This window comes from Dactylosporangium sp. NPDC049140 (assembly GCF_040648435.1).
Genome location: NZ_JBEZDS010000041.1, coordinates 57,672 through 112,402 on the forward strand (window position 1 = coordinate 57,672; position 54,731 = coordinate 112,402).

The following is a 54,731-nucleotide window of genomic DNA, read 5'->3' on the forward strand; positions in this document are numbered from 1 at the left end:
AACACGGCTACGTGCTTGCCGGTGCTGCCACGTCGGTGCGGTCCGGTGTGGTAACGGGTCGATGCCCGCCCTGGTGCAGGATCTTCCAGACCGTGCTGGCGGCGATCTGGTAGCCCAGCCGAGCCAGTTCGCCTTGCACGCGGCGATGGCCCCACGTCGAGTTTTCCGCAGCCAGGCGCAGTACCAGCGCGCGATCCGATCGACTGATGGCCGCCCGGGGCGGGCGTGTGGGTAGGTCCAGTGCCGTGCGATCAATTGCCGGTGCCAACGCAGGAGTGTGGCCGGGGTGACGAAGAACGCCGACCACTGCGGTTGGAGGCCAGGAGATGCCCGACACCGCGGCAGACCTCGCCGCCGCACTGGTCGTCGTTCCTCCCTGCTCAGCCGCCGGCAGGTGGTATCCGCGGTTGTTGAGCACGATGCGGTAGAGCCCCTTGCCGGCCGTGACATACAGGACGTTCGCCTCATGGCCGGTGCCGAACACCGCTCTCGTGGGAAGCAGGTTGCCGGTCGGGATGCGGGCCAACTCGTGCCCCTGCGGGTCGTACACACGGATGCCCGGCCCCTGCGTGTCGCGCACCGCGACGTACACGTTGCCATCGACGTCAGCGGAGAGGCCGTCAGCACCGAAATGCGGAAGGTAGTTGACCAGCGCCCGACGCTCTCCGACGGTGCCGTCGGCGTGCAGCGGGTACGCCCAGAGCGTCATCTGCAGGGGTGGGACACTGGCCTGCTCTTCCGGAGTGAGCCTGTGCGCGTCGAGAATCCCGGTGTTGAAGTCGGTGACGTACAGCGTCCGCTGGTCGGGCGACACGAGCACGCCGTTGGGCTTGGTGACGTTGACAATGATCCGGTGGATTGAGCCGTCGGGGTCGATGCGGTAGACGCCTTCGACGGGCTGGTCAACCGTCTCGGGTCCCTCGTACCGCGGGTCGGTGAAGTAGACACGGCCCCGCTGGTCGATGCTCACGCCGTTGGGGGAGTTCAGCGGGCGTCCTTGGTACTGGCCGGCAAGCATGACGCTCTTCCCGGTGCGCATGTCGGTCCTCGTGACCCGCCTGCCCCCGTAGTCCGCCGACTCGGCCACGACAAGGTTGCCGTCGGTGTCGAAATCCAGGCCGTTGGCCTGGCCGCTGGGAGAGCGGAAGACTGTCGTATGCCTGTCGGCTGCGTTGTATCTGAAGATGACGCCGGTCTCCGGGTGGCTCCGCGCATCACGGCAACGGTCGGTAGGCGTAAGGTCGGTGAAGAACACGTTGCCCTCACGGTCGGCTGCCGCATCGGCGGTGAGGACACAGCCGCCGTCGAAGACCGTGGTCAGGCGAGCGCCAGCGCGAATGATGCGGGGATCACCGGTCGGCGGCGGGAAGTTCTCCTCACCGGCCGCGGTGCGTGTTCCGGTCGTGCTCGCGGTGCCTTCCACCACACCGGGCGCGGTCGACGATGTCACCGGGAAGAACACGACGATCGCGGTGACCCACGCTGGCAGGCCACCCAGGAACCGCATACCTGCCCGAATGCGCACTCTGGGGTCTCCCACACCACCGACGGCGGGCGGCCCGTGACATCACCGCGCGCCGTCCTTCGGCATCAACCAACGCTACCCCGACCGAGGATCATCGAATACCGCCCGGTCATGGGCTGAGGGGTGGCAAGGCAGGCTGTCCTTCGGCTCGGGTCGGGGAGGTCAGCTGCCCTTGACCGGTACCTTGATCTGCATGAACGACCCGGCTTCCGGAGGGCTCACCAGTCGCATCGCTCCGCCCATCGCCTCGACACGGTCCATCAGGTCGGTCAGGTTCGAGCCGTCGGGGTCGGAGTCACCGATGCCGTCGCCGCGTACCGTCACATCCAGGAAGCCCTCGCACGACGCGACGCAGACGTCGACGACACTGGCCTTCGTGTGCTTGGCCACGTACGCCAACGCCTCACAGACGAGGTAGTACACACTGACCTCGACCGAGTGCGGGAGCCTCCCGCCGACCCTCAGATCGAGCTGCACCGGTATCGGTGAGCGGCGAGCCAACGCCTGGATCGCCGGCCGCAGGCCCTTGCCGGCAATGGTCGCCGGATAGACACCCCGGTGAATCTCCCGGAGACTCTCCGTCGCCTCAACCAGCCCCTGAGCGATCTTGGCAAGATCGTCGGCGAGCTCGGCACGCTCGGGCGGAACCGAAGCACGCGCCAGGCCCAGCGACAGACCCAGCCCGGCCAGCCGCTGCTGCACCCCATCCTGCAGGTCACGCTCGATACGGCACTTGACCTCGTCGAGAGCGGCGAACATCTGCGCCTTCGCCGCGGAACGCTCCAGCGTCCGGGCCAACTGCACCCGCGACCGGACCTCGAGTTTGACAAAGACCCGGCGAAGGCACGACTGGACGGTCGACGCCGACAGCCCCAGCCGCTGCGCCACCACACGATTGGTCAACCCCTCAGCCACAAGCTCGGCCACCGCACGCTCCACCGCGGTCAGGCTCACCAGCCCCGACGGCGGCATCGCCTCGCCCACGACCGGGCCAGACGACACCGGCCGCAGCCAGACCAGCACACCGGCCACCCGGTCGCGGTCCCCGACCGGCTTCCACCGAATACCGAGCGAGGAACCGTCGACCAAGCACAGCACCCGGGCAGCCGGCGCCCCGCCAGTGAGCACCGGGGCGATCAGATCCCACAGGCGCTCCCGGTCCGCGCTGTGCAACAACCTCGCCGCCGCCGGATTGGCCAGCGTCGTGGTCGGGCTGAGCAGGATCAGCGGACCCTGCGCTCTGCGCTGGGCCGTCGCGAACTCCTCCCGCAACGCGTGTTCGGTCGCCGAACAGTCCGCACGCAACCGCTGCTCGATATCCCGCGCGGCACGCTTGGCCAGCCCCAGCATCAGCGGATTGCCACGCTCGACAGCGACCGCCAGATCGACCACACCGACGATCGTCCCGTCCGGACCCATGATCGGACAACCCGCACACGCCCAGCCGGTCAGCGCCTCCGCGAAATGCTCAGTGCCGATCACCGTCGAAGGCCGGGCACTCGCGATCGCGGTACCGATCCCGTTCGTGCCGACCAGCGCCTCGCCGTATCCGAAGCCCGGAGCCAGGTCGATCCGGTCGAGCACCCGCACGACAGCCGGCTCGTCCTCCCGGCGCGCGACGACCCGGCCCTGCTCGTCCGATGCCAACACACCGATCCCGGTACCTTCGACATCATGTGCCAACTGGGCCAGCACGGGCTCCGCCGCCCACGTCAAACGCGCCGCCGGATCGAAATCCGGCTGATACGGCGCCGTGAACGTGTCCGGATGTAGCCCCACACGCAAACTTCGCTCCCACGACGAAGCTATCTCCCCGCGCGCCGCCCGAGGGTGCTCATGGCGATGCACCAGACGTTCCAGATCCGCACGCAGATCGTTCGCCGAGGCTCGGGAGACCATGACATGTTCCTTAAAGGCTCTTCCTCGACTTTACGCTTGGGGTTCAGGCAGGCCCGGGCCGCCCGCTCCACTTCGCCCTTGCCGCGTATCGGGCACCCGGCGTTCGGCTGAATGGCGCAATGACTTCAGAACGATAATGCAGACGGCGCTGATCACCGTACCGACCGTGATGGCCAGCACGTAGAGCACTGGCTTGCCGATGAGGCCGATGACCCAGATTCCGCCGTGCGGTGCCCAGGAGGTCGCGCGTCGAGGCACCACGACGTTCTTGTCCGCCTGCCGGCCACGCTGACGGTTGGGGCCGCCGTCCTGCCACAAGACGCGCAGATCGACCTCGACCTCGGGCCATGGCGGGCCGGTCGAGCTGCGAGCCAACCGCCAGCTCTGGCAGGACGTCCGCGACGCGAAGGAGATGCTGTCCCGGTCGGCCACGACGAGCATCCACCTGCCGCTGCTGGAGACCGACGTGCCGCTGGGCCGCGAGCAGCTCGAGGAGCTGGCCCGGCCGGTGCTCGACCGGACGGTCGCGGCCACCCGGACCGCCCTGCGGGTGTCCGGCATCGGCCCGGACAAGCTCGCGAGCGTGTTCCTGGTCGGCGGGTCGAGCCGGATCCCGCTCGCTGCGACGCTGCTGCACCGCGCACTGGGCATCGCACCGACCGCCTTCGAGCAGCCCGAGCTGGCGGTGGCCGGCACGCCCCGGCCGTCGCCGCACCCGCCACCGGCCCCGTCACCGGCCCGGCCACTGCCCCCGTCACCGGTCCGGTCACCGTGGTCCCGCCGGTGCCCGCATCTTCGCCCGTGTCGGCAAGCCCCGCCGCGCCGGTGTCGCCGGGGCCCGTCTCGCCGGTGGCCGCGCCCGTCTCCCGGGAACCGGGCAGTTCGGCGCCGACCGGACCCCGCCGTCGGCCTTCCCGACGGTCCCGCCCGCGGCCCACTACGCCCCGCCCCCGGCGGCCCCGGTAGCAGGGCCGCCACCGCGCTCGGCGGCCCGTGGACGGCGGGCCGCTATCGCGATCGTCGCGGTCGTGGCGGTGCTCGGGGTGGCGGGAACCGTCGCGATCCTGGCGCGGGGCATCGGCAACAGCAAAGCCCCCAGCGTCCCGTGCAGCAACCCGGCGATCGCCTTCATCGGCCCGCTGACCGGCAGCCAATCCGAGCAGGGCACGGCCGCGAAGGAGGCAGTGCGGGTGGCGGTCGAGGAGTACGGCACGGCCCATCCCGGCTGCCGTGTCGAGCTGAAGCCCGTCGACACACAGAGCGCGGCCGGGTCCGCCGCTGTCAACCTCGCCGCCGGCGAGCTCGACGCCCACGTGCTCGGCGTCGTCGGCCCGATCTTCACCGAGGACGTCCTCGCCGCGGGGCCGAAGCTGGAAGAGGCCCAGGTGCCGTTCATCACCCCGAGCGCGAGCCGCACCGAGCTGTCCGGGCACAACTGGCAGATGTTCCACCGCTCGATCGCGACCAACAGGAGCGTGGCCGCCGCCGCCGTCAAGTACCTCGGCGAGCAGCAGCACAAACAGTCGATCTACGTCGTGACCGACCAGGGGGCCGCCGGAAAGGACCTGCGCGCCACCGCCCTCGCCCCGGCCGGGGCGTACCTCGCCGGCAGTTTCGAGTTCCCCACGGGCTACAACTTCGCCACGCTCGCCACTACCATCGCCGGCAGCAAGGCCGAGGCGGTGTTCTTCAGCGGGCAGCTCGCCGACGGGGTCGCGTTCGTCAACTCGGTGCGCAAGGCGGGCTTCGCCGGCCCGATCGTCGCCAACGGAGACCTGTTCGACCGGACCTTCGCCAGCGGCGTGGCCGCCACCAAGGGCGACATCTTCCTGGCATGCACCTGCCTACCCGCGCCCGACGGCAACTTCCGCGACAAGATGCAGCTTTCGCCCGGCACCGGTCCCGAGTGGTACATCGCCAGCTCCTACGACAGCGCGAACTTCCTGCTCGACGCGGTCGGCAAGGGCGCCACCACTCGCCGGCAGGTCGCCGACTACCTCGCCGCGAAGACCTACCACGGCATCCTCGGCGAGTACCGGTTCACCAGCACGGGCGAGCTGTCCGGCGCATCCGTTGCCGTCTTCAGCGTCGGCGCGGGCAGCTTCGCATACAAGATGAACCTCCCAGTCTGACGGAGATCCCGCGGCGGCGCCGGACGGAGCAGGCCCGGTTTTCGGCAGTGGCAAGGTGCCGCCGGCGTCTGGCTTCACCTGGCGACGGGACAACGCGACCGGAGCGACCCCGCTATGCTCCGCGGGAGCGCTCCCAAGGAGGCCTTCATGCGCCGAGTCGCGGTACTTTGCCTGACCCTGATGCTCACCGCCTGCTCGGGTGGCTCCCCCGACCCGGCGCCGCCGTCGGAGGGCCCGAAGGCCGGGTCTCATTGCGCCGACGCCGCGGACCGCGGCAAGCGGGTCGGGTTCGCCACCCCGGCAGGCACCCACCTGGCGGGCGTCGAGCTCGGGACCGGCTCGAAGGGCGTCGTGCTCGCTCACCAGAACGGCTCGAACCTGTGCGAGTGGCTGCCGTTCGGCCAGCGCCTCGCCGCCCTCGGGTACCGGGTGCTCGCGTTCGACTTCGGCGGCGACGGCGACTCCGGCCCGCACCAGGGCGACGACCGCCTGGACGACGACGTGGCGGCCGCGGCCACCCACCTGCGCGCGAGCGGGGTCGCCGACGTGGTGTTGATGGGCGCCTCGAAGGGCGCGGCCGCGTCGCTCGCCGCCGCCGTCACGCTGACCCCCAAGCCGGTGGCGGTCGTGTCGCTGTCGGCGCCGGCGGTGTTCGGCGGCGTCTCGGCCGAGGACGCGGTGCCGCGCCTCGCGTCGCCGGTACTCTTTCTGGCCGCCGAGAACGACCACCCGTTCGCCGACGCCGCGCAGCAGTTCGATGCGGCTGCGCCGAAGGCGGTACCGCATCAGGTCTTCATCGCCATCGGCGCCGAGCACGGGACCGGTCTGCTGGCCGGAGGTCAGGGGACGAAGGTCACCGAGCTGATCGAGGCATTCCTCAAGCAGCACGCGCCGGCGTGACGACCAGACTGCTGCACGGCAGTCTGGCGCGCCCGGCGGCCGGTAGGGCTGATCGCCGCGACGGCGATCGCGGCCGCCACCGGCTCCCACAGACCCCGGTGAGCGCAACCGTGCCTGCGGCGGTGCCCACGCGCCGCCGCAGGTGGGATCCCACGCCCCGGCGAGCGATCCATGGCGACACGACAATACGACGCCGCCCGGACGGGACATGCTGGGACCCAAAGCGCGAGACGGTTGCCGCTGGATGAATTTGGACGCGGCCAGCCGATCACCCACGGAGCACCCTGTGGGCTGTCTTTACTTCGCTTCAGTGTTGGCCTGGACTTCTATGCGGCTCGTTCGTACTCGTTGACGAGGCCGCCGAGGATCGGTCGGCGTTTGATCCGCTCCTGAGTCAGATCGACCGTTGGGCGTTCAGATCGTGGCTGTCGCAGATCCAGGGCGCAATGAGGTCTCCATCCGTTGTAGTGCCGGGCGTAGCCGGCCAAGGTTCGGCGGAGGTGCTGCCCGCTGAAGATCAGCATCCGGTCGGTGACCTCCGTCCTGATGGTGCGTACGAATCGTTCGGCGTGGGCGTTTGCGCGGGGACACCGGGGTGGAATCTTGACGACGGTGGTCCCGGCATCGCGAGGGTGGTGTCGAAGACGGTGGTGAACTGTCCGGCCCGGTCGCGGATGAGGATCGTGAACTGGCTGGCGCGTTCGCCCAGCTCCATGAGCAGGTTGCGGATCTGCTGAACGGTTCACGGTCCGTCCGGGTTGGTGGTGATCCCGAGGATGTGTACGCAGCGGCTGCCGACCTCCATCACCAACACGTACCACCGGCGCAGCGTGACCGCACAGTCGACGTGGAAGAAGTCGCAGCTCAGCGTGGTCGATGCCCTGGGTGTGCAGGAATCGCCGCCAGGTGGTGTGATCGCGGCGGGTCGGTGCTGACGGGATCCCGGCTCGCTGCAGGACCCTGGGGATCGTGGACGCGTCGACCGGGTGGCCCAGCGCCAGGAGTTCGCCTCGGATCCGCTGATATCCCCAGCGAACGGATCCAGAGGTCGAACTGCCGCAGACCTACTTCACCGAGTACCTCCTCGACGTCATCGCAAACGGTGTCGACGGAGACAGTGATGGGCTGCGCCTTGACGTACTCTTCACCGAAGCCCAGGCGGCCCTGGAAAGCGCACGCAAGCCCGTGCCCACCAGCAGTGCACGCCATCGTGCCCCAGGTCGGCGGCGAAGGTGGCGCGCAGGTTCGCCGCGGCGCCCGGCCCGGCGACCTGATCGAGTCCCAGCATCGCCGCGCCGACGATCGGGGGCAGGTCGAGGATGTGGACGCGGGCCTTGGGCAGTTCGCGGGCCAGGCCGGCGTGCAGGGCCGCGGTCAGGATCGGGTCGCGGGCCCGCATCAGCCCTCCGCCCAGGACGACGTCGATAGTCTCGTCGGTCGGTCCGAGGCGTCCGGCGGCGACCGCCGCCATGCCGACCACCTCCTCCGCCATCCTCGTGACCAGGCTGTGCGCGACCGCGTCGCCGGCCGCGGCCGCCGCGAACAACACGTAGGTCAGACCATGGACCCGGGCGGGCGGGATCCGTCCGAAGTGGATGCCGATGGCGGCGTCGTGCACCGTGGCGGTCGTGAAGTGGTCCGCGACCGCCGTTGCCAGGGACGTCTGCGGCCCGCGGCCGTCCTCGGCGCGGCCGGCCCACCACAGCACCTCCTTGGACAGGTCGTCGCCGCCGCCCCAGTCGCCGGTCAGCCGGCCGAGGGCGGGGAACCGGGCCACCCGCCCGTCGGCCGCGACGCCGACGCAGTTGATTCCGGCGCCGCAGGTCACCGCCACGCCACAGCCGTCCGGGGAACCGGCCCGCAGGACGGCGAAGGTGTCGTTGACGACGCGGCTCGTACCGCTCCAGCCGCGTGCCCGTACGGCGGCGCCCAAGCTCTGCTCCTCCTCGGGCAGGTCCGCGCCGGCCAGGCACGCGAGCGTGTGGTGGGCGACGGCGGTACCGGGCCGCCACCGGTCGGCCGGTCCCGCCTGGTCGGCGGCGGCCGCGACCAACCCGTCCAGCACCGCGAAGGCCTGGTCGAGCCCGATCTGCTGGGCGTTCGAGCCGGGCCCGGTGGCGCGGCCGAGCACGGCTCCGTCGAACGCGATCAGAGCGACGTCGGTCTTGCTGTTACCGCCGTCGATGGCGAGCACGGCCGCCTGGGGCGAGGCGTTCACGAGGCCGCCCTGGCCCACGGCAGGTGGTCCGTGTTGTTCGCCAACAGCCGGGTGGTCAGGGCGTCGGCGATGTCGGTCTGCCCGACGAGTGGATGGGCGAGCAGAGCGTCGAACACCCGCTCGCGGCCGCCGTGCAGCGCCGCGTCCACCGCCAGTTCCTCGTACGCGGCGACGTGCGCGATGAGGCCCTGGTACAGGTGGTGGACCGGTTCGACCGGCTCCGCGTGCGCGCCGTCGGCGCCGACCCGGGCCGGTACCTCGATCACCGCTTCGTCCGGCAGGAACGGCAGTGTCCCGCGGTTGCGCACGTTGACGACCTGGATTTCGCGGGTGTCGTTGACGAGGGAGGCGACGAGACGCAGCGCGGCGTCCGAGTAGTGGGCGCCGCCGCGCTGTTCGAGCAGGGCGGGGACGTACCGCCACTGCGGGTCCGCGTAGCGGCTCAGCAGTTCCCGTTCGAGATCCGTCACCTTCTCGGCGCGGGTCTGCGGGTCGGTGCGCTGCGTCTTCAGCACGGCGTCGTGGCGGTAGAAGTAGCGCAGGTAGTACGACGGCACCACGCCGAGCCGGCGCATCAGGTCGAGCGGGATCCCGGCGTCGGTGGCGAGTTCCTCGCCGTGGTCGGCGAGGATTTTCGGCAGCACGTCGATGCCGTCCAGGCGGACCGCGCGCTCCCAGGTCAGGTGATTGAGTCCGATATGGTCCAGGGAGACCCGGTCGGGGTCCACCCCGAGGGTCTTCGCGAAACGACGCTGGAAACCGATGGCGACGTTGCACAGGCCGACCGCACGGTGCCCCTCGTCGAGCAGCGCCCGGGTCACGATGCCCACCGGGTTGGTGAAGTCGACGATCCACGCGGAGTCCAGCGCGCGTTCCCGGACCCGCCGCGCGATGTCGAGCACGACCGGGACGGTGCGCAGCGCCTTCGCCAGGCCACCCGCACCGGTGGTCTCCTGGCCGATGCAGCCGCACTCCTGCGGCCAGCTCTCGTCGCCGCGCCGGGCGGCCTGCCCGCCGACGCGCAACTGCAACAGCACCGCCGTCGCGCCGTCAACCGCGGCGTCGACGTCCGACGTCCAGCTCACCTCGGTGGTGTGGCCGCGCTCGGCCATGATCCGGGCCGACACCCCGCCGACCGCGGCGAGCCGATCCGTATCCGGGTCCACGAGCACGATCTGCTCGACCGGCAGGTCGTCGCGCATCCGCGCGACCCCGTCGATCAGCTCCGGCGTGTAGGTCGAGCCACCGCCGATCACCGCGATTTTCATGGGGTTCCTGTTCCTGAGGGGACGATGGGTGCTGAGGTGCGGACCCGTGCGTCAGACCGCGACCACGGTCGGCTGCACGAGGTGGCAGGCGACGGACCGGTCGGGTCCGAGGACACGGGTCAGTGGGGTCTCCCGGTGACACAGCTCGACGGCCGACGCACAGCGTCGACGGAACCGGCAGCCCGCTGCCGGGTCGACGACGCTCGGCGGTTCGGCGAGGTCGCCGGCCGCCGCGAGGTCCAACGGCGCTCGGGGGTCGGGCACCGCGGACAGCAGCAGCCGGGTGTAAGGGTGCCGCGGGTCGGCCAGCACGGTCTCGGTCGGGCCGGACTCGACGATGTGCCCGGCGTACATGATGACGATCCGGTCGGCGACGTAGCGCGCGCCGGCGATGTCGTGCGTGATGTAGAGGAACGACACGCCTTCGTCCGCGCGCAGCCGGGCCATCAGGTTGAGCAGTTCGATCCGGATCGAGACGTCCAACATGGACACCGGCTCGTCGGCCAGGATGAGCGTGGGCCGGTGGGCCAGCGCCTGTGCGAATCCGATCCGCTGCCGCTGGCCCCCGCTCAGTTCGTGCGGGTAGCGGCTCAGGATCTCCGGGGCGGGGACGAGGCCGACGGCCTCCACGACCCGCTCGGCCTCGCCCCGCCGCGCCGCCGCGTTCTTGAGGTCGGGGCGGTGCAGGCCGATGCCGCGCATGATCCCGTGCGAGACGCGGTAGGCGGGGTTGAGCGAGCTGAACGGGTCCTGGAACACCATCGGCACGTCGCCGCGGTAGGCCTGCCGGTCGCGCCACGAACGCGGTCGGGACAACGGTTCGCCCTGGTAGTAGATCTCACCCCCGGTCGGCTTGTACACGCCGGCGAGCAGACGCGCGACCGTGCTCTTGCCGCTTCCGCTCTCACCGGCCAGCGCGACGATCTCCCCGCGAGAGATGGACAGGTCCGCGTCGTCGACGGCGTGCAACGCCTTGCGGGCGAAGCCACGGCCGATCGGGAAGTGCTTGGTGAGTCCGCGGGTCTCCAACAGCGGTACGCCACCCGCTGTCGGCGTCTCGATGGTCACGCCAGCTCCTTCCCCGCGGTGGCGGGTTCGTGCCGAAGACACCGTGCGTGCGCGCCGGCGATCGGGTACAGCTCGGGTTCCTGGTCGGCGCACCGCGCCATGACCTCGGGGCAGCGCGGGGCGAAGCGGCAGCCGTGCCCGGGTTCGGCCAGATCCGGCGGCGAGCCGGGGATGCCGAGGAGTTCGACGCGCGGCCCGTGGATCGACGGGAAGGCGTTGAGCAGGCCCCGGCTGTACGGGTGGGCGGGGCGGTCGAAGGCGGACCGGGTGTCGCCGACCTCGACGATCTGGCCCGCGTACATCACCATCAGCCGGTCGGAGAAGTGGCTGACCAGCGACATGTCGTGGGTGACGAACAGGACCGCGAAGCCGAGTTGCCGTTGCAGTTCCTTGATCTGCGCCATCAGCGATCGCTGGGCGACCACGTCCAGGGCGGAGGTCGGCTCGTCCATGATGATCAGGTCGGGAGTGAACAGCAGGGCCATCGCGATCATCGCGCGCTGCCGCATCCCGCCGGAGAGTTGGTGCGGGTAGCTGCCCAGGTGCACCGGGTCGATGCCGACCAGGCGCATCACCTCGGCGCAGCGCGTCTCGTTCTCGGTCTTCGAGCGGCGTCCGTGGGCGATGAGCGCATCGGAGAACTGCGCGCGGATGGTGGTGATCGGGTTCAGTGCGTTCATGGCGCTCTGCATGACCACCGCAAAGTCACGCCAACGCAGGACGTTGAGTCGTCGTTCGGCCATGGTGAGCAGGTTCTCGCCGTGGAACAGCACGGATCCGCCGGTGATCCCGGCCGGGTGGCTCAGCAGTCGGGCGACGGCGAACAGCATGGTCGACTTCCCGCAGCCGGATTCGCCGACGACACCGAGGAACTCGCCACGGTGCACGTCGAAGGTGAGCCGGTCCGCGGCGCGTGCGGCTCCCCGCGAGGTCTGGTAGTCGACCGTGAGGTCGCGGACCTCAAGGATGGGCGCGCTTGACACGAAGCCTCCTAACTGGACGAGGCGCGGGATTGGACAGCTCGTCGAAGGCGTAGTTGACCAGGGCGAGGGCCGCACCGAGCAGCGCGACGCACAGCCCGGGGGCGATCGACCACCACGGCAGGCCGCTGACCAGAGCGCCCTGGTTCTGCGACCAGTACAACATCGATCCCCAGCTGTCCGAAGAGGTGTTGCCCAGACCGAGGAACTGCAGGCCTGCGGCGGCGAGTACGGCGTACAGGGCGGCGCCGAGGAAGTTCGCGAGGATCAGCGAACTCATCGTCGGCAGCACCTCCGCCACGATGATGTAGGAGCGCCGCTCGCCGCGTACGCGTGCGGATTCGAGGAAGTCCCGATTGCGCAGGGAAAGGGTCTGTGCGCGCAACTGGCGGGCCCCGTAGGCCCAGCCGGTCAGCACCAGCACGCCGACCAGAACCCAGAAGCTGCCGGACCCGACGTAGGCAGCGAGCACGACGACCAACGGGAACGTCGGGATGACCAGGAAGATGTCGGTGATCAGGGACAGCACGTCGTCGGCGATCCCGCCGAGGTAGGCGGCGGAGACGCCGACCGCCACGGACAGCACGGTGGCGATCAGTCCGGCGGTCATCGCGATCAGCAGCGATTGGCGCGTGCCGTACACCAGCTGGGCGAAGATGTCCTGGCCCAGGCCTGTGGTGCCGAGCCAGTGCTGCGCACCCGGATGCAGCCGCGGCACGAAGGCGATCGCGTCGGGGTCGTCGATGCCGCCTTCGAGGGCCGTGACCGCGTGCGGGATGACCGCCGTGACGGTGAAGACGAACAGGATGACCACGCCGGCCAGCGCCTTGGGGTTGGTGCGGACCGCGGTCACCAGGCCGCCGCCGCGCCGCCGGCCGGGCGCGCGCCGCAGCGGCGGCTGGGGGTTCTCACTCATCGGACCTAGCCTTTCGCCCGTGCGCGCGGATCGAGCCAGAACGTCGCGAAGTCGCAGATCAGCACGGCGACCAGGACCGCCACGGTGTAGAGCATGAAGAGCGCGCCCATCAACGGGTAGTCCGCACTCACCGTGCTGTTGTAGAAGAGGTAGCCGAGGCCCTGATAGCTGAACACGTACTCGACCAGAATCGCCCCGGTCAGCACGTAGCCGAGCGACATCGCCAGGCCCGAGAGGTTGGGCAGGAAGGCGTTGCGGGCCGCGTAGCCGAGCATGACCCGCCGGTTGGACAGACCCTTGGCCCGCGCCATCCGCACGTAGTCCTCCGCGAGCGTGGTGATCATGTTGTTGCGCATGGTCAGGATCCAGCCGCCGATCGCGGTGATCACGATGGTGGCGGCCGGCAGCACGGCGTGCCGCAGGACGCTCACGCCGAAGTCCACGTTCGGGCCGGGGACGCTGCCCTCGCCGTAGTCGAAGTCGTTGGGCAGGAAGCCGTTCATCGAGACGTTGAAGACGAGGATCAGCATCAGCGCGACCCAGAAGTACGGCAGCGCGGAGGTGACCACGAAGACCGGCGGCAGCACCGCATCGAGCTTGCTGCCGCGCTTCCAGCCCGCGACGATGCCGATGAGCGTGCCGACCCCGAACGCCAGCACCGTCGCGACCCCGACCAGGCCCAGCGTCCACGGCAGGGCCTGGGCGATCAGGGTGGTCACCGGCTTGCCGAGCGACGAGCCGATGGACACCCCCCAGTTGCCGGTGACCATGTTGTGCAGATATTCGGTGTACTGCTCGGACAGGCTCTGGCCCGACTTGTACCCGAACGAGGCCAGCAGCCGGTCGGTCGCCTCCGGGGACAAGCGGCCCTTGGTGCGTTCGCGCAGCGCGGCGGCTGGGCTGCCCGGCATCAGCCGCGGAAGCAGGAAATTGATGGTCAGGGCCGCCCAGAGGGTGAGCGCGAAGAAACCCAGGCGGCGCAACAGGTATCTCACGGGTACCGGCTCCTCGTGCTCGCCCTCATGGACGGACTCCTTGCCTGCTGGGGTCGCGGTTCAGTGCTGGGCCGACTTGGAGTACAGGTGGAGCAGAACCTGCTCGATGTCCGGGACGTTGAAGGGCGCGGCCTGCGCGTAGGGATTGTCCGCGGTCGGCCAGCCGCCGAGATCCTGGGTGTTGTACTCGTACCAGTTCACCGATTCGGTGGTGGGGATGACCGGCACGTCGGCGAGCATCGCCGCCTCGATCTTCTTGATGATGGCCACCCGCTGCGTCTCGTCCGCGGCGGGGTACTGGTCGAGGAGGGCGTCGACCGAGGGGTTGTCGTAGCGTTCGAAGTTCGACGCGGCATCCGATCCCAGCGGCGCGGAGTTCTTCGAGTGGAGCATCTCGCGCAGTTCGGTGTACGGCGTCGGCCCGCCGTTCTGCCCCGAGTACGCCAGGTCGAAGTCGCCCTTGTACAGCCGGTCGTTGTAGGTCTGCCCGGCGAGGTCGGACACCGTCAGGTTGATCCCGATCGGCTTGAGCTGCTGCTTGATCACCGCGAGCGAGGCGTCCCAGTCGGTGTAGCCGGTGACCGTGATGACGGCGAGGTTCAGCGGGTGCGCGGGCGAGTAGCCCGCCGAGGCCATCAGCGACGTGGCCTTCGCGACGTCGGGCTTCGTGTATCCGGAGGCGGTCGCTGCGGCGTCGTCGTAGTAGCTCTGGAACGTGGGCAGCACGATGCCGGTCTGGTTGGCGGCGGGCTGGTAGCCGCTCTCGCCGATCTGGGAGACCTGGTTGCGGTCCAGCGCCAGCGCGATCGCCCGACGCACCGTGGGATTGCTCGTCGCGGTGTGCGAGGGGGCCAGGTTGGGGTACAGCGCGACGTTCGTGATCGGGGCGAACCAGTAATGGTTGTTCGGGCTGCGCCGGGTGTAGAAGTTGTCGATGTCGGGGATGTACTGGCCGCCCCACTGCGCCTTTCCGCTGGCGAGATCCAGGTTGGCCGGGTTGTTGTCGAGGTACGCGGGATAGTGGACGGTCTGGATGTAGGGCTTGCCGGGCTGCCAGTACGTGGGGTTCGCGGTGTACGTGATCTCATTGGGCGAGCACGGGTTGACGGCGAACGGGCCGGTGCCGACGGGGGCGGTGTCGTCCCAGGTGGCGGGGTCGGCCGCGGCGGCGCCGGTGGACCAGATGTGTTGCGGTACGACGGTGACCCGGCCGGCGAAGCTGTAGAAGTACGGCTCCGCGGGCGCGTTGAAGGTCAGCGTGGCCTGGTTGCCGTCGGAGGTCGCGCTGAGCAGTCCAGCGCCGGTCCACAGCGAGTACAGGTCGGTTGCCGGGGCCTTCTTCATCAGGTTGAAGGTGAACGCGACGTCCGCCGCGCTGAAGGGCTGGCCGTCGCTCCACTTCACCCCGTCGCGTACGGTGAAGGTGATCGATTTCTTGTCGCCGGACCATTTGTAGGACTGCGCCAGCATCGGAGTCTCGGCGGCGTTCTTGATCGCGTTGACGTAGACCAGGGGCTCGTACACGATGCCGTTCGCCAGGCCGTTGACCGCGGGGTTGAACGGGTTGAACTGGCAGGTCCAGGTCTGACCGGACTCGTTGGCGATGGTGACCGATCCGCCCTTCTTGTGCGTCGTCGCGAAGTCGTCGACAGACCCGGAACCGCCCGAGGCCGGTCCGGTGGCACTGCCGCCGCTGCACGCGGCGGTCAGTGTGGTCGCCGCTACGATCGCGGCCAGCTTCGTTAACGTCGTCATGGTTGTCCTCGCTGTCGCCGACCTTGGGGGCCGCCCGGCCGTGAAACGGCACGTCGCGGCCCGGGTGGTGGGGGATGCGTAGCCCGTGCCCGCCGCCGCTCGACGGTTCGCGCCGCGACGGCGGGTGCGCCTATGTTTGTACCAGTGGTCAGAAAAGTGACCGACCATCGCTGCTAGACTTACCAATTATTGACCACTGGTGCGCTGGTGCCACAACGTACGGTACGGTCCAGGGTTCGTCAAGGACGGGTGGAGATGTGAGCGACCAAGAGCCGGAGTACACGGTGTCGTCGACCAAACGCGACCGGGTGCGCGCCCATTTGCTCGATCTCATCGAAGAGGTCGCGCCCGGCTTGTCCATCCCGTCCGAACGCCAGTTGTGCGAGCAACTGGGTGTGTCCCGACCGACGCTGCGCGCCGTCGTCGACGAACTCGTCCGCGACGGCGCACTGGTCCGCCAGCACGGCAAGGGGGTGTTCGTCGCCCGGGCGAAGATCGCCCAGAGCCTCGCGCACCTGGCCGGGGCCGGCAGCCACATCCTGGCCTCGGTCGACGGCGTGTGGGCGAGCCGCACCCTGGCCTTCGAGGTCGTGCCGGCCGGCGCCCGGGTGGCCCGGCGGCTGCACCTGGCTCCGCACGACGAGATCGTGCGGGTGCACCGGATCCGCCTGGTCGACGGCGAACCGGTGTGCATGGAGACGGTGCACCTGCCGCGGCGTTTCGTCGCCGACCTGGCCGCCGAGGACCTCGACGGTGTCTCCCTGTACGCCCTGCTGCGGCGGCGGTTCGGGCTGCGCCTGGCGCGGGCGGTCCAGGTCATCGAGCCGACCGTCGCCGACGAGCAGGAGGCGGCGCTGCTGGAGGTTCCCGCGTACTCGCCGGCGCTGCTCTTCGAACGCACCACCCACGATGCCCGTGGCCATGCGGTCGAGTTCACCCGCTCGATCTACCGCGGCGACCGCTATCGGATCGTGTCGACCCTCGAACTCGACGCCGACGCACGCCCGGGCCAGCAGAGCGTGCTGGCCGGACAGTGGTCGTCGCGCTCGTCGGGGCGGGCGACCGGCCTCGACGGTGTGTTGAACCGCGACCCGGGCTGGAGCGTCGAGGACGGGGAACCCGTGCACATTGACAACCCTTGACGACTGGTATTTACCAGTACATGATGCCGGACATGACTGATACGTCCAGACCGCTCCGCGTTGGTGTGATCGCCACCGCGTTGCTCTCGCTGGCCACACTCGGGGTGGTCGTGGCCATGACCTCGGCAGCGGGTCCCGCCTCGGCGGCGTCCGCGCTCGCCGTGACCGGCTACGCCGAATCCGGCGGTGCCACCACCGCGGCCGAGATCGACGCCAGCGCGGCCGCGATGACAACCGTCGGCGTCGACGGCATCAACATCAACTCCGCCGGGAACAGCGCGCCGGCGCCCGACTCGACGACCATCACCCTGATGAACAAGGCGCACGCGGACAACCTCCGTGCGGAGTTCCTGGTCGGCAACTACTCCGCCTCCCTCGGCGACTTCGACCCGACCGCACTCGACAAACTGCTGAGCTCCAGCAGCAACATCAGCAAACTGGTCACCTCGCTGGTGAGTGACGTGAACTCGCAGGGCTGGGACGGCGTCACCGTCGACTTCGAGTTGATCCCGAGCAACGACAAACAGGGCCTGGTCAATTTCGTCAAGGCATTGAAGGCTGCGCTGCCGGCCGGGAAGACCGTCTCGGTCGACGTCACCGCGTTCACCAACGCCGCCGACTACCCGGCGAACGGATACGACCTGGCCGCGCTGGGCAATGCGGCCGACCGGATCGTGCTGATGGCCTACGACGAGCACGGCCCGACGTGGAACGGTGTCGGCCCGATCGGCGGGCTGCCCTGGCAGGAATCGTGCCTGAAGCTGCTGCTCGCGAACGTCCCGGCGGCCAAGGTGGACCTCGGCGTGGCCGGCTACGGCTACACCTGGCCGACCAGCGGAACCGGCGTCCAGGTCACCGACGCGCAGGCCCGGCAGATGGTGCAGCGCGACGGGTCGACCGCGACCTGGGACAGCACCCAGGGCGAATGGACGGTGACGTTGAAGAACGGCACGGTCATGTGGTGGTCGGACGCGAAATCGTGGCCCCTGCGGGTGACACTCGCGCAGAAGTACAGCCTGCACGGTATGGCGCTCTGGGCGCTGGACATCTCCGACCCGATCCCGGTCACCTCGCAGACCAACGACTTCTCGATCGCTGCGAGTCCGAGTGCGGCCACGGTCACGGCCGGCAGCTCGGCGACCTCGACGATCTCGGCCGCGGTGACGTCGGGCAGCGCGCAAACGGTGGCGTTGACGTCGTCCGGCGCGCCCGCCGGCGTGACGGTGTCGTTCGCACCCACCTCGATAGGCACGGGCTCGTCGTCGACGATGACGATCGCGACGTCGTCGTCGGTTGCGTCCGGCACGTACCCGATCACCGTGACCGGGACGGCCGCGTCCGGTCAGCACACCACGACGTACACGCTGACGGTCGGCGGAACCGGTGGTACATCGACGGCCTATGAGGCAGAGGCGTCGTCGAGCACGCTGGCCGGCGGTGCTGCGATCGTCACCTGCTCGGCCTGCTCGGGCGGTGCCCGCGTCGGCTACCTCGGCGGCACCGGCACGTTGAAAATGCAGAACATCACCGTGGCCGCCGCCGGCACCTACACGGTCACGGTCGCCTACACCAACGGCACCACCAGCAGCCTGAAGATCATGTTGAGCGTCAACGGCGGCACCGCGGTCACCCTCACCGGCGCGCCGACCGCGAACTGGAACACCCCGGCCACCGCCACGGTCACCCTCACCCTCGCCGCCGGCAGCAACAGCATCCTGTTCAGCAACGCCCGCGCGACCGGCGACGTACCGGACATCGACAAGATCACGGTCCCGGCCAACTACAAGTAACGGGTCACCTCCGCGCCCGGCTGGCACGTAGCAGGTCCGCGTACCAGGGCGTGCCTGATGCGCCGCCAGCCGGGCTCTGGGCATCAACACCGGTCAGGTCTGACCACAAGCGACAGTGGTCCGGGAGTCACCGATGTCGACGCTGACAAGACCTGCTGCTACGACCGCCCAACCCACCACCGCAGGTCGTCGACCTCAACGCCGCTCGAGTCCGACGACGCCCGATCCTAGGCGGATTGATCAACGAATACTCGCAGGCAGCGCAGCCAAACCGGATTTACGAGCCCACACGCGGCGTGCGCAGGTTCGTCGACGCGGCATCGCCGTACGGATCGCCCGCAAGAAGGTCAAGTCCTCACAACGCCTGGGCCGCCACCGCTGGGTCATCGAGCACACGATGTCGTGCCAGCCAGGGCAGGATCCGGCAGAACACGAGGAACGCCAGCCGTACCGACACCGTTCTTGTCCGGGTCGGCGATCGGCGGAGGCGATGGACGCGCTAACAGACTCCTGCGGCTCGTGCGGCTGCCGGAGCGCCGAATGACGTCCGGATCCGAGTTGATCGCGGTCATGGGCGTGATGTCGTCATCGCGCCAACGACGCAGCACGAGTCGTGGAGTTTCGCGACTCGTCATCGGCCTATCCTTCATGATCCGCGCCGTCGCCTGTCGGCTCGCAATGCGGGGTACGGTTACGCTGTCTGCGAATATTCGCTGCTGTGGGCGGATCTGCCGAGGGCGGATGATGTTGTCGCCGCGGCCGGCCACCGGCCAGTGTCGTGTCATGACCGAGGAATCAAAGGTTCCGCTGTTCGATGTACGCACCCGCCGCGAGCTGTATCAGCAGCGCGTCGTGGTGCTGGACGGGCCGCTCGACGACGACAACGGCACCCTGCTCGCGACCCAGTTGATCGCGTTGGCGGCGGAGGACGCCTCCACCGACATCGCATTCTGGATCCACTCGCCCGGCGGGTCGGTACCGTCGATGCTCGCGATCCGTGACGTGATGAAGCTCGTCCCCTGCGACGTGTCGACCCTCGCGCTGGGCATCGCCTGCAGCGCCGGCCAGTTCCTGCTGTCGGCCGGAACTAGCGGCAAGCGCCGGGCCATGCCCCACGCCCGTGTCCTGATGCACCAGGGCTCGGCGGGCATCGCGGGCACGGCTGTCGACATCGAGCTGCAGGCCGGCGACCTGCGCCACACCCGGGACACGGTGCTGGGCCTGATCGCCGAGGACACCGGGCAACCCGTGGAACGGGTCTTCGAGGACTCCCTGCGCGACCGCTGGTACACCGCCGCGGAAGCGATGGAGTACGGATTCATCGACAACATCGTCGGCAGTTTCGACGAGATCGCCCCACGGTCGCGTCGGTACTTCGGACTCGGCGTCCAGCCGGAAGGAGCGGCGTGAGCATGAGCACGTACACGATCCCGAACATCATCACCCAGCATCCCCGCGGCGAGCGCATCATGGACGTCTACTCGCACCTGCTCAGCGAGCGGATCGTGTATCTGGGCACGCCCATCGATGCCGGCGTGGCGAACGCGCTCGTCGCCCAGTTGCTGTTCCTGGAGGCGGACAATCCCGAGCGGGAGGTACGGCTGTACATCAACTGCGAGGGTGGCGACCCGAGCGCGATGCTCGGCATCTACGACACGTTGCGCTATATCCGCCCTCCGATCGCTACGACCTGCATCGGCCAGGCGATCGGCGTCGGCGCCGTCCTGCTCGCGGCGGGCTCGCCCGGCATGCGATCGGCACTACCGCACGCCCGCGTCGTGCTCCACCAGCCGGCCGCGCAGGGTCGCGGTCCGATCCCGGACCTCATCCTGCAGGCCGACGAGGTCGTACGGGTCCGGACGGACATCGAACGGATCCTGTCCCGACACACCGGTCAGGAGGTCGCCGCACTCCGCGCTGACACCGACCGCGACCGCGTCTTCACCGCCCGGGCGGCGCAGGAGTACGGACTCATCGACCAGGTGATCGAGGATCGCGCACGCACCGAGTAGGCCGGGCGGCCGGCGGGGTTCGCACCCGCCGGCTCCTCAGGCGGCCAGCGCGTACGCCGCCCGGCACCGCGGGCCGGACGCCGCCATGCACCGGATGGTGCGCAGCCGCTCGGCCACTCCGCTCGTCAGGTCGATCAGCGTCGTGTCCAACGCACCGGCGACTGCGGCGATCATTTCGCTCGATGGTTCCTTGACGCCGCGCTCCATCTCCGAGAGGTACTGCGGGGACACGCCGGCGCGGGTGGCCGTGTCGATCAGCGTCTGCCCTCGCTCGTGACGCAGCCACCGCAGCTGTTCTCCGAGAACATGACGCCACAACGGCTCCCGGGCGCGCTGGCCGGAACGAGGGAAATGCGTCGATGGTGCCTCATCAGGGCCGGCACGATCGGGCGAAGTTGCGGCAGGCATGCCTCATACTATGGTGACGAAGACGCCCGCCCCGGCTCTGTTCGCGCGCAGCGAAGGGCGGGTCGACCGACCCGGTGGGTCCACCGGCCGCGCTGCTCGGGAACGACGAGCACGGCGCTGCCGGTCGGCACACATCCAACCCGGGCGGCGCGGCCGCGTCACCTCAGCGGCCAGATCGTCCGGCGCGGCCAGGCGGTTTCGTCGCAGCAGATCCGCTATGGCACCGCGCCATTGCTCCCCGGTCCCCGTGACGCGTGTTCAGCGTCACCGGCGTGCCGTTCGACCCGGCCGTCGCCGAAGGTGAGCAGACCGTCGAGCGCAACAGCCGCTCGCTGACCCCGGTCTCGCGGCGAGGTCGCCGATCCGCACGTACACCTCCGGGGCTTGACCTTCACACCGATGTGAAAGATTACCGTCGCGGGGTAACGAACCGGCGCAACAAAAGGTGCGGCAACCGGACTACGACCCGGACGTCGTGATACCGCTCGACCGCGCGATACGCAAGCGACGAGTCCTCCACGGCCTGATCAACGAGTACCGCCGAGCAGCCTGACCACAGCGGAAAACGACCAGCTCACAGCCAATGCACGGAAATTGGCACGGCACAGGGGTTCCGCTCGCTGCGAACGGCGTGAAGATCATGCTGTTACCGGAACGTTGGTGGTTCTTTCCCGACAAGCCGGACATTTTGCCGCCATGCGTTGCTTGTCACCCAGGACCAGTGGTGTGCGCCACGCCCCCTTGACCGGCGCAAGAAAGGGAACGCGGCGGGGCTACGAGCCGTGGCCAGCGTGGCCGTCGTGGGCGGTCGCGCTGACCGTGCACGCGGCGTCCGGGGGGTTGGCGCGCACGACGATCAGGGCGCGGCCCGTCACCGTGGCGCCGGGTGCGACCCGGTTGACCAGGCCGACGCCGGAGCCGAGCGGGCTGCCGGCCGCGGTCACCGTGAGCTCCACCTTGTAGGCGTGCTCCACGCGGTCCCCGTTGACGACCGTGTAGGTGACGTTGGCCGAGCCCGCGTTCTGCAGGTCGCAGGAGGCGACGCGGGCGGTCACGCGCTGCGGGCCGACCGGAGTGCTGGCCGGCGTCAGCACCACCGCGAGCACCCCGACCCCCACGAGGACCGGGATCTCGGCCAACAGCGGGGTCAGACGGGCCGGAAGCCTAGGCATGCTTGAACACCACCGTCGCCATCAGCCAGACCGTCGACGCGCCCGTGGTCGCGCTGGCCGCCGGGGTGCCGCCGGCGCCGACCACGGTGTCCTCGACGAGCATGTCCATGTTGCCGTTCGGGGACAGGTTCACCCGCGTCGTGTAGCCCGGGTCCCCGGTCAACGTATTACCGAAGCCCGAGTCGGCGTAGAACCCGATCGCCAGCTCGCCGTCGCCGGTGACGGCCGGGGTGGCGGCCGGCTTCACCACCTGCTGGCTGGTGGTGGTGCCGGTGCCGGTCGCCTGCTGGTCGACGGCACCGGCGCCGGCGGCGGCCGACAGGCCGGAGTACTCGGCCACCGCGATCCCGACGTCGGCCGACGCGCTGACGTTCGCCGTAATGGTGGGCTTGGTGCCACCGGTCGCCACCACGGCGGTCCACACGCTGACCTGCGTGTGATCGGACGCGGTGAACGAGGTGAGCTTCGTGAAGACGTCACCGGCGCTGTCGGTGACCGTGCTGACCGTCGCCGACCCGGAACTCCACACGCCGACCTCGACGACCAGCCGGTTGTTGGTCGTCGCGTTGGCCGGCAGGGTGACGGCCAGGCTGGTCTTGCCGGCGCCCTGGGCCGATACCTGCTGGACGAAGGCCGGCGCGGTCACGTTCGTCGGGGTCACCGGGGTGGAGGCGGCGGAGTCCGGTGAGGTACCGACCGCGTTCGTCGCCGACACCTTGAAGGTGTACGCGGTGCCGTTGGTCAGCCCGGTCACGGCCGCCGTCGGCGCCGTCACCGTCACCGGGGTCTGCGCGGTGCTGCCGATGTAGGGCGTCACCGTGTAGGACGTGATGGCGCTGCCCCCGTTGGCCGGTGCCGACCAGCTCACGGTCGCCGAAGCGTTGCCGGCGGTGGCGGTCACCCCGCTCGGCGCGGCCGGGGCGGTCGGCGGTCCGGCCGTGCCCGGCTTGAACACGAGCGTGCCGAGCAGCCAGGTCGTGCTCGCCCCGGCGCCGACCGCCGCGTTGGGCTTGGCGCCGGCCGCGACGACCTGGTCCTCGGTGAGCAGGTCCATGTTGCCGTTGGGTGAGACGTTGCCGCGCACGGTCCAGCCGCTGCCGGGGGTGAGCGGATGGTTGAAGCCCGAGTCGCCGTAGAAGCCGATCGCCAGCTCGTTGCCGGTCGCGGTGGCCGCGGTCGCGCCTGACTGAACCGTCGCGGCACCCGACGTGGTGCCCGAGTTGGTGGCCGCGACATCGACCACGCTGGTATCGGCCACAGCGGATAGTCCGCTGTACTCCATCGCGACGACGCCGACGTCGGCGGTGCTGGACGCGCGGGCGGTGATGACCGGTGCCTGCCCTCCCCCGCCGGTGACCGGCGCGGTCCAGACGCTCAGCTCGGTGTTGTCGCCGGCCTTCCAGTGCGCCACTTCGGTGAACGGGTCTCCGGCCGAGTCGGTCACCCCGCTGGTCGTCGCGCCGGTGCTGCTCCACGTGCCGACCTCGACGACGAGCCGGTTGCCCGGGCCGAGGTTCGCCGGCAGGGTGACCGACTGCGTGCCGGCCGTGCCCTGGGCGCCGGTCTGCTGCACGAACGTCGGGGTGGTCACCGTGCCCGGCGTCACCGCGTTGGAAGCGGCCGAGGCGGGCGACGTCCCGATCGCGTTCGTCGCCGTCACCTTGAAGGTGTACGCGGTGCCGTTGGTCAGCCCGGTCACGGTCGCGGTCGTGGCCGGCGGGTTGCCGGTCACCGTCATCGGGGTCTGCGCGGTAGTGCCGACGTATGGCGTGACGGTGTATCCGGTGACCGGACTGCCGCTGTTCGGTGGCGCGGTCCACCGCACTGTCGTGAACCCGTCGCCGGCCGTGGCGCTCACCCCGGTCGGCGCCGCGGGCGCGGTCGGCGCCTGGGACAGCTGCACCATCGAGGCGACCGACGGCACGCCCTTGTCGTTGACGATGAACAGCATGTAGTAGCCGGGCGGCGCGAGCGCCGAACTGGCCGGTGCCTGCACCGACAGCGTGGAGCCGTTGGCGGTGAAGCTCAGCGGCACGAAGTGCTGGTTCATGTCCATCTGGTGGGTGTCGGCGCCCAGCGAGACGAGGTTCACCGAGCTGATGCTTGCCGCGTCGGGGGTCGACACCGTGATGCTGCCGCCGTAGGACGCGCCCGCCGACGCCGAGGTGATCGTCGGCCGCGCTCCGGTGGACAGGTACGGCGGGGAGTAGTACTGCGCCGAGTACTGTCCCGCGTTACCCTGCCCGAACGGGTGACCGCCGCCCGCGACGAGCACCCGGCCGTCCGGCATGAGCAGCGCGGTCGAGTGGTAGTTGCGGGCCGCCGCCATCGAGGCGCCGGTCGTCCACGCCTGCGTGGCCGGGTCCCAGATCTCGGTCGACAGCACGCCCGAGGTGACGATGCCCTGGTTGGTGTCGGTGTTGCCGCCGACCGCGAGCACCTTGCCGTCGGCCAGCATCGTCAGCGTGTGATACACGCGGGCCGAGCTCATCGGCGCCGCCGCCGTCCAGGTCGGGCCGGCCGAGGTGAGGTCGATGGTGGCGGCCGTGTTGAACGCCGGCCCCGCCGCGTTGACGTTGGCGCCGCCGCCGGTGTACAGCACCTTGCCCGGCCGGTACATCACCGAGGATCCATTGTGGACGCCGCTGGTCCCGCCGATCTGGGTCCAGGTCTGCGCGTTGACGTCGAGCAGGAACGAGTTGTCCTCGTCCGGGCCGATCGCGAAGACCTTCCCGCTGGGCAGCAGGTAGGAGAACGGGTACTCGGTCTCGTGGATCTGCGGGGTGGACACGCTGGACAGCAGGGTCCAGGTGTTGGTCGACGGGTCGTACACCTCGGGCGTGTCGGCCCAGTGTGCCGACGTGGTGTCGTTGCCGCTGAGCGCCACGTACCGGCCGTCGGCCAGTTCGGTCACCGTCGGGTACCAGCGCGGGAAGTGCATGTCGGCGACGCGCGACCAGTTGTTGGTGGCCGGGTCGAAGATGTTCGTGTCGACAATGCCGAGCTTGCCGGTGGTCAGGCCGCCGTAGCCGCCGACGACGAGCACCCGGCCGTCGGGCAGGGAGGCCCCGCCGTCGCAGAAGACACTCGTCGGCGCGTTGACGGTGGTGAACGTGCTCGGCGTCGACGGGTTCCAGATGACCGACGGCTGCGGCTGCTGCCAGCCGTCCCAGGCGACCACGTTGCCGTTGTAGAGCAGCGTGTTGGACAGCGCGACGATCGGCCAGGTCTGCAGGCTCGACCAGGAGCCGCCGGGTGAGGAGCCGGGGGTGACCGCGTTGGAGGCCGCCGAGGCGGGCCCGCTGCCGACCGCGTTGGTGGCGGTGACCGTGAACGTGTAGGCGGTGCCGTTGGTCAGCCCGGACACCGTCGCGGTCGTCGCCGGCGGGTTGCCGGTGACGGTCGTGGTGGCCTGCGCCGTCGTTCCCACGTACGGCGTGACGGTGTAGCCGGTGACCGGGCTGCCGCCGTTGGCGGGCGCGTTCCAGGTGACCGTGGCAACGCGGTCGCCCGCGGTGGCGGTCACGCCGCTGGGCGCCGACGGCGCGGTGGGCGGGCTGCCGGAGCGCAGCACGAGCACCGCCATCAGCCAGGTGGTGCTGGCGCCGGTGCCGACCGTCGCCGAGACGGTCGAGCCGGCGGACACCACCTTGTCCTCGGCCAGCAGCTCCATGTCGCTGTTCGGTGACAGGTTGGCCCGCTGGGAGAACCCGCTGCCGGCGGTCAGGGAGGCGCTGAAGCCCGAGTCGGCGTAGAACCCGAGCGCCAGCTCACCGTTGGCGCCCGTGGCGCCCGTGGTTCCCGAGCTGACGCTGCCCGCACTCGAGGTGGTACCGGCGGTGTGGGCCTGCTGGTCCAGCACCGTCGCGTCGGTGACGGTGGACAGTCCCGAGTACTCCAACGCCAGTACCCCCACATCGGCCGACGACGTGGGCTTGGCCGTGATGGTGGGCCTCGTGCCGCCCGTCGCCACGACGGCGGTCCACACGCTCATCTCCGTGTGGTCGGCCGCGGTGAAGCTGAGCAGCTTGATGAACGTGTCGCCGGCGTCGTCGGTGACCGTGCTGATCGTGGCGCTCTTCGAGTTCCACACCCCGACCTCGACGATGAGGCGGTTGCCGGCGACCGTGCTGGACGGCAGCGTGACGGCGCGGGTGCTACCGAGCCCGTGCGCCGTTGCCTGCTGGACGAAGCTGGGCGTGGCGGCGGCGTAGCTGGACGTGCCGGCCGTCACGCCGGCGGCGGTCACCCCCACGCATACCGCGCCAATCGCCACCTTCCGGGACAACGACCGCATGCCTACTCCTGCATCCGACGAGGGCGAGCCCCCCACACAGTGTGAGGACGGTGCAGTGTCCCCACACTGTGATTCACGCCGGACCGGTGAGCAACATTCACGACAGTGCCAGGTCCCGGTTTTGCACGTTCGGCTGACCGACGCTCCTCCTCGCGTCGGGTCAGATGCCCGCGGCGACCGGGCGGCCGGTGCCTCGGCCCGTCGGGGAGTGGCTCAGCTGCCAGGCGCGCGACGACCCTTATCGCCCCGCACGGCGGGACGATCGTGGACGAGTACTTCGACGCAGGCCGCTCTCGCGCGTTGCCATGGCAGCGTCGGCTCGACGCCGAGCGGCTGTTTGACGCGTTGCGTGGTCCAGGCCGAGGGTTCGACGATGTGGTGATCGGTGAGCCGCACCGTGCTTTCTACGGCAACCAATTCGGGTTGACGTTGCCGTTGTTCGAGCATTTCCGGGCGCGGCTGTGGGTGCCGGAGGTCGGCGGTCCGATCGATCCGCAGGACGAGGCGCATGGATGAGGTGCACCAGGGGGACGGAAGCGGGTCATGGCAACCGCGGTGTAGCTTTCGCCGTGGGTACCCGAAACAGCCAACTCGAAGGACGAACGTGAGCACGAGCGGAACCTCTTTGCCCAACGCGCGAACCGCCGACCCCGGCGACGCGCCGCCGATCAAGTGGGGCATCATCGCGCCTGGATGGATTGCGGGTCAGTTCGCCAACGCCGTCCATCGGCACTCGAAGTCCAGGGTTGTCGCTGTCGGCTCCAGCTCGGCGGATCGCGCCCAGGAGTTCGCCGCGCGTCACGGAGTCGGACGCGCGTACGGCTCCTACGAGGCACTCGTCGCCGATCACGACATCGATGCCGTTTACGTCGCGTCGCCGCACAGCCATCATTTCGAGCAGGCCCGCTTGGCGCTGCTCGGCGGCAAGCCGGTCCTCGTCGAGAAGGCTTTCACGCAGAACGCGTCGCAGGCGTCGGAACTCATCGAGCTGGCCCGCACCTCGGGCGCGCTGCTGATGGAGGCCATGTGGAGTCGCTTCCTGCCGCACTACGACATCGTGCGTCAGCTGCTTGCTGACGGCGCACTCGGCGAGGTGCAGACGGTGATCAGCGACCATGGCCAGTACTTCGAGATCGAGCCGACGCACCGGCTGCTCAACCCTGCGTTGGCCGGCGGCGCGCTGCTCGATCTCGGGATCTACCCCGCCTCGTTCACGTCCTTCGTCCTCGGCGCGCCCGACGAGATTCAGGCCACAGGCACCATGACGACGACCGGCGTTGATGCCCAGGTCTCCGCGGTGCTGCGGACCGGGCGCGCGCACGGCGTCATCTCCACGACCCAGACCGCGGCCTCACCGACCACAGCAAGCATCTCCGGCACCGCCGGTCGGATCGAGATCGCTGGCCCGTTCTATCAGCCGCAACCCGTGCGCTTTACCGATCTGACCGGCAACACGCGGGAGACCGCACCAGCGTCCGTCGCCGGTCACGAGGGCCTCGTCTACCAGGCAGCGCACTTCGCGGAGCTGCTGACCGCGGGATCAACCGAGTCGCCGCTGCTTCCCCTCGGCGAAACTCTGTCCATCATGCAGACCCTCGATGAGATCCGACGTCAGATCGGGCTCGCCTACCCCAACGAGTAGCGCACCACAGTTCGGTCGAAGGCAGCGGCGGGACCGCGCCGCGCGTTCACGCCTTGTCGACCAGGACCCGGTCCGGGCGGGTTCGGCCGGTCGCCGTCGGTCGTCGCCTCGCCCGAGGCGATCTGGGTGTCGCCAATGCTGTCCGCGTCCGCGGAGGGCGCCGAGGCCGCCGCGCCGAACCGGGGTCGCCTCGAAACGGCCATGCCGTCCGACCCGTCGGGCGCCGCGACCGCTGCTTCAGCCGACATGACGGCCTCAGGTGAGGCTCGAGTTGCGGCAGGCCGTCGAGCATCCGCTTGCGCCGGAACGCGCCTTGTCGGCCATGTTCACGCTTCAGCCGTTCCACACGCCTGTGGTTGTTCACACGTCGCGCCGACCTCGCAACGCATCGGAGCCGCTCGACGTGATGTAGACCTGTCGGAACGGACGTCGCCTGAGGGTCGGCGGTCGGCCCGTTCAGCTCTGCCGGAGTGCCGGCATTGGCACCGGGACGCTCAGTGCGGTGGCTCCGGCACCGGCACCGCCTTGGCAGGTGTTCGGCGGCACGGTGCCGATGCCCCGCGTGGCGGGTCGCTCGGCGGCCCAGAACATGAAGCCGAGCATGCCCGCTGTGGTACCGGCACCGTTGGGCACGACCGTCTGCACGTACGGGGCGGTGGCCCGCTGTAGCGAGCTGTTGTAGTCGACGCATTCCGGTAGGGCCTTGCCGCCGTATGCGATGTAGATGGCGCCGGTGAATTTGGCCGGCGCCAGCGGTGGGAGCGGCGGGCTGTACTGCGGCTTGCCGTCGACGTGCTCCTGCCAGCTCGCCTGTGAGCTGCTCGCCGAGGCGGGCCGGGCGGGCACCATGGCGTTTGCGTAGTCGAGTACCGGGGTGTCGGTGCGCAGCCAGTCACCGGTGGCCTTGCGGTTCAAGGATATGAGCCAGCGGTCGCCCGCCGCGACATCGATGGTGAGCCGGGCCTGGGGTCGGGTACCGGTGGCGTCATACGGGTAAACGCTGCGGTAGGCATCGATGAAGGCCTGCAGGGCGGTGACGTTCGGGTCGGTGTTCTGCTCATAGTCGATCTCGATGCCCACGCCGAGCTGGCTGGCCACGGCGGCGGCCCGCTGCCCGAACAGCGTCGGGTTCTCGGCGAGGGCGGCGTCCCAGTCGTCGGTGTAGGTGATACCACCGATGGAGAGCATCACTCGTACGCCGCGCGAGGTGAAGTAGTTGACGATCTCGGAGGTCATGCCACGCGGTACGCCGTTGAGCGTCGTCGCGTCGGTGGTCTGGTGCAGCAGCGAGAGCGGATTGACGAAGCTGAGGACGACCACGTTGACGGAGGGGCGAGCGTCACCTCGGTCGATCAACCAGTGGTTCTGGCTGTCGAACTCGGCGATGCTGCGGACCGCACCCCAGGTGCAGTAGTCGTTGCCGCAGTGCCAGGCGCCGTAGATCTGTACGGGGGTGACGGCCTGGCTCGCGTTGGCGATCTCGGCTGGGGTGCTCATGCCGGCTTGCAGGCCGGCCGGGAGAGCCGCTGCGGCGGGTGGCGCGCCTGATGCCAGTAGGAGCAGAACCGCCGCCAGCAGTAGGGACCGTCGCATGATGACCTCCCAGGCAGATCAGTACACTTTATTTACAGTAAGTTCTTGCATACGTCAATATCCTTCGGTCTGGAGCGTTCGGGGCGGACAGCGACGACGCAGCGGGGTCGGCGGTGTTTGGCGGTACGTCTACCGCGCCCCCGACCAGTACGGCCAAGTCATCGGCGTGTCCGCCGGGCGAGGCGCGCGTCGACGAGAGCGTGCCGGGCGTGGGCCAGCGGCCGGTCGAGGCGCCGGCCCTCGTGGGCGAACCAGGCCAGTTCGCGAAGCCCGTCGAGCGGCCGGCCGCGTCGACCCCGGTCGATGTCTTTATCGGCCAGGGAGCTCCATGCCCGTGCTGAGCGTCAAAGACGATGCTGTGACGCCTGGCTGACGCGGCGGGGCAACGGCCGGGCCGCAACGCTGGTCCCAGCCGCGCTCGACGGGCTAGGCTGACGCCGCTGCTACCTTCACTCACCGGACTGGATGTTCAGGGCGGAATGGCAGACGGGGCGACATACGGCAGGCTGATCGGCCGCGACGCTGAGCGCAGCCTGCTGGCGAATGCCGTGTCGAGCGCGGCGGACGGGGCGCTGCGGGCCGTGGTGGTGCGTGGCGATCCGGGGATGGGCAAGACCCGTCTGCTCGCCGAGCTGGCCGATCTGGCCCGGGCCCGGGGCTTCGCCGTCCATCACGGGCAGGCGACCGAGTTCGAGCGTGACGTACCGTTCGGCGTCTATCTCGCCGCTTTCGAACCCCAGCCGGGTGATCCGGACCGGGACGCGCAGGGTGCGCTGACCGAGCTGCTGGTGGACGCCACCGGGCCGTCCGAGGCCCGGCGGGCGGGGCTCGACCGCTACCGGCTCTTCCAACGCGCGCGCCGGCTCATCGAGGATCAAGGGGCCGCCGGCCCGGTCGCCATCGTGCTCGACGACCTGCACTGGGCCGACCAGTCCTCTGTGGAGCTTACCGAGTACCTGCTGCGGCGCCCGCCGCGGGCGGCGTTGCTGATCGCCACCGCGTACCGTGCCGCCCAGGTGCCCGCGGGCATTGCCCGGGCCGTCGCCGAGCTCGGCGACGCGACCGTGCACATCAGCCTCGCGCCGCTGGGCGAGACCGACGTGGCGGCTCTGCTGCCGGAGGCGGACCGCGGCCGGCGGCAACTGCTGTACCGCACCACCCATGGGAACCCGCTCTACCTGCAGGCGCTCGCCGACGCCAGCGAGGCGACGCTCACCGCGCTCGCGGAGGCCGGGGAGGCGGCGACCGGCGCACCCGAGCGGGCGCTGCTGGACGTGCTCAGCACCGAGCTGACCGTCCTGACGCCGGACGTCCGGCAGGTGGCCAGCGCGGCGGCGGTGGCCGGCGAACCGATCTCGTTGGACCTCGTCGCGTCCATCACCGAACTGCCCGGTGCCGCCTTCGACCACGCCATCGACCACCTGGTCGGCGCGGGCCTGGTGGTTGAGGCGGACGCCGCGTTCCGGTTCCGCCACCCCCTGGTCCGGGCCGCGGCGTACTGGATGGCCGGCGCGGCCTGGCGGTCGCGCGCACACGACCGGGCGGCGGAGTACCTGCGCGCCAAGGGCGGCCCGCTGCAGCTGCTGGCCCATCACACCGCACAGTCGGCGCAGCACGGCGACCTGCAGGCGGTGCGGACGCTGGAGGCGGCGGCCGCGGCGGCGCTGGATGCCGCGCCGTCCACCGCCGTCCGGCTGCTGCGGACCGCGATCCGGCTGCTGCCGGACGAGGTGGACCGGGCCCTGTGGCGGGTCCGGCTGCAATGGGCGCTGGGCCGCGCGCTGGGGGTGACCGGCGATCTGGCGGCCAGCCGGCAGATCCTCCAGGAGGTGATGCGGGCGTCGGCGCCGCTGCGGATCGCGGCGGCGGGCTTCTCCTCGATGATCTATCGGCTGCTCGGCGACTTCGACGAGGCGAAAGCACTGGTCACCACCGAGCTGACCCGGCCGCAGGCGCGCGAGCGGTCGACCAGCCTGGCTCAGGTCGGGCTGGCCGCGGTCGAGCTGATGGGGCGGGAGCCGGGCAAGGCCCGGCTGGCGGCGGCCGTCGCGCTGCGGTCCCTGAAGGACGCGGACGACGAGCCGCTGGAGTCGGCCGCCCGGGCCATCCACGCGCTGGCCAGCCTGCGTGACGGCGACGTCGCGGCGAGCCGGAGCGAGGCCGACCGGGCGGCGTGGCTGACGGACGCCATGACCGACGACGCGCTCGCGCCGCACCTCGAGCTGATCGCGCCGCTGGCCTGGGTCGAGCTGCACCTGCGGCGCTACGACGACGCGTCGCGACACCTGCGCCGCGGGCTGGACATCGCGTACCGCGCCGGGCGCAGCCACAGCGTGCCGTACCTGCTGATCGTCGTGTCTGCGCTGAACGAGCGGCAGGGCCGGCTGCCCGAGGCGGTGACCGCCGCCGAGGAGGCCCGCGAGGCGTCCCGGCTGATCCACAGCCGGGAGACCCTGGCCATGTCCAGCATCCTGTTGCTGCGTCCGCTGTTGTGGCGGGACGGACCGCGAGCCGCCCTGGAACTGGCCGAACGGATCTCCGGGACCCGGCCCCGGTCGGGCTGGTGGTCCGGGCTGGCGCGGCTCGACCTTGCGCTGGTCTACGCCGAGGCCGGGCAGCCGGACCGTGCTCTGGCCGCGCTGACCGCGGAGGACCCGGCCGACGAGCCGACCAGGACTTACTGCCTGGCCCTCCAGGCGATGGCCACCGCCACCGCCGGTGCCCGGTCGGAGGCCGGCTCGCTCGCCGAACGGGCCCTGTCCCGGGCGACGGAGTCGGGCCTGGCGCATCAGTTGGGCTTCGCGCACCGGGCGCAGGCGAAGGTGCTCATGCTGTGCGGGCGGTCGAAGGACGCGGCCGGGTACGCGGAACAGGCCGCCGACCACTTCGCCGCGGCCGGTGCGCCGGTCGAGGAGGGACTCACGCGGCAGCTCGCCGCCGAGCTGTATACCGCGCTGGGCTCGGTCGGGCAGGTCCGCGACGAGATAGGCCGGGCCAAATCCCTGTTCGCCGCGGCCGGGGCGGCCTGGCTCTCGGCCGCGTTGGCGCGCGACGAGCGTCGGCTGGCCGCCCGAGCGCCCCGGGGGCAGCGGCGACCGGCCGATCCGCTCGAAGCGCTCACCACCCGGGAACGGCAGATCGCCGACCTCGTCGTGGGCGGGCTGACGAACCAGCAGATCGCGGAGCGGCTGCACCTGAGCCCCAAGACGGTGGAGGCGCACCTCTCCCACACCTTCGCGAAGCTCGGCGTGCAATCGCGCGTCACGCTCGCTCAGCTCCTGGCCGTGGACGCTGGTCGATTCAGGGGGGTGGGGTAGGGAACCGCCCGATGCTAGCGACGGCCGCCGTGCAGCATGCTGCTGCGGCAAAGCCACCGCAATCATCGAGGGATGTACCACATGCCACGCACCCCTGTCCCAAGACGTACCCAGCTACGCCTCGTCCTGACGGCGTTGTTCGCCGCGCTGGGGCTGCTCCTGCCGGCCGCTATGGCGGGCGCCGATCCGATACCGCTGCCGCCTCGACCGCCGTTCCCGTCGGTGCTGCCGTGCCCGCCGACCTGTGTCGACCTGCCCGGAGCGGACCCGTACGACGCCGTCGTCTACGGCGACAGCTACACGAGTGGTGAGGGCGCGAGCCATGACCACATGTACCTGCCGAAGGCCGATGGCACGGAGGACTTCCGTCACCAGTCCGGTCTCGCGCCCTTCGTCGTGGCCTGGACAGCCCTGGAACTGGGTCGGTTCCCGTTTCGGCGGATGACCCTCACCTCGAACACGATGACGACGACCTTCTCACGCGACCGGCTCTTCTTCAAAGCCTCGTCCGGGGCGTTGATCAAGCACCTCAACGAGCCGCAGCCGGACTGCGACGGCTGCACGGCCATCCGCAACGAGCGCCAGGCTGTGGACGTCCCGACCGGTGCCAAGATTGTCTACTTCGGGCTCGGTGGCAACGACGCCGGTTTCGCCAGCCTGGTCGGCACGGCGGTGAAGGCGTATCTGAACCCGGTCAGCGGCATCTTCACGGTGGGAGGATGGCAGCAGGTCCAGGAGCAGGCGGTGGCCGCGGAGGTGGGTCGGTTGCAGCCGCAGATCGACGGTCTCAAGGACAAGGTCGCGAACGGGCTGAGGGACGTCCGGGAAACGCATCCGACGGCCGAGATCGTGGTGCAGCTCTACCCGGTGCCGGTCAAGCCATCGGGCAACACCGGCATCCGAGAGCTCACCGGCCGGAGCATGGACCTGATGTATCCGTTCGCGGTCAAGGTGAACCAGGCCATCCGGGACGGGGTGGCGCAATTCCAGTCCACGTTTCCGGCGACGAAGGTCCACATCTTCGACCCGAACACCGCCGGTCCGAACGGGACCAGCCTGATCGCCGGACACGAGCTCGGTCAGCCCGAACCGTACATCCAGGGTCTCGTCCGCCGCCCGGGCATCTTCTGGCAAGGAGACTACTTCAAGTCGTACCAGGAGAGCTTCCACCCGAACGAGCTCGGCTCGGTGGTCGTGGGCAGGGCGCTCGCGACCTTCCTGGCCGGGACGTTCCCGTCGCTCTTTCCGAAGGGGCCGAACTTCGCCGCGCTGACCATCAATCCGCAGCCGTTGGCCACGTCGGACGAGGATATCCAGGCGTTTGACCAATACGCGGCGGCCAACCTATCGCAGCTCTGCGAGGGGACCGATGTCGACAGCATGTGCCGGGCCATCACCCCGACCGGCATCGTCATCCAGCACGACCTCTGGTTCAACCCGAACTGGCATTCACCGGTCGGCGGGGACCCGACTCCGGGCGGCTCCGACACGGGTTCACCCGGCGGCGGTGGCGGTGGCGGTTCGACCTGGAATCCGGTCGACTACATTCCCAAGGACCCGTGCGACATCTTCAAGCCGGTCGGCGACGTCTGGTTCTTCGGGGACATGCAGATCCAGGGTGGGCAGGTCCAGACCCGGACACCGATCAAAAACCTGATGTTGTTCAACCCGCCCAAGTGCATCCCGGGCATCGGACTGGTCTATTACGACTGACACTCGCTCGGCACGCCAACCGCCGCCGCCCCGACCGCTTGCGTCGGGGCGGCGGCGCCGTGATCAGCGGGGTACGGCCCGATCACCGCATGTTCGTGAACCGGACGATCGAGTTACCGTAACGCTCTGCAGCGAGCCGATCGACCGGGCCCCCGCAGCAGTTCACCGGCATCGCCAGGCGCGGACTCACGCGGATCGAGCGGTGGGTACTGTTCCGAGTCGAGATCCGGTTGCGTCGTCGGTGGAGTATTCGTCCCGGCCATGGCTGCCGTTCGTCAGGCCGCGGCAGTTGCCCGGGGGCCGGCCGGATGGTCCGGCCCCCGGGATGTGTCAGTTGCCTTCGCCGGCCCCGCCGCGCTGACTGGGGCCGGGGTTGGCGGGCGGGGTGGGTTCGGTGCCGTCCGGGGACACCCAGATGACGATGCTGTTGTCCGTGCCGTAGGCGGCGCTGTAGACCTTCCACGAGCCTGGGACCTGGTCGGCTGGGGCGTCCAGCGACTGCCAGCCGACGCGGTACAGGATGGTCTTGTTCTGTGTGGCGACGATCTTGCGGACCTCGGTGACGGTCTTGCCGCGCAGCGCGTCGGTCTTGGTGTCGCCGCCGGACGTGGTGCCGACCTCGTCCTCCTCGTCCGGCAGCGGGGCCCGGCCGAACGTGATCCGGGCGTACGACTTGAAGTCGAGCGGAACCTTGACGCCGACGGTGCAGGAGCCGTTGGACGTGCAGTGGCCGGGGTCTTCGATGTAGGACAGCTTCCCGGACTCGCCGACCTCGTCGAAGACGACCTTGCCGACTTCCTCCGGCCGGGCCGGAGCAAGGTTGATCTTGATGTCCAGGCCACGACGCTTGAGCTCGGCCTCGTACCGGGCCGGGTCCGCGGCCGGATCCTTGATCGTGATGACCAGGTAACCGGCGTCCTCGGTGATCGACAACGCGTTGGCCGGCGCCGGTCCGCCGATCGGCGAGGAGATCGGCAACGCGGCGAAGACGGCGAACGCGGCCGCGGCGAGCCCGGCGACGACCGAGACGGCGATCAGCCCACGGCGTCGGGTGCGGACCCGCGCGGGCCGGTCCGCGGTGGCCATGATGCCGTGCATGAGGGTCTCGTCGGGGCTCGTCCGGAGGTGAACGGTCGGGGCGAGCAGACGGATCAGGCCGTCCTGCTCCTCGTCGACGTCATGCATCGGAACTCCTGAGTGGCGTGGTGACAGAGGTCTGCGTGAGCGCGTCGGCGAGACGCTTGCGGGCCCGGTGCAACCGGATACGTGCAGCGTTGACGGAGCAGTCCAGCGTGACGGCGAGGTCCTCGGCGCTCAGCCCTTCCCAGGCAACGAGCCGCAACACCTCCTGATCAGCCTCGGTCAGGGTGGCGAATGCCGCCCCGAGCGACGCGGGAACGTCCGGCTGCACCACCGTCGCCTGCGACAGCTCCTGCCGCAGCCGCTCGGCCAGGTCGGCCCTCCGCCGGTTTGCCCGATGCTGGTTGGCCATCATGTTGCGAGCCACCCCGAACAGCCATGGGCGAGCCCGATCAAGGGGTACTTCGTCGATCCGCCGCCACGCCACGAGAAACGTGTCGGCGACAACATCGGCGGCGTCCTGCGGCCGGTCTACCCGGCGCAGCGCGTAGCCGAGCAGATCCTGATAACAGCTGCGATAGAGGTCTTCGAACTGAGCGGCGCTGGAGGGTGCTCGTGCCAAAGCGTGGCTCCCAGGATCTCACGGTGGGCGGTTGTCACCAGATACGTGTCCGCCCACGGCCGATCATTTCAACGCCCATTTCGCCGGCGCCGTGCCTGCGCAAGCCCCGTCCGTCCCGCCACACCGGAAAGCCTCGAGCGCTGTCCGCCTTCGCCGATCCGCTGGCACGCCAGCCCCATGCTGGCGGTGGTGATCAGGGCTCCGAACCACCCGCCCGCGGCGGGTTCGACCGGGTCGTGCCACCGTTCAAAATGGCGCTGTTGCGTATGCCGATCGGAGGACGCGTTGAGCAGCGTGGCCGGTCTCCGATCGCGGCGGCGAGCTCGGTGAATGCCGCAGCGATGCGCAGCCCGCGTGGGGCGTCGACGCCCAGTTCGTAGTGGCAGCGGCGGAGGTTCTGCATGAAGGCGTGTCCGGTGATGATGGTCTGTGCGCTGTGGTCGGTGTGCAGGCCGCGCATCGGTCTGAGCCGGTGTTTGAGCTGGCCGTGATCGGCCTCGATCCGGTTGTTGGCGTACCGCTCGACGTGATGCCACGCCGACGGGACCAACCGCCGACCTTGACATATGTTTCGTCGACGAACCACCTGTCACCGGGCGCGTGACGGCAAAACCGGGCTGCGTCGGCCGGTAGCGGCGTGAACCGTTGCACCCAACGGAGTACGGTGACGTGGTCGACCTCGGCAGGTACCAGCGAACGGCGACCACGATCACCTCCGGTGGGAACCGGAACCCGGCGAACACAGACCGTGGCGGCAGGGCTGGACACCGGCGGTTCGAGAGCTTCACCGTTCAAGCCTGCCTGACCAGCGGAACGCTCAATGCAACAGCGCCTCGTGGCCAGGCCGAACCGCAGCGTCCCGGCAGGACGCTCGGTCAGCCGGGCGAGCGGCAACGGCCCGCGCAGGCGTCCGGCGCCGACCGGCGGCGCGCCGGTCCGCGAATGCGGCTGGGCGGACGGGATGATCGGCCGGATCGGGCTGGTGGTCATCGCGACCACCAACCTGTGGTCGAACCGCCACGATCGTGCGTCGGATACGACGCGGCCGCGTGCTCGATTGCGCTCGAACACGCGGCTCGCAAAGTCGGCATGTACGCCGGATTCTGGTGTCGAAGGTCCGAGCGCGACCAAACCCCCACGCTCGTCGGCCCATCGACAACGATCCGACTTACATAGGTCGCCGGACGGCGCATCCAGACCACGTTGTTCGGAGGTTACCGTAGTCGGGCTGTCGCACGAAGTACCGGACAGGTAGTGCGGCTGCCCATGCCCCCGGTCGATCGGATCCATGCCCGGCCGTTCCTATAGGACAAGATCGGCATCGCGCCGGCACTTTAGGGTGTCGCCGACTGGCGCGCAGCGCGACCCGGATCAACTACGGCACCGGCCTCAACGCCGAAGGAGGATCCAGCTTCCCGGCGCCGATGCGGGTGGTCACCGGTGCCGGTGGCAGTGCAACATCCAGGGCGCGTGCAACATCGATGTACTGGTCGGGGGCGGCGCCAGCGGGGGCGCCATGATGCTGTTCAACGCCGTCACAGGACGATGATCCCGGCCGCAGTGGCCCGGGCGGCGCGGGCTCGGGCCATTACGACGAGCGCGGCGGAGACGCACAAAAGCGCACGTCAGAACCCCTTGACCGAGTTATCGAACGGTACACCCTCGAACGGCAGTGGCGCGCCGTCCCACCGTTTCCGACCGCCAGCGAAGTCTGGCTGCGGCTGCTGGAGGAGTGCGGCCTGTGACGCCGCGCGCCTGCGCTGGTTGAGCGTCAGCCCGCCGGCTCAGCGGTTCCCAGTGGGAGCTCGACGAGCAGCGACGTCCCGCTTCCGGCGGGGCTGGCTATCGTCATCCGTCCGCCGAGCGCGTTGACCCGGTCGTTGAGCCCGGTGAGCCCGGAGCCCTGGCCCGCGTCCGCGCCTCCGATGCCGTCGTCGCGGATCGCGAGCCTCAGCACGCCGGCGTCCGATGCGGCCTCGACGTGTACCACTGAGGCGTTCGCGTGCTTGGCCGTGTTGGTCAGCGCTTCGCACACGATGTAGTACGCGGCCACCTCGACCCGCTGGGGGAGTCGCTGGTCGATGGCCACGTGGACCCCGACCGGGACCGGGCACCGGCGTCCGAGCGTCTTGAGCGCGGGCGCAAGGCCGCCCTGGGACAGAATCGCTGGGTGGATGCCCCGCGAGACGTCCTGAAGGTTGGCGAAGACGTCGGTCAGGCCGTGTATCACGTCCGACAGCTGCGTTTTGAGGCCGGTCAGCTCCAGCGGCACTGCGGCCTCCGCGGCACGCAGCTGGAGCCCGAGCGACACGACGCGCTGCTGGGCGCCGTCGTGCAGATCACGCTCGATACGGCGACGGGCGTCGTCGGCGGCGATGACGATGCGGGCAAGCGACGCCTTGAGCTCCGCGCGGCTGTTGGCGTCGGCGATGGCTACTGCGACGAGCTCGGTGAACTGGGCCAGTCGTTCCTCGGCGTCGGGCGGCGGAGGCTCGGGGTCGGCTGTCGAGGTCAGCACGATGCCCCACAGGCGACCCTCGACCACGATCGGCGCGCCGACGGACGAGCGGAGGCCGAGCTCACGGACGAGGGCGGCGATGGAGCCCGGGCGACATTCGTAGTCGTCCACGCGCGCCGCGCGGCCGGTGCCGAACACCATCTCAGTGACGCCGCTGTCCACGACGAGCCGCTTGCCGACCAGACTGCCCTGGGGCGGGTGGCTGCTTTCCGCGACGACGGTGGCGACGGCCCCGGGCTCGTAGCGCATCACCCTCGTGGCGTCAGCGTTGAGCAACCGGGTCGCTTCCACGGCCACCGCGGTGAAGACGTCGTCACGGGCGACGCCGTGTGCGACCAGCGTCGCGACCCGCCGCAGCGCCGCCTGTTCCTCGGCGCACGCGCGCAACGCGTCGGCGTTCGCCGTCAAGCACCTGCGCGTTGCATCGCAATTGCGGGCCGCGTGCAGCAGGATCGCCAACGCGGGCCCGATCCGGTCGCGGAGGCGTCGCAGCTTCGGCTCCGCCAGGTCGGCGCGGACCACGAGGGCGCCCTGCGTCGTGCCGCGGTGCAACGGGATCGCCACCCGGTGCTCGTCGGAGGCGACCGCCTCGACCTCGATGGCCGCGGACGGCAGCTCGAACGCCTGGGCAACGCGCCGTGCCGCCTCCGGCAGCACCGAAGGCACGTCGGCCGGGTGCAGCATGACCTCGGCCAGGTCGGCGGTAAGAGCTGCGTCCCGGCAGCAGGCGACGGCCTCGGCGCCGCGCGTGCGGGCCACGTCCGCCACCCGGCTCGCGACCAGCGCGACGGCCAGCAGGACGGTGAAGGCCAGCCAATGCTGGCCAGTCATCCCGATCATCCCGAGCTTGTCGAGTTCCGCCCTATCCGCCGCGGGCAGAACGTGGATGACGTTGAAGACAGCGGCACCGGCCGCCGCCGTCACCGCCCCCAGCCACCAGCCCCACAGAGTCGAAACCACCAGGACGCCCGGCAGGTAGACCGTGGCCAGGGCACTCCCGGCCGCGATCGGAGCGAGCGTATCCACCAGCAGCGTCTCCACCACGACGAACAACGCAACGACCGCGACGCCCGCCCCGAGCGGGGGTGGCTTCGGGCCTAGTACGTGGGCCATCAGGCGTGCGAACACCTGCCTCGCCACTTGGATGTGGCCGCGCGCGGCGGCGGTGAGCTGATTTCGGCGACGGGTGTGAGTTTGCATGTCACCCCAGTCTCCGCATCTACAATTGAGTCCACAAGGCAGCTTCTTCTCACTTTCCAGCTCTAAAGTTTCAGGTGGATACTCACTTGGACACGGTCAGCCATCTGATCCGCCTGGCCCGCATCGACGCGAGCCTGGACAAGCACTGCCTGCTCGCTGGCGCCACCCGGTTCGAGTTCGGCGCGTCTCTCGAGCGCGAGGCGCCGTTCCACGTCCTGCTGGAGGGCACATGCGTGCTCCGGATGGGTACGCGCGTGCTGAGCCTGGCTCCGGGCGACATCGTGGTGATCCCGAGCGGGGCGCCACACACCGTCACCACCACCCCCGGCGGCGGACGTCTGCAAGAAGTCGTCGAGACGAGCGGCGTAGCGTTCCGGACCGTGCGCAGCGCTCGCGGCGGCGACAGCGTGGTCGATCTGTTCTGTGGGCACTACACGTTCGGGCCGGGTGCGGGCGCGATGCTACTGCGCAGCCTGCCCGATTCGGTGCAGGTGTCGTTCGGTGAGTCCGCCGAGAGCCGTGCGGTGCTGGGCACGTTGAGCACGCTGATGCGCGACGAGGCGCACCGGGAAGGCGCCGGCACCGCGGTGATCCTGTCGTCGTTGAGCACGGTGCTCCTCGCCATGGTGTTGCGGACCGCCCGCGGCCTGGCCACCACCGCCACACTGTGGACCGCGGCCGGCGACAGCAGGATCGCGGCCGTCGTCGAGCGCGTCCTCGACGACCCGGGCGCCGACTGGTCGATCGACCGGCTGTCGGCGGCGGCGGTGATGTCGCGCGCCACATTCATCCGGCACTTCCAGCACAGCACCGGGATGACCGTCGGGGCGTTCCTCACCCGGGCACGACTGATGACCGCCGCCGAACTGCTGCGCTCCGGCAACACCACGGTCGCGGCGATCGGCGCGCAGGTCGGCTACCAGTCCGAGTCCGCCTTCGGCCGGGCCTTCCGCACCGCCACGGGAACCACTCCCGCGCGGTTCCGCCGCGGCCTCCAGTCGGCGGGCACGACCACGCCCGGGCCGGACTCGGGGGCGGATGGCTAGCCATTAGCCAATACCGGCGGGTGCCGCCGCTGGTTCACCGCTATGTCGCCGACAGCGGTGATCGCCGCGCTCGCCGAGCGGGACATTATCGCCGAGTGGCTCCAGCGGCCGGACGGCAGCGAGAACCGCGACGAGCTAGCCGTCGCGCTACCGCTGGGCCACGGGCGCGCAGACCACGTCGATGAACCTCATCGAGTTCAACCGGTTGTTGCTCGAATTGGTCGACCTGGACATCTGGAGCGAGCACCTCGCCGTGTTGCTGCGAGAACAAAGGACAGACGCCGGATCCCGTCATTGCCCTGATTACTGAAGCGGCAGGGCAGAGTGCCCAGACAGTGATCTGCACCGACGCCGACCTCGGCGGCGTGCGCATTGCTGCCAGAATCCAGACCACCTCGGACCAGACACAAGGGTTAATGTCATCGACGTCGGAGCTGCTCAGCACGGCCCCGGCCGAGTCTTCTCGACGCACGGCCGAACTCAGCTGGAATCCTTCACCGCACGGCCCGACCAGATCGGAGCCTTGGCTCGCCGTTGTGTCGACCGCGGTTATGCCGTCGAACAGGAGGCGACTTTCAGGGCGACGCTGACTGGTGCGTTGGACCGAGCGTCATGCACTGACGCGATCCCAGCAATTCCAGTCGTTTCACTCCAGCGACGAGTTGGACCTGATCGGCTTGGCAGCCGACGCCGCGCCAAGGTCGTTCAATCCTTGCGGCGGTGTGGGTGCGGAGACCAGCTGCCGCCGGTGCCTGCGGGTGTTGCGCAGCGAGCGCTACCACGAGCAGCTACGCCGCGGCGTCGCGGCGGATGTGCTCGGCCGGTTACTCGGCAGCGGGCCCGATCGGGCGCCGCTCGGTACCCTGAGGGTCCCGCCGTCCGACGTCGGCCCGCTACTGGAAGGCTGACGGCTGCGGCGATCGGGCGTGCTCGTACGGTCGCGGGGTTGGCGGACGGGTACACGGACATCGCAACCGGATACTCAGTGGCGTCGGCGGCTACCGGGCTTGGAGTACGTCGGCTTGGGGAGACATCGCGAAGGTCTGCACGTAGTCGATGGCTGCCCGCAACGCGTCTTTCAGCGGGGTGATGTCCCGCGCGACCTGGGCGAGGAGCATGCCGCCCTGGTAGGCAGAGAGAAGCAGATTGGCTAGCCGCGTGGGATCCGCGTCAGCACTGATACTGCCGAGTCGCTGCATCCGCTGAAGTCCATCACGGAAAATGTTCCTCCACTGATCGAACGCACCCGCGAGTTCCTCGTGAACGTCAAGGTCCGTCTTGATGATCTCGCTCGCAAGGGAGCCGAGGCTGCAGCCTTCCTGGTAGGCGCGCTCGTACGCGACGTAGAAATCCGCCCAGTCCCGAAACGCGTTGAGGCTGTCGAAGCAGGTGAATCGCTCACTCCGATGGAACGCGAGGACGCGCTCGGCCTGCCACGCGATGACTGCCAGGACGAGACTCTCCTTGGTCGGGAAGTAGTGATTGAGCTGCGATCCGCTGACGCCGGCAGCGCGGCGGAGCTGTTCGTTGTTCGTGGCGTGGACCCCCTTGGTGTAGATGAGCTCCGCGGCGTGTTCCAGGATGCGGGCCCGCGTTGCCTGGCCCTTGTCTGTGAGCTTGTGAGGCATCCGAGCTCCTGTGGTGGGTTCCGTGTGTCACACGATACCGCAGATTGGGCTTGACAGCCCAGACATGACTTGTGTTAAGTGGGTAACGCGTGGGCTGGCAAGCCCAAAAAAGCAGCAGCGCCACAACGGGAACTGGGCCCCTGGAGCATCCCCGCCGTCAGCTCGGTCGGTATGCCCATTGACCAGGCCTTCACCGACCAAATGCACAACGCGCGCCGCCTGCTGAACCTGCTGACGCCCACCGAGACCACAACACTCGAAACGCTGCTCACGACCAGGCTCTCCCGTATGGCACAGGCCGCCCCGGCAGCAACCGACCACACGCCTATCCGAGCCGTGACCTGCTGGAAAGACGGTATGACGCAGCTTGGCAACACGGGTGATCGTCGCGTGCATCGCGTCGACTTTCGGATTAGTCGACTTTCGGGATTAGGAGAACCCACTTCATGCCCAGCCCCACGGTCTTCCGATCAGCTTCCGCCGCCCCCGGCGACCGAGGACTGCTCCTCGGCCGGGCCTTCCCGGACAGGATCCGGCGGACCTGGGAGTTCTACGGCGAGCTGTTCGCGACCGCCGGGGCGGCTCGGCAGGACGTCACCAAGTGGGGCGAGGAGGCCTTGGAGCACATCGGCGCGCTGGCCCCCGACCTGACCGCCGAGATCGACGGCATCGCCCGCGGCTCCGGCCTGCCGCCGCATCAGATCGCCGCGCTCAATGCCCGCACGGAGATCCTCGGCCGACTCGGGCAGCACCACCCGGAGTGCTCGACCGTCGTACACACCCCGGCCGGCGGCGGCCCACCGGTCACCACCCAGACCTGGGATTGGCACGACGGCATGCGCGATGGCTGGTTCGTGTGGATCGTCGAGCACCCGGACGGCCGGGTGGTGCGCACGCTCACCGAATACGGCATCGTCGGCAAGATCGGAGTCAACTCCGGCGGACTCGGCCTCCACTTCAACATCCTCAGCCACCGCTCCGACCAGTCCCCCGAGCACGACGGCCCATGGCTCCCCGTCCACGTCCTGGCCCGCCTGGTACTCGACCGCTGCGCGACCCTCGACGAGGCGAAGGCACTGGCCATGGGCACCCCGGTCGCGGCCTCCTCCGCGCTCACCCTGTGCGACTACGAGGAAGGCCGCGCCCGCGCCGCCAGCGTCGAAGTCAGCCCGGCCGGTCCCGCTCTGCTCCAGCCCGGCGACGACGGCTACCTGCTCCACACCAATCACTTCCTCGCCCCGAAGCTGTCCCCCGGAGAGACCATGGGAACGCAGGACCCCGACACCTACCACCGCTTCGAGGCCCTGCAGAAACGCACCCGCCCGCTGGATGCCCCGGACCGCAGCGCCCTGCTACAGATCCTCACCGTCCACCTCGCCGAGGGCGCGGCCCTGTGCTGCCATGCGGCCCCGACCGCGCCACTCGGCCACCGCTGGGAAACCCTGGCCACCGTGTCCCTCGACGTCACCAGAGGCCACCTCGCCGTCCACCCCGGCGGTCCCTGCACCGCTCAGCCCCTCACCTGGACGGACGTGTGACAGATCGCCCGCACAACGCTCCGGCGCTCACCTCCCCGCCCAGGCCGCCGACCGCGGACCGGGCCATCAACCGCACCGTCATCCGCCGTCCGGCGACCGCGCCGAACAGTCCGAAGAGGCCGGTTCTCGTATTGCTACGGAAGACGGTCATGCAGCAGAGAATGACGCCCCATCAGGGGCGCCGCAGTAAATGCGTACACCTCACCTGCGGAAACGTGGCCGTGTTCCCGGTGGAGTGGTCCGCCGTCGCAGCAAATACGCGGTTTACCGCGACGGACCTCCCGGCCGCTGAACAGGGCAGACACCCGCAGACGACACCTGGCCGTAGCTATACGAGAACCGGGCCTGGACTCGATCTTACTTTGAACCGCCAACCCGAGATTGACCGCCTGGCTCGACCAGAACGCTATGGAGGTGGCGGCCCGCCTGGCGAACTTCCGCAGTCGAGTACCGGACTGAGCCTCGACCTTGGCTGAGCCGATTCACCCGTCGCACCGTTGGCTCCTGGCCGAGGCCCCAGCCTGCGCATCCTGCTTACCGGCTGAGCTTCGCCTCGTAATGCGGTCCAGCCCGGTGTCACAGGTGGTGATTCCGCACCGGAACTGTACGGGCTGCGGCTATACGTCCTCGCCGTCGTCGGTCTCATCGTCGTTGTGCGGGTCGCGCAGCTGGCGCAGGCCGGGCGCCGGCGGCAGGGTCAAGGCGTAGCGGCCGAGGAAGTTGACTACTGGAGCGGGGAGAGCCGGGGGAGCAGCTCGTCGGTGACGGGGAAGCCGTCGGCGGCCAGCTGCTTGACGGCCGCGTCGATGTACAGGCTGTTGAACAGCACCACGGCGTTCAGGGCCAGGCCGAGCACGCCGAGCTGGTCCATGCCGTCGCGGTAGTGCTGGCGCAGTTCGCCGCGCTGCCCGAAGAAGATCTTCCGGGCGAGGCGGTGACGAGCCTCGGTGACGTTGAGCTGGGTCCCGATCATCCGCCGGTATCCCTCGTCGGAGACGGACTGGAGCAGGTGCACGGTCTTGAAGATCCGCCCGTAGTGGGCGAACGCGTCGCCCAGCCCCGTCGGCTTGCCGTCCCGGGAGAGCATGCGCAGTCTCGTCGCCGGACGGCGCTTCGCCCGCGCCAGCCCCAGGGCCTTCTTGTCCAGGCGGAAGAACTGCTCGTGGTCAGAAGCTGTCTAGCAAGGCAATGGCCGCGGTGCGGGCCCCGGTCGAGCATGGCTTCGCCCACCTGAAGAACTGGAGGGTACTCGGCAAGCTCCGCACCGACCCGAGGTGGGCGACCGCGCTGGTGTGTCGAGCGCTCTGTCCTGGAGCTTCTCGCCGCTGATGGGCATGACGAAGGTCAGGCGCGGCGGCTTTAGGTGCGCGCATCCACGGGCTGCTCGGACTTGGGAAGCCCGTCGACCACGAGACGGTAGGAGTCGATCACGAGCTCCTTCACCAGCTTCTCGTCGATGGTGCCCCCGCCTTCCACCGTGATCCAGTGCCTCTTGTTCATGTGATAGCCGGGGGTAATGTCTGCGTACTGCTCACGCAGGGCTGCGGCGTCGTCCGGACCAGCTTTCAGGATCACGACGGGGCGCCCCGGCATGTCGGTCATGAGCATGAAGACCTTGCCGCGCACCTTGTAGACCTCCCAGTCGGGGCCGAAACGATGCTCCACATCGGCGCCGGGCAGTTCCGCAGTGCAGTCGCCTGCGATCTTCTGCAGCTCCTGTCCGTCCAAGGTGACCAACTCCTCTATCGATTCGAGTGCCCTGACCGCCCGGTCAAGGCCCCAAGGTGGCGTCTCACGCATGGCCGCCACGAACGGCGACGCGCGCACGCCGGCAACAGTGACGGAAGCCGTCGGGGGGTAAAGAGACAGTTACGCGGGCGGCGCGACGCAGGTGCGCAGCCGTGACCTGTCGTCGAACCGGTCGACTAGCCGGCGCACCGCCGCCTCGTCATGGGCGATCCGATCCACCACCGGCGACTCCCGCGCCGGCGACAGGACCCCCACCACAATCCGACTCTTCGCGACGTCCAACCCGAGATGGATCGGACCGTCACCTGCGTCATGCTGTTCATGGCGACCGGCTCATTCCGGTGTGGCTCCATCCGCCTCAGCGTGGATGACCCACGAGATCAACTCGCAACGAGAGCGGAACTGGAGCCGGCCGCTTCATGCTGACTAGCATCGGAACGAAGAGTCGCATTAGGCAAGCATCTTGCTTGATGTTGGCGCTGACTCTTCGTTCCGATGCCGATCTCAGCCTTAGTGGGCCACAGTCATTTCCGATGCCGTGGATATTTAGATGAAGGTGAACAGCTGGTCGGCTTCGAATCGCGAGATCGGGCTGGCGTACGCCTTCGCGGGGTCGGGGTAGCCGAGGGCCAGCAGCACTGTCGTGGTGTGTCCGGTCTCGCGGATCTTGAACGCCTTGTCGACACTGGTCGGGTCGAACCCCTCCAGCGGTGTGGCCTCGACGCCGAGCTCAGCGGCCGCCATCATGGTCATGCCCAGCCCCATGTAGGTCTGCTTCTCCATCCAGTGGTTCAGGTCCTTGTAGCCGTAGTTGCGCAGGTTGAGGAAGTCGCGGGTCATTGATTCCCACAGCTCCTGCTTTGACGGGTCAGGGAACCGGCCGTCGGCCCTCTCCTTCGTGAACACCGCCTCGAGGTGGCTGTCAGGCAGATCTGCCCGGGTGGTGAGGATGATGGTGTGCGATGCGTTCAGGATCTTCTCGCTGTTGTCCTGGAATCGTTCGCCCAGGTTGTTGGCGAGCCGCTCTTTGCCTTCGGGCGTGGCGAGGACGTAGAAGTGGTTGGGCTGTACGTTCACCGATGTCGGCGTGGAGCGTAGGAACCTCAGCAGTTGTTGAAGGGCTTCTTCTGAGATGGTCTTGCTGGGGTCGAAATACCTGGTGAGGTGCTTGTTCATGAGCTTGTCGAGGTTCACGTCAATCTGCCTTCTTCTTGTAATCAGCAGGTGGGAGCGGTGGTTCATAGGGTTTGGGCTAGCTCTTTACCGCGGGCAAGTAGTTCGCCGATGCGCTCGAAGCTGATGCCTGTCGTCGCGGCGGTGAGGTCACCCGCGACGAGCGCCTTGGTGGCCTGTTCGAGTGCCTTCATTGCGTGGGTGTAGAGCGCTGGACCCAAGCTGATGCGTTTGACCCCGGCCTTCTGTAGCTCAACGACGGTCAGCACCTTGTCCGCCGGCGAGATGAGGACGTTGACCGGTGTCGGCGCGACCGCGGTGACGATCGCGACGACTGCGTCGAGGTCGGGTGGGTACGGGGCGTAGAGCACATCCGCGCCGACCTCAGCGAAGGCCGTCAGACGCCGGATGGTGTCGTCGAGGTCAGGCCGCCCCTGGATGAAGTTGTCGGTGCGGCCAGTGACGACGATGCGCTCCTTGGCCGCGTCGACGGCACTACGCACGCGGTTGACAGCATCGTCGAAGTCGCGGATCGGTTGATCGGGATTGCCCGAGGTGTCTTCGATCCCGATACCGGCCAGGCCAGACGCCACGGCGGCTTCCACGGTCGCCGCGACGTCTTCAGGCGTGTCGCCGTAGCCGTCCTCGAAGTCTCCGTTGACGGGCAGCCCGGTGAGCTGACCGAACAGCCGCGCATGCTCGAGGTGCTCGCCACGGGTGACTTCGTGACGCCCGTCGGACCGGCCGAGCGTGGCAGCGAGCGCCGCCGACGATGTCGCGATCGCCTCGAAGCCGGCATCGGCCAGCATCAACGCCGACAGACCGTCCCAGGCGTTCGGCATGACGAGGCCACCGTCGCGGGTGTGCAGCGCCATAAATTTCTCATAGAGTTCGGAGCCCGGCATATCGCATCTCTCCTGAATGATCGTTTGAGGCAGTGAGGGGTTTATCGGGTTGTGTGCGCGGCCTCGACGAGGACGCCGACGCTCATCCCGGCGTACCGACCGAACTGACGGCGGGGATGTCGACGTTGGTCTGGTTGACGTTGTTGATGAAGTTGGTCAGCAGGACCTGCACCGCCACCGTGACGATCGCCAAGATCTGCGGGTCGGTGTACCCAGCACCTCGCACAGCCGCCAGGTCGGCGTCGCTGACCTGACCGCGGCTCTCCACCACCCGTTGAGCGAAACGAGCGACCGCGGCGCGCTTGGGATCGACCGAGCTCCCGGCCCGGGCCAAGTCGATGTCATCGCTCGACATGCCACCGAGTTCGGACGATACGTACGTGTGCATCGCCAGGCAGTAATCACAACCGTTGGCTTGCGACACGGCCAGCGCGATGGTGTGCCGCGTCTTCGCGTCCAGAACCCGGCTCAAGGTGCCCTGCAGTGTCATGACGACGTCGAGGACGGTCGGGTTCGACGCGAGAGTCGCGAACATGTTCGGGACGAAGCCGAACTGTGCGCCGACGTTGTCGAGGATGCCCTCCGCCCCGGCGGGGACGTCGTCAGGAGAGGGAACGTTCAGTCGTGACATGGCGAATCAGCCTCCAGTGAGTGGTCGTCGTCAGCCCGGCTTCGCGTGAGCCGTTTTGGGCTTGTCAGCCCACTTCTTGAGTCAACACTGCTCGTGACTGGGCTGTCAAGCCCAATCCAGCTATCGTCTGACGCATGGAACCCATCACAGGAGCTCGGGAGCCCCACAAGCGCACCGACAAGGGACAGGCAACGCGGGCCCGCATCCTGGAACACGCCGCGGAGCTCATCTACACCAAGGGGGTCCACGCCACGAACAACGAACAGCTCCGCCGCGCTGCCGGCGTCAGCAGATCGCAGCTCAACCACTACTTCCCGACCAAGGAGAGTCTCGTCCTGGCCGTGATCGCCTGGCAGGCCGAGCGCGTCCTCACGTTCCACCGCGGCGTGCGATTCGCCCGCTGCGACAACCTCGACGCGTTTCGGGCGTGGGCGGATTTCTACGTCGGCTATGAGCGCGTCCGCCAGGAAGGCTGCAGCCTCGGCCCCCTGGCGAGCGAGATCATCAAGACAGACCTTGACGTTCACGACGAGCTCGCGAGTGCGTTCGACCAGTGGAGGGACATCTTCCGCGATGGAATCAAGCGCATGCAGCAACTCAGCCGCATCAGCGCTGATGCAGATCCCACGCAGCTGGCCAATCTGCTCCTTGCTGCCGTCCAGGGCGGCACGCTCCTCGCCCAGGTCGCGCGGGACATCGCTCCACTGAAAGATGCGTTGCAGACAGCCATCGACTACGTGCAGACCTTCGCTACGTCTCCCGACGCCGGCGTACTCCACGCTCGCTAGCTGCTTCCACGTGTATGAGTCAGCGGAGCTTGGCATTATGCGACGCCGCGGAGCACTCCGCCGGCAAACGATCGCGCCCCAACCCGAGTGCCAGACGCCGTCCGCATGACGTCCCAAACGCACCGTCACGGCCGGTGAGGGAAGGGCCGCTACTTCGTCGATGCGTATCGCTGATGGGGTGGTGCCCGGTGAGTGCCGTTTCGGCTAGTTCCGCCGTGTCGGGGTCCGGGTTGGACCCGGTTCGTGCCTTGCAGCATGCGCTGTACCGGGCGGCCAAGGCCGATCCCGGTCGTCGGTTCCATGCGTTGCGGGACAAAGTCTTCCGCGGAGACGTCCTGTGGCGAGCGTGGGTCGCGGTGCGCCGCAACAACAGTGCGCCCGGCATCGACAAGGCCACCTTGGCCCAGGTCGAGGAGTACGGCATCGACTGGCTTCTCGGCGAGTTGGGCGGCGAGCTGCGGGAGGGTAGCTATCGGCCGTTGCCGACGCGTCGGGTGTTCATCCCAAAGCCGGGCACGACCGAGCAGCGCCCGTTGTCGATCCCCGCGGTTCGGGACCGTGTCGTGCAGGCCGCGGTGAAGATTGTGCTCGAGCCGATCTTCGAGGCCGACATGCTGCCGTGCAGTTTCGGGTTCCGCCCGAAACGGGCGGCGCACGACGCCCTGCAGGTGCTCGTGGACGAGTCCTGGCAGGGCAGGCGGTGGGTGGTCGAGACGGATATCGCCAACTGCTTTTCGGCGATTCCGCACGACAAGTTGATGCAGGCGGTCCACGCGTCTGTGACCAGGCGGTCCTCAAACTGGTGCGGGCGATGTTGCGCGCCGGGGTGATGGAGCATGGCCTGGTGCGGCGGGAAGTGACCGGTACCCCGCAGGATGGCGTGGTCTCGCCGTTGCTGGCGAACGTCTACCTGCACCGCATCGACCGGCAGTGGTCGGTGCGGGAACACGGGGTGCTGGTTCGCTACGCCGACGACGCGATCGTGATGTGTGCCTCCCGGCGGCAGGCCGAAGTCGCTCTTGAACGGCTGACGGAACTGTTGGCCGAGCTCGGGCTGAAGCCCAAGGCGGCCAAAACCCGCATCGTGCACCTGAGTGTCGGTGGAGAAGGCGTGGACTTCCTCGGCTTCCACCATCGGTTGGTGCGCGCGTGGGCTCGCACGGGCGGTAAGCAGGTCACGTTCCTGGCTCGCTGGCCCGCGATCAAGGCGATGCAGCATGCTCGGGACCGGATCCGAGAGCTGACGGACCGGTCTCGGCTGCTGCTGTCGGTGGAGTGGATCGTGCAGGACATCAACATGTTTCTGCGCGGCTGGGCCGGGTTCTTCAAGTACGGCAACTCGGCTCGGCACTTCGAGAAGATCAGGTACTACGCGAAGATGCGGCTGGCATTGGTCATCGCCAAGCGGCACAAACGCAGCCGTGAGTTCGGCTGGCAGGTGTTGTCGTTCCAGTCGAGCAACGAGTTGGGCCTGGTCGGCCTGGGAACCGTCGTCGCGCCGAGGCCGTTCAAGCCTTGGCGGCGGGACAGACCGAATGCCGGCGGTGAAAGACGTCGGTGAGCCGTGTGCGGGAAAACCGCATGCACGGTTCGATGGGCGGGAGCTGGAAACGGAGCACCCTGAACACGGTTACAGCCGTGGGACAACTGAACGGGAAACCGTCGGCACCAAGGCTGCTGGAACTACCTTCAGAACGGGCCACCGCGCCAGTTCCCGACCCTACGCCAACAGTCGGTCTTGGTGGTTGAGGGCGTTTGCTGATCGTTGTGCAGACCGGTCGGGTGGATGGGCATGCTGGTGGCCCGGCGCGTTGGCCGGGTTCCTCCGTGAGGTGTTGGCGGGTTGTGGTGCCGGTGTCAGCCAATCGGGCGGGGTAGCGCGGTGAGGCGGGTGAACGCGGTGGCCAGATCTGTTGCCCAGGGCCAGGTTTCGGCGATCCGGAGTCGGGTCTGCCGGGCGGTGCGGGTGAGCCGGGCGGCGGTGTGCAGGAGCCGGTAGCGCAGTTTCTTGGGTTCCGCGGAGGCGAGTTCGCCGTCCAGGAGCAGGTGCTGGGTCCAGGCGAGTAGGTCGATGCCGGCGAGGGCGAGTTCGAGCCAGACCTGGTTGATCGCGAAGACGCGGGACGGGAACCGGCCGAAGCCGGTGTCCTTGCCGGTGCGGATCCGGTCCTCGACGCGGGCGTGGGCGCGGTGACGGGCTTCCAGGAACTGGATGCTGCCGTCGCCCGCGGGGGTGTCGGTGGCCATGACCTGGTGGCGGAGGCCTTCGATGGTGTCGAACAAGCTCAGCTGGGCGCCGGGGTGCGGCCGTTCCCGGCGCACGATGAACCGGGTCCCGGCGGGGTAGCCATCGGCGGGGACCCCAGGCCGGTGACCTCGCAGATCCCGGCGCCGTCACGCAGGTCGCCGTCGGTGTCGATCGCGGGGACCCAGCCAGTTGCCTGGCGGATCGCGTCCCAGATCGGTTCGGTGATCGCCACGCCGACGGAGAACCGGGCGTCGATCCCGAGCTCGCGCAGAGCGCGGATGTGGGTCAGGAACCCCTGGGTGCAGCCGGCTGAGTCCGACCGGATCAGGAGCGGGGTGCCGTGCCGGTGCGCATCCGGGATCTTGCTGCAGGGCCTGGTCCAGGACGATGATGTGATCGGCGGTGGTGTTCGACCCGGCCCGGCCCTCCCGCAATAGGCCTGACAGCGCCTCCCGGGTCCCGTCCAGGAAGCAGAGCAAGGGGTGGAACCCGAACGTCTTCTTCCACGTCCGGGTCGCGGATTCCTTCTCGGAGTGGCAGATCACGATCGTGGCGTCCACGTCGAGGATCAGACCAGGCACCGGCTGTCCCGCGGCCGTGGAGGCCGGTAGCCCCGTGCGGGTCTCGGATGCCTGCGCCCAGGCCAGTTCCCGTGCCCGGGCCCGGGCGTCGCGCAGCCGGGCCAACGCCGCCTCGTCCACATCGGACAGCACCCGCCACGCGGTCGGATCCGACGCCACCGCCCCGAACAGGGCCGGTTCGTTGCGCAGCACCGCAAGATCGGCGATCGTCGCGCCGCCGTCGGCGAGGAGCACCGCGAGATCGTGCCGCAGGACCAGGAACTCCGCGGTCTTGGCAGCGTCGCTGCGCGACAGCCACGCAAGCCAGCCGAACACCTGGACCACAGTCAGGTACAGCAGCCGGAACACCACGACCCAATCGTGCACCGCCCGACAAAATCGCAGCTCACAACCGGTGCAACGAGTTGTGGCACGGCACAGAGCGATCCATGGCGACGCCACAATACGACGCCGCCCTGACGGGACAGGCTGGGGCCCAAAGCGCGAGATGGTTGCCGCTGGATGAATTTGGACGCGGCCAGCCGATCACCCACGGAGCACCCAGGAGAATGCGGTGCATATGAAAACGGCTCTAGCCTGGCGGTAATCGCAGGTCAGAGCCGTTTGAAGTGGTACGCCGTGTACCGCGGCCTGCTCGTCAACGCCCCGGCCATCAGGACTTGAACCTACAACCCGCAGATTAAGAGCCGTGTCGGTCGTGCTGTTGTGTCCCGGACCGCCCCATTTGGTCGACTTTAACGCCCTGGTCTGCAGGGCCCCGTACTCCAGAATTTCTGGATGTTCTGCTCCGTGATGGCGTGTCTCCATGGCGGCTGAGCACCCGTCGAGCGCCCATGGTCGCGGCCCTGGGCGCGCCGCCGTCGGTGATTCCCACTGCGGATCCGGATGGTCGGCGGGTGTCTCGGTCGTCGGGGCTGCGAACCCGAGGCCGTTTCGGCTAGCGTGGCCGCGGACCCGGGGGAGGGCACGACGGTGACACAACGCAGGACGGCAATCGCGTTGCTGGTCGTGGCGGTGCTCGTGCAGTTCGGCGCGGCGGCGTGCAGCTCGAAGGCGCAGCCCGCGACGGCGCAGCCCGCCGCGGTCGTGCCGTCGGCCGCTTCCGGGGAGCCGTCGCTGCCGCCCGAATCGTCTACGCCGGCCGCGTCGTTGCCCGCACCGTCGGTCCGGGCCTCTCGGACGGCGGGTTCGTCCGGCACGCCGAAGGCGTCCGCCGAGAGCGCTTTTGCCGTCCGCCCGCCGGGCGTCGGTACCGGCCCGGCAGGGTCCAGGGCGCACACGGGGTCGACGGCGGTGGCGTTGACGTTCGACGACGGCCCTGACCCGGTGAACACGCCGAAGATCCTCGAGGTGCTGCGTGCCAACGGTGTGAAGGCCACGTTCTGCCTGGTCGGCTTCCGCGTGCGGGACCATCCCGAGCTGGTGCGGCAGATCGTCGCCGGCGGGCACACGCTGTGCAACCACTCCTGGCAGCATCTGACGGACCTCGCCCAGCGGGACCAGGCCTATATCGACTGGGACCTCCAGCACACCAACGACATGATCCACGCCGCGGTCGGCAACGACGTGCCGATCAAGTACTTCCGCGCTCCGGGCGGCAACTTCACGGCCGATCTCGTGGCGAAGGCCCAGTCGATGGGCATGGCCCCGATCTATTGGGACGTCGACCCGCAGGACTGGAACCACAAGAACGACGCCAGCGACGCCGCCCACATCGCGCGGGTGATCGCCGAGGTGAAGCAGCAGGTGCGGCAGGGCTCGATCATCCTGTCGCACGACAACGTGCAGCCGGACACCATCGTGGCGTACCAGACACTGGTGCCGTTCCTCAAGCGGTACTTCACGCTCGTCGCGCTGCCAACCTGACGCGCCGGCCGCGCGGTTGCCGGGATCGCCGGACTGCACTGCGGGTTGGCCGGTCGCCCTGGTGCGCCCGGCTCCGTTGCCGGCGCCGCCGGTTTGACGAGACGTCGGCGACGGTCGTGGCTGGTCCCGGGCTTGTCGGCGGGGCTCTGTTTGCGTTTGGCCGTGGGCAAGATCGAGGCTTGAGCGGTGAAGCTCGCTGCCCGGCAACTGCCGAGGGTGCCGCCGAGGTCGGCGTTCGCCGGGTTCCGATTTCCGTCTGAGGTGATCGACTCCGCGTCGCCCCGGCGTTCACCGAGCTTGCTACCGCTATCTGAAGACCGCGCCGCACTCGCTCAAACGCACCCTCCGATCGGCAAACGCAACAGCGCCCTTGCGGATGAGTTGGCCCGGCCGGGCGGCGGAGCGCCGCCGCCCGG

At 69.1% G+C, this 54,731-nt stretch carries 43 protein-coding genes and 4 pseudogenes; 20 read left to right on the forward strand and 27 right to left on the reverse strand.

The window, feature by feature from the left end:
* Positions 1-7: 7 nt before the first annotated feature.
* The 3 genes from AB0B76_RS43300 to AB0B76_RS43310 form a co-directional block, all read right to left on the reverse strand.
* Positions 8-1,507 carry an SMP-30/gluconolactonase/LRE family protein gene (locus AB0B76_RS43300; protein ID WP_360386988.1) on the reverse strand — a complete coding sequence of 500 codons (1,500 nt, stop codon included), beginning with the start codon at positions 1,505-1,507 and terminating at the stop codon, positions 8-10.
* A gap of 180 nt (positions 1,508-1,687) precedes the next feature.
* Entirely contained in the window at positions 1,688-3,424 is a 1,737-nt protein-coding gene (locus AB0B76_RS43305; RefSeq protein ID WP_360386991.1) for a LuxR C-terminal-related transcriptional regulator, read from the reverse strand.
* 30 nt (positions 3,425-3,454) lie between these two features.
* A complete protein-coding gene (locus tag AB0B76_RS43310; RefSeq protein WP_360386994.1) occupies positions 3,455-3,865 on the reverse strand; it encodes a hypothetical protein in 411 nt (136 codons plus the stop codon).
* Between AB0B76_RS43310 and AB0B76_RS43315 the strand changes: the two are divergent.
* From AB0B76_RS43315 to AB0B76_RS43325, 3 genes and pseudogenes are all read left to right on the forward strand, one after another.
* Positions 3,837-4,055: pseudogene (locus AB0B76_RS43315) on the forward strand (Hsp70 family protein); the annotation flags it as partial. The gene AB0B76_RS43310 and the pseudogene AB0B76_RS43315 sit on opposite strands and share 29 nt — an antisense overlap.
* Positions 4,056-4,452: 397 nt before the next feature.
* A complete protein-coding gene (locus AB0B76_RS43320) occupies positions 4,453-5,556 on the forward strand; it encodes a branched-chain amino acid ABC transporter substrate-binding protein (protein WP_360386997.1) in 1,104 nt (367 codons plus the stop codon).
* A 147-nt stretch (positions 5,557-5,703) separates the two neighbouring features.
* Positions 5,704-6,456, forward strand: coding sequence for an alpha/beta fold hydrolase (locus AB0B76_RS43325; protein WP_360387000.1), 753 nt, complete (start codon positions 5,704-5,706; stop codon positions 6,454-6,456).
* Between the two features lie 326 nt (positions 6,457-6,782).
* Here the strand turns inward: AB0B76_RS43325 and AB0B76_RS43330 are convergent, their stop codons facing one another.
* The 8 genes from AB0B76_RS43330 to AB0B76_RS43365 form a co-directional block, all read right to left on the reverse strand.
* On the reverse strand, positions 6,783-7,277 hold the full coding sequence (locus AB0B76_RS43330; protein ID WP_360387003.1) for an integrase core domain-containing protein: 495 nt from the start codon (positions 7,275-7,277) through the stop codon (positions 6,783-6,785).
* Between the two features lie 323 nt (positions 7,278-7,600).
* On the reverse strand, positions 7,601-8,674 hold the full coding sequence (locus AB0B76_RS43335) for a BadF/BadG/BcrA/BcrD ATPase family protein (RefSeq protein ID WP_360387006.1): 1,074 nt from the start codon (positions 8,672-8,674) through the stop codon (positions 7,601-7,603).
* Positions 8,671-9,942 carry a 6-phospho-beta-glucosidase gene (locus tag AB0B76_RS43340; protein ID WP_360387009.1) on the reverse strand — a complete coding sequence of 424 codons (1,272 nt, stop codon included), beginning with the start codon at positions 9,940-9,942 and terminating at the stop codon, positions 8,671-8,673. The genes AB0B76_RS43335 and AB0B76_RS43340 overlap by 4 nt, the downstream gene beginning before the upstream one ends.
* Positions 9,943-9,993: 51 nt before the next feature.
* Entirely contained in the window at positions 9,994-11,010 is a 1,017-nt protein-coding gene (locus AB0B76_RS43345) for an ABC transporter ATP-binding protein (protein ID WP_360387012.1), read from the reverse strand.
* Positions 11,007-11,993: an ABC transporter ATP-binding protein gene (locus tag AB0B76_RS43350; RefSeq protein ID WP_360387015.1), complete on the reverse strand. Its 987-nt coding sequence runs from the start codon at positions 11,991-11,993 to the stop codon at positions 11,007-11,009. Before AB0B76_RS43350 ends, AB0B76_RS43345 begins: the two co-directional genes overlap by 4 nt.
* Positions 11,971-12,906, reverse strand: a complete 936-nt coding sequence (locus tag AB0B76_RS43355; RefSeq protein ID WP_360387018.1) for an ABC transporter permease — start codon at positions 12,904-12,906, stop codon at positions 11,971-11,973. Before AB0B76_RS43355 ends, AB0B76_RS43350 begins: the two co-directional genes overlap by 23 nt.
* Before the next feature lie 5 nt (positions 12,907-12,911).
* Positions 12,912-13,901, reverse strand: coding sequence for an ABC transporter permease (locus AB0B76_RS43360; RefSeq protein ID WP_360387021.1), 990 nt, complete (start codon positions 13,899-13,901; stop codon positions 12,912-12,914).
* 60 nt (positions 13,902-13,961) lie between these two features.
* Entirely contained in the window at positions 13,962-15,656 is a 1,695-nt protein-coding gene (locus AB0B76_RS43365; RefSeq protein WP_360387024.1) for an ABC transporter substrate-binding protein, read from the reverse strand.
* A 257-nt stretch (positions 15,657-15,913) separates the two neighbouring features.
* On the opposite strand from AB0B76_RS43365, the gene AB0B76_RS43370 reads away from it, so the two are divergent.
* The 5 genes and pseudogenes from AB0B76_RS43370 to AB0B76_RS43390 all read left to right on the forward strand — a co-directional run bounded on the left by AB0B76_RS43370 (position 15,914) and on the right by AB0B76_RS43390 (position 20,600).
* A complete protein-coding gene (locus AB0B76_RS43370; RefSeq protein WP_360387027.1) occupies positions 15,914-16,798 on the forward strand; it encodes a GntR family transcriptional regulator in 885 nt (294 codons plus the stop codon).
* A 32-nt stretch (positions 16,799-16,830) separates the two neighbouring features.
* Positions 16,831-18,588 carry a glycosyl hydrolase family 18 protein gene (locus AB0B76_RS43375; RefSeq protein ID WP_360387030.1) on the forward strand — a complete coding sequence of 586 codons (1,758 nt, stop codon included), beginning with the start codon at positions 16,831-16,833 and terminating at the stop codon, positions 18,586-18,588.
* A 292-nt stretch (positions 18,589-18,880) separates the two neighbouring features.
* Positions 18,881-18,991: pseudogene (locus AB0B76_RS43380) on the forward strand (IS5/IS1182 family transposase); the annotation flags it as partial.
* 116 nt (positions 18,992-19,107) lie between these two features.
* On the forward strand, positions 19,108-19,998 hold the full coding sequence (locus AB0B76_RS43385; RefSeq protein ID WP_360387033.1) for an ATP-dependent Clp protease proteolytic subunit: 891 nt from the start codon (positions 19,108-19,110) through the stop codon (positions 19,996-19,998).
* Positions 19,999-20,000: 2 nt separating this feature from the next.
* Positions 20,001-20,600 (forward strand): ATP-dependent Clp protease proteolytic subunit, encoded by a 600-nt coding sequence (locus AB0B76_RS43390; protein ID WP_360387036.1) that lies wholly within the window; start codon positions 20,001-20,003, stop codon positions 20,598-20,600.
* Between the two features lie 36 nt (positions 20,601-20,636).
* On the opposite strand, the gene AB0B76_RS43395 is transcribed toward AB0B76_RS43390, so the two are convergent.
* From AB0B76_RS43395 to AB0B76_RS43405, 3 genes are all read right to left on the reverse strand, one after another.
* Positions 20,637-21,008, reverse strand: a complete 372-nt coding sequence (locus tag AB0B76_RS43395; RefSeq protein ID WP_360387039.1) for a helix-turn-helix transcriptional regulator — start codon at positions 21,006-21,008, stop codon at positions 20,637-20,639.
* Positions 21,009-21,781: 773 nt separating this feature from the next.
* Entirely contained in the window at positions 21,782-22,180 is a 399-nt protein-coding gene (locus AB0B76_RS43400; protein WP_360387041.1) for a hypothetical protein, read from the reverse strand.
* Complete coding sequence (locus AB0B76_RS43405) at positions 22,173-26,477, reverse strand: fibronectin type III domain-containing protein (RefSeq protein ID WP_360387043.1); 4,305 nt, start codon at positions 26,475-26,477, stop codon at positions 22,173-22,175. The genes AB0B76_RS43400 and AB0B76_RS43405 overlap by 8 nt, the downstream gene beginning before the upstream one ends.
* Positions 26,478-26,741: 264 nt before the next feature.
* Here AB0B76_RS43405 and AB0B76_RS43410 point away from each other — a divergent pair, with 264 nt between their 5' ends.
* The gene (locus tag AB0B76_RS43410; protein ID WP_360387045.1) at positions 26,742-26,993 is read left to right on the forward strand and encodes a hypothetical protein; all 252 of its coding nucleotides are present in this window, start codon (positions 26,742-26,744) and stop codon (positions 26,991-26,993) included.
* Between the two features lie 88 nt (positions 26,994-27,081).
* Positions 27,082-28,119: a Gfo/Idh/MocA family oxidoreductase gene (locus tag AB0B76_RS43415; RefSeq protein WP_360387048.1), complete on the forward strand. Its 1,038-nt coding sequence runs from the start codon at positions 27,082-27,084 to the stop codon at positions 28,117-28,119.
* 456 nt (positions 28,120-28,575) lie between these two features.
* On the opposite strand, the gene AB0B76_RS43420 is transcribed toward AB0B76_RS43415, so the two are convergent.
* Positions 28,576-29,616: a hypothetical protein gene (locus AB0B76_RS43420; RefSeq protein WP_360387051.1), complete on the reverse strand. Its 1,041-nt coding sequence runs from the start codon at positions 29,614-29,616 to the stop codon at positions 28,576-28,578.
* A 575-nt stretch (positions 29,617-30,191) separates the two neighbouring features.
* Between AB0B76_RS43420 and AB0B76_RS43425 the strand changes: the two genes are divergently transcribed.
* Together AB0B76_RS43425 and AB0B76_RS43430 are read left to right on the forward strand one after the other, a co-directional pair.
* Positions 30,192-33,029 (forward strand): AAA family ATPase, encoded by a 2,838-nt coding sequence (locus AB0B76_RS43425; protein ID WP_360387053.1) that lies wholly within the window; start codon positions 30,192-30,194, stop codon positions 33,027-33,029.
* Positions 33,030-33,164: 135 nt separating this feature from the next.
* Complete coding sequence (locus tag AB0B76_RS43430) at positions 33,165-34,742, forward strand: hypothetical protein (protein ID WP_360387055.1); 1,578 nt, start codon at positions 33,165-33,167, stop codon at positions 34,740-34,742.
* 330 nt (positions 34,743-35,072) lie between these two features.
* Here the strand turns inward: AB0B76_RS43430 and AB0B76_RS43435 are convergent, their stop codons facing one another.
* From AB0B76_RS43435 to AB0B76_RS43450, 4 genes and pseudogenes are all read right to left on the reverse strand, one after another.
* Complete coding sequence (locus tag AB0B76_RS43435) at positions 35,073-35,927, reverse strand: hypothetical protein (protein WP_360387057.1); 855 nt, start codon at positions 35,925-35,927, stop codon at positions 35,073-35,075.
* Complete coding sequence (locus AB0B76_RS43440) at positions 35,920-36,444, reverse strand: sigma-70 family RNA polymerase sigma factor (protein ID WP_360387060.1); 525 nt, start codon at positions 36,442-36,444, stop codon at positions 35,920-35,922. The genes AB0B76_RS43435 and AB0B76_RS43440 overlap by 8 nt, the downstream gene beginning before the upstream one ends.
* Positions 36,445-36,751: 307 nt before the next feature.
* Positions 36,752-37,202, reverse strand: a pseudogene (locus tag AB0B76_RS43445) (DDE-type integrase/transposase/recombinase); the annotation flags it as partial.
* Positions 37,203-38,215: 1,013 nt separating this feature from the next.
* Entirely contained in the window at positions 38,216-40,075 is a 1,860-nt protein-coding gene (locus tag AB0B76_RS43450) for a GAF domain-containing protein (protein ID WP_360387063.1), read from the reverse strand.
* Between the two features lie 161 nt (positions 40,076-40,236).
* Between AB0B76_RS43450 and AB0B76_RS43455 the strand changes: the two genes are divergently transcribed.
* The 3 genes from AB0B76_RS43455 to AB0B76_RS43465 all read left to right on the forward strand — a co-directional run bounded on the left by AB0B76_RS43455 (position 40,237) and on the right by AB0B76_RS43465 (position 42,116).
* The gene (locus AB0B76_RS43455) at positions 40,237-41,208 is read left to right on the forward strand and encodes an AraC family transcriptional regulator (protein WP_360387066.1); all 972 of its coding nucleotides are present in this window, start codon (positions 40,237-40,239) and stop codon (positions 41,206-41,208) included.
* A gap of 181 nt (positions 41,209-41,389) precedes the next feature.
* The gene (locus tag AB0B76_RS43460; protein ID WP_360387069.1) at positions 41,390-41,518 is read left to right on the forward strand and encodes a hypothetical protein; all 129 of its coding nucleotides are present in this window, start codon (positions 41,390-41,392) and stop codon (positions 41,516-41,518) included.
* A gap of 283 nt (positions 41,519-41,801) precedes the next feature.
* Positions 41,802-42,116, forward strand: coding sequence for a hypothetical protein (locus AB0B76_RS43465; protein ID WP_360387072.1), 315 nt, complete (start codon positions 41,802-41,804; stop codon positions 42,114-42,116).
* Between the two features lie 90 nt (positions 42,117-42,206).
* Here AB0B76_RS43465 and AB0B76_RS43470 read toward each other — a convergent pair whose 3' ends face one another.
* Positions 42,207-42,836 carry a TetR family transcriptional regulator C-terminal domain-containing protein gene (locus AB0B76_RS43470; protein WP_360387074.1) on the reverse strand — a complete coding sequence of 210 codons (630 nt, stop codon included), beginning with the start codon at positions 42,834-42,836 and terminating at the stop codon, positions 42,207-42,209.
* Between the two features lie 446 nt (positions 42,837-43,282).
* Here AB0B76_RS43470 and AB0B76_RS43475 point away from each other — a divergent pair, with 446 nt between their 5' ends.
* The gene (locus AB0B76_RS43475; protein WP_360387077.1) at positions 43,283-44,374 is read left to right on the forward strand and encodes a C45 family peptidase; all 1,092 of its coding nucleotides are present in this window, start codon (positions 43,283-43,285) and stop codon (positions 44,372-44,374) included.
* A 724-nt stretch (positions 44,375-45,098) separates the two neighbouring features.
* Here AB0B76_RS43475 and AB0B76_RS43480 read toward each other — a convergent pair.
* The 6 genes from AB0B76_RS43480 to AB0B76_RS43505 all read right to left on the reverse strand — a co-directional run bounded on the left by AB0B76_RS43480 (position 45,099) and on the right by AB0B76_RS43505 (position 48,832).
* Positions 45,099-45,521 carry a Tn3 family transposase gene (locus AB0B76_RS43480; protein ID WP_360387105.1) on the reverse strand — a complete coding sequence of 141 codons (423 nt, stop codon included), beginning with the start codon at positions 45,519-45,521 and terminating at the stop codon, positions 45,099-45,101.
* Positions 45,522-45,733: 212 nt separating this feature from the next.
* A complete protein-coding gene (locus AB0B76_RS43485) occupies positions 45,734-46,201 on the reverse strand; it encodes an MmcQ/YjbR family DNA-binding protein (protein ID WP_360387080.1) in 468 nt (155 codons plus the stop codon).
* Between the two features lie 42 nt (positions 46,202-46,243).
* Entirely contained in the window at positions 46,244-46,381 is a 138-nt protein-coding gene (locus AB0B76_RS43490) for a hypothetical protein (RefSeq protein WP_360387082.1), read from the reverse strand.
* A gap of 288 nt (positions 46,382-46,669) precedes the next feature.
* A complete protein-coding gene (locus AB0B76_RS43495; protein ID WP_360387084.1) occupies positions 46,670-47,317 on the reverse strand; it encodes a nitroreductase family protein in 648 nt (215 codons plus the stop codon).
* A gap of 44 nt (positions 47,318-47,361) precedes the next feature.
* Entirely contained in the window at positions 47,362-48,171 is an 810-nt protein-coding gene (locus AB0B76_RS43500; RefSeq protein WP_360387086.1) for an isocitrate lyase/phosphoenolpyruvate mutase family protein, read from the reverse strand.
* A 112-nt stretch (positions 48,172-48,283) separates the two neighbouring features.
* Positions 48,284-48,832: a carboxymuconolactone decarboxylase family protein gene (locus tag AB0B76_RS43505; RefSeq protein ID WP_360387089.1), complete on the reverse strand. Its 549-nt coding sequence runs from the start codon at positions 48,830-48,832 to the stop codon at positions 48,284-48,286.
* A gap of 134 nt (positions 48,833-48,966) precedes the next feature.
* Here AB0B76_RS43505 and AB0B76_RS43510 point away from each other — a divergent pair, with 134 nt between their 5' ends.
* From AB0B76_RS43510 to AB0B76_RS43520, 3 genes are all read left to right on the forward strand, one after another.
* Entirely contained in the window at positions 48,967-49,620 is a 654-nt protein-coding gene (locus tag AB0B76_RS43510) for a TetR/AcrR family transcriptional regulator (RefSeq protein ID WP_360387091.1), read from the forward strand.
* A gap of 248 nt (positions 49,621-49,868) precedes the next feature.
* The gene (locus tag AB0B76_RS43515) at positions 49,869-50,450 is read left to right on the forward strand and encodes a reverse transcriptase domain-containing protein (RefSeq protein WP_360387094.1); all 582 of its coding nucleotides are present in this window, start codon (positions 49,869-49,871) and stop codon (positions 50,448-50,450) included.
* The gene (locus AB0B76_RS43520) at positions 50,432-51,181 is read left to right on the forward strand and encodes a reverse transcriptase domain-containing protein (protein WP_360387097.1); all 750 of its coding nucleotides are present in this window, start codon (positions 50,432-50,434) and stop codon (positions 51,179-51,181) included. Before AB0B76_RS43515 ends, AB0B76_RS43520 begins: the two co-directional genes overlap by 19 nt.
* 296 nt (positions 51,182-51,477) lie before the next feature.
* On the opposite strand, the pseudogene AB0B76_RS43525 reads toward AB0B76_RS43520, so the two are convergent.
* Positions 51,478-52,692 (reverse strand): annotated as a pseudogene (locus tag AB0B76_RS43525) (IS1380 family transposase); the annotation flags it as partial.
* A 729-nt stretch (positions 52,693-53,421) separates the two neighbouring features.
* On the opposite strand from AB0B76_RS43525, the gene AB0B76_RS43530 reads away from it, so the two are divergent.
* Positions 53,422-54,315 (forward strand): polysaccharide deacetylase family protein, encoded by an 894-nt coding sequence (locus AB0B76_RS43530; protein ID WP_360387100.1) that lies wholly within the window; start codon positions 53,422-53,424, stop codon positions 54,313-54,315.
* Positions 54,316-54,731 lie beyond the last annotated feature (416 nt).

What these genes read in the sequence shown, in the direction of transcription:
- AB0B76_RS43300 (WP_360386988.1), bottom strand. Translation starts at nt 1,507, where the DNA reads ATGCGGTTCCTGGGTGGCCTGCCAGCGTGGGTCACCGCGATCGTCGTG.
- AB0B76_RS43305 (WP_360386991.1), bottom strand. Translation starts at nt 3,424, where the DNA reads ATGGTCTCCCGAGCCTCGGCGAACGATCTGCGTGCGGATCTGGAACGT.
- AB0B76_RS43310 (WP_360386994.1), bottom strand. Translation starts at nt 3,865, where the DNA reads ATGCTCGTCGTGGCCGACCGGGACAGCATCTCCTTCGCGTCGCGGACG.
- AB0B76_RS43325 (WP_360387000.1), top strand. Translation starts at nt 5,704, where the DNA reads ATGCGCCGAGTCGCGGTACTTTGCCTGACCCTGATGCTCACCGCCTGC.
- AB0B76_RS43340 (WP_360387009.1), bottom strand. Translation starts at nt 9,942, where the DNA reads ATGAAAATCGCGGTGATCGGCGGTGGCTCGACCTACACGCCGGAGCTG.
- AB0B76_RS43355 (WP_360387018.1), bottom strand. Translation starts at nt 12,906, where the DNA reads ATGAGTGAGAACCCCCAGCCGCCGCTGCGGCGCGCGCCCGGCCGGCGG.
- AB0B76_RS43365 (WP_360387024.1), bottom strand. Translation starts at nt 15,656, where the DNA reads ATGACGACGTTAACGAAGCTGGCCGCGATCGTAGCGGCGACCACACTG.
- AB0B76_RS43375 (WP_360387030.1), top strand. Translation starts at nt 16,831, where the DNA reads ATGACTGATACGTCCAGACCGCTCCGCGTTGGTGTGATCGCCACCGCG.
- AB0B76_RS43390 (WP_360387036.1), top strand. Translation starts at nt 20,001, where the DNA reads ATGAGCACGTACACGATCCCGAACATCATCACCCAGCATCCCCGCGGC.
- AB0B76_RS43395 (WP_360387039.1), bottom strand. Translation starts at nt 21,008, where the DNA reads ATGCCTGCCGCAACTTCGCCCGATCGTGCCGGCCCTGATGAGGCACCA.
- AB0B76_RS43400 (WP_360387041.1), bottom strand. Translation starts at nt 22,180, where the DNA reads ATGCCTAGGCTTCCGGCCCGTCTGACCCCGCTGTTGGCCGAGATCCCG.
- AB0B76_RS43405 (WP_360387043.1), bottom strand. Translation starts at nt 26,477, where the DNA reads ATGCGGTCGTTGTCCCGGAAGGTGGCGATTGGCGCGGTATGCGTGGGG.
- AB0B76_RS43420 (WP_360387051.1), bottom strand. Translation starts at nt 29,616, where the DNA reads ATGAGCACCCCAGCCGAGATCGCCAACGCGAGCCAGGCCGTCACCCCC.
- AB0B76_RS43425 (WP_360387053.1), top strand. Translation starts at nt 30,192, where the DNA reads ATGGCAGACGGGGCGACATACGGCAGGCTGATCGGCCGCGACGCTGAG.
- AB0B76_RS43435 (WP_360387057.1), bottom strand. Translation starts at nt 35,927, where the DNA reads ATGCATGACGTCGACGAGGAGCAGGACGGCCTGATCCGTCTGCTCGCC.
- AB0B76_RS43450 (WP_360387063.1), bottom strand. Translation starts at nt 40,075, where the DNA reads ATGGCCCACGTACTAGGCCCGAAGCCACCCCCGCTCGGGGCGGGCGTC.
- AB0B76_RS43460 (WP_360387069.1), top strand. Translation starts at nt 41,390, where the DNA reads ATGAACCTCATCGAGTTCAACCGGTTGTTGCTCGAATTGGTCGACCTG.
- AB0B76_RS43470 (WP_360387074.1), bottom strand. Translation starts at nt 42,836, where the DNA reads ATGCCTCACAAGCTCACAGACAAGGGCCAGGCAACGCGGGCCCGCATC.
- AB0B76_RS43475 (WP_360387077.1), top strand. Translation starts at nt 43,283, where the DNA reads ATGCCCAGCCCCACGGTCTTCCGATCAGCTTCCGCCGCCCCCGGCGAC.
- AB0B76_RS43500 (WP_360387086.1), bottom strand. Translation starts at nt 48,171, where the DNA reads ATGGCGCTGCACACCCGCGACGGTGGCCTCGTCATGCCGAACGCCTGG.
- AB0B76_RS43505 (WP_360387089.1), bottom strand. Translation starts at nt 48,832, where the DNA reads ATGTCACGACTGAACGTTCCCTCTCCTGACGACGTCCCCGCCGGGGCG.
- AB0B76_RS43510 (WP_360387091.1), top strand. Translation starts at nt 48,967, where the DNA reads ATGGAACCCATCACAGGAGCTCGGGAGCCCCACAAGCGCACCGACAAG.
- AB0B76_RS43520 (WP_360387097.1), top strand. Translation starts at nt 50,432, where the DNA reads ATGTTGCGCGCCGGGGTGATGGAGCATGGCCTGGTGCGGCGGGAAGTG.